A 53,632-nucleotide genomic window follows, 5' to 3' on the forward strand; every position below is an offset into this window, starting at 1 on the left:
GGGCGCTCGAACAGCACCGCGTTGGTCGGCACGCCGGAGCAGGTCGCCGATGCGCTGCTCGACTACTACGACCTCGGCGTGACGACCTTCCTGATCCGCGGCTTCGATCCGCTGGAAGACGCGGCGGACTATGGGCGCGAGTTGATTCCGCGCACGCGTGAACTGGTTGCGCAGCGCGCCGCCTCCATTCGCAAGGCGGCCTGACCTCTGCCTTTCTCCCTCCCCTTCCGGGGGAGGGCGGGGGTGGGGGCAAGCGGCCTCGAACACCGTCATGGCTTTGACGCCGTCGTGCCCCCATCCCAACCTTCCCCCAGAGGGGGAAGGAGCAAAACCGAATACGAGGAATCTTCCATGAGCGCCGTTCTCTCCATCGACCGCCACGCAACCCAGCCGCTGAAGCTCCACGCGAACCCGCAGCAGAAGCACTGGTTCGACCCCATCCCGCCGCGCCCCACCGTGCAGGCCGAGCGCCGCCACCGGCAAGAGCGCCTCGCAGGCGCCTTCCGCCTGTTCGCGCGCTTCGGCTTCGCGCAGGGCCTGGCCGGCCACATCACGGCGCGCGACCCCGAGCTGACGGACCATTTCTGGGTCAACCCGCTGGGCATTCACTTCTCGCGCATCAAGGTGTCCGACCTGCTGCTCGTCAATGCGAAGGGCGAGACGGTCGTCGGCGACCGGCCGCTCAACAAGGCCGCCTTCGCCATTCACGCCGCGATCCACGAACACAACCCGAGCATCGTGGCCGCTGCCCACACGCACTCGACCTACGGCAAGGCCTGGTCCACGCTGGGCCGCAAGCTCGACACGCTCACACAAGACGCCTGCGTGTTCCACGACGACGTGGCGCTGTTCGACGACTTCACCGGCATGGTGGTCGACACCAGCGAGGGCGATCGCATCGCCCGCGCGCTGGGCGACAAGAAGGGCGCGATCCTCAAGAACCACGGCATCCTGACCGCGGGCCCCACCGTGGAAGCCGCCGCGTGGTGGTACATCGCGCTGGACAACGCCTGCCACACGCAATTGCTGGCCGAGGCCGCCGGCACGCCGCAGCCGATCGACGAGGCCACCGCGCGCCACACGCACGGCCAGATCGGCGGGCCCGAAGGCGCCATCCATTCCTTCGACAGCCTGTACGAAGGCCTGGTCGAGGCCGAACCCGAACTCCTGCTTTGACGACGATGAACCCCCGGAGCCTTTCCCCGATGAACGCATCCCTTCTTTCCCGCCGCAGCGTGCTGCGCACCGGCGCTGCCGCCGCCGTGGTCGCCTCGGGCGGCTTCATTGCCTCGCAGGCCTTCTCGCAGCAGACGCGCAAGCTCACCTTTGCCTGGAACGCCGCCGCGTTCTGCCTCTCGCCCGTGGTGGTGGCGCAGGAGCGCGGCTACTTCGAGCGCAACGGCCTGCAGGTGGACCTCGTCAACTACACGGGCTCGACCGACCAGTTGCTGGAGTCGCTGGCCACCGCCAAGGCCGATGCGGCCGTGGGCATGATCCACCGCTGGCTCAAGCCGCTCGAATCGGGCTTCGACGTGAAGATCGTCGGCAGCTCGCACGGCGGCTGCGTGCGCCTCGTGGGCGCCAAGGCCGCGGGCGCCACCAGCCTGGCGAGCCTCAAGGGCAAGATCATCGGCGTGTCGGACATCGCGAGCCCGGGCAAGAATTTCTTCTCGATCCTGCTGGCCAAGAACGGCATCGACGCCGACCGCGACGTCACCTGGCGCCAGTACCCGGCCGACCTGCTCGACATCGCCGTGAAGAAAGGCGAGATCCACGCCATTGCCGACGGCGACCCGAACGTGTACCTCATCGAGAAGCGCAACCAGGGCACCTTCGTCGAGCTCGCGAGCAACCTCTCGGGCGAGTACAAGGACAAGGTCTGCTGCATCGTCGGCGCGCGCGGCGAACTGGTGCGCAAGGACAAGGCGACCGTCGCCTCGCTGGTGCGCGCCATCGCACAGGCTTCCGATTTCGTGGCCGAGAACCCGAACGAGTCGGCCAAGCTCTTCGCCAAGTATTCGCCCAAGGTGCCGGTCGAAGACCTGCGCGCGCTGCTGGGCACGCTCACGCACAACCACCACCCGCTGGGCAAGAACCTGCGCGACGAGGTGGAGTTCTATGCGCGCGACTTCCGCAGCGTCGGCGTGCTCAAGAAGACCACCGACCCGGCGCGCTTCGCCGAGCACGTGTCCTTCGATCCGCTGGCATGAGCGCCGTCATTGATCGGGTGCTGGAAGCACCGCCGCAAGCGCCAGGGAACTGGCGCCGCCCTGGCATCGAAAAGGCCGCGCCAGCCTCTGTGTTCGCGCGCCCCGCCGAAGGCTTCTGGCGAACCGGCGCGCTCGCGAGCGCGGGCTGGGTCGCCCTGGGCCTGCTCACTGTCTACTGGCCCAACAAGGCGGTGGGCTTCAGCGACTGGGCCTACACCGACGAGTTCGGCATTGCGGCCATCGCCATCGGCGCGGCGCTGCTGCTCGTGGCGCTGCTCGGCACGCGTGCGGGCCGCGTCGCGCGCACGCTGCGGCCGGCCGGACCGTGGCTGGTCGCGCTGCCGGTGTTGTTCGCCCTCTGGGAGATCGCGACCGCCAAGCTCGCGCTGCTGCCCACGCCGTTCTTCGCGCCGCCGCAGAGCCTCATCGAAACCTACATCGACGACTGGCGCCGCCTCGGCGAAAGCCTGGCGCATTCGGCGCGGTTGCTCGCCCATGGCTTCGTGCTGGGCGCGCTCGCGGGCTTTCTCACGGGCGTGACCATCGGCTGGTCGCGCATCGCGGGTTACTGGGTGCATCCGGTGCTGCGCTTCGTGGGGCCGGTGCCGGCCTCGGCGCTGCTGCCGCTGGCGTTCTTCTTCTTTCCATCGAGCTATGCGGCGGCCGTGTTCCTCATCGCGCTGGCCACGGGCTTTCCGGTGGCGGTGCTGACCTGGTCGGGCGTGGCGGGCGTCAACCGCAACTACTACGACGTGGCGCGCACCATGGGCGCGAGCGAGCGCTTCCTGGTGCTGCGCGTGGCGATTCCCGCCGCGCTGCCGCAGGTGTTCGTGGGCCTGTTCATGGGGCTCGGCGCCGCGTTCTCGGTGCTGGTGACGGCCGAGATGATGGGCGTGAAGGCCGGGCTGGGTTTCTATCTTTCGTGGGCGCAGGGCTGGGCCTCGTACTCGAACATGTACGCCGCGCTGATCGTGATGGCGCTGCTGTGCTCGGGCCTGATCACGCTGCTGTTCAAGGTGCGCGACCGCGTGCTGTCGTGGCAGAAGGGGACTGTGAAATGGTAGCGACCGTTGAAGCTGAAGCGGGTGTGCGCCAGGCCGGCGCGCAGATCGACATCCACGGCGTGAGCCACTGGTTCGATGTGCCGGCGGGTCCGCTGCAGGTGCTCGACGACATCGACCTCAACGTGAAGCCCGGCGAGTTCGTCGCGCTGCTCGGGCCCAGCGGTTGCGGCAAGTCGACGCTGCTGCGCCTCGTGGCCGGACTGGAGCCCGCCACGGCCGGACGCATCACACAGGACGGCGCACCCATCACGCGGCCCGACCCGTCGCGCATCGTCGTCTTCCAGGACCCGACGCTTTACCCCTGGCGCAGCGTGTGGGACAACGTGGCGCTCGGCCTGCAGGCGCGTGGCGTGCTCAAGACGCAGCGCGGGCGCGTCGACGAGGCGCTGAAGCTCGTCGGCCTCACCGACTTTGCCAAAGCCTTTCCGCACCAGCTCTCGGGCGGCATGGCGCAGCGCGTTGCGCTGGCGCGTGCGCTGGTTAACGACCCGCAGCTGCTGGTGCTCGACGAGCCGCTGGGCAAGCTCGACTCGCTGACGCGCATCGCGATGCAGAGCGAGCTGGTCAACTTGTGGCAGCGCGCGGGCTTCTCGGCGCTGCTGGTGACGCATGACGTGGAAGAAGCGCTGTTCCTCGCCAACCGCGTGATCGTGCTGAGCGACCGGCCAGCGCGCATCGCGGCGGAGCTCGTGGTCGACCTGCCGTACCCGCGGCATCGTGGCCATGCGCGTCTTGCCGAGCTGCGTCACGAAGCGCTGCGCCACTTGGGGCTCGACGCCACCTGGTGACATGAACAGCAAGCCCGAGGCCGATTGGCTCAACCTGCTGATCGGCCTGCTTCAGGGCGCCCAACTGCAGCTGTTGCGCGTGCTCGATGCGCTCGGCCTCGTGCAAAAGGTTCACGGCCAGCCGGCGTGGCCGTGGACGCACCGGCTGTCGGGTGAGAACCTGCTGATCGACCTGGGACAGGCGCGCAGCCTCGCGTGGACGCTGGTGTGCGTCGGCGTGGCTGTGCTGCTGCTGTTGGTCGCGCTGGTCTGGCGGCGCCCGCGCTGGTACCTGCTCGCGCTGGTGCCGATGCTGCTGATCGTCGCGCCGTGGCCCCATGCGAACGTCGTGCTGGTGCCTGCGACGCCGACAAGCTTCCAAACGTCGCCGACCGGCTTCACGGCCGCATCCATCGCGCAGGGCCGCGTGCTCTACGCGCAGCACTGCGTGAGCTGCCACGGCACCGACGGCAAGGGCGAAGGGCCGCTCGCGGCTTCGCTCGCCGTGTGGCCGCCGAACCTCACGGGCCCGCTGCTGTGGCGTCGCGCCGATGGCGATCTGCTCTGGCGCGTGCTGCACGGCACGGCCACCATGCCCGGCTTCGGCGGCGCGCTCGACGCGGCCGATGCGTGGGCGCTCATCGATTACATGAAGGCGCAAGGCGCGGGCCAGAGCCTGCGTGCGTTGGGCCACTGGCCGCAGCCCGTCGGCCTGCCCGACATGGCGGTGCGTTGCGGCGCACAGGCGCCCCGGTCGCTCGCGCATTGGCGCGGGCAGCGTGTGCGCGTCGTGGCGGGCGCCGTCGCGCCAAGCGAAGACCCGCGGCTGGTGACGGTGCAACTGCTGCCGCCTGCGTCGGAGGCAACGAACGCCACCGCCGATTGCGTCGCCGATTCACCGGCCGCGTGGGAGGCGCTGGCGCTCATCGCAGGCACCGACCAGCTCGCGGGCATGCAGCTCATCGCCGACCGCGACGGCTGGCTGCGCGTGCGCGGCCTGCCGGGGCAGGCCGGCTGGTCCGACGACGACCTGCTGTGCCGCAGCGACAGCCCACCGGCTGCCACGGCGAAGGGGGCAGTGCTGCCGCTCGATGGCCTGGGCGCGCTCATCGCCCGCATGGACGCCGAGCCGGTGCGCTTCGTCAAGGGCGGCTTCATCCACTGATTTCTTTTTCATCGCTTCACTCGGAGAACAACCCATGACCTCGCACCTCGACCGATCGCGCCGCCAGCTGCTTGCCGGCGGCCTTGCTGCCGCCACGACCGCCACCTTGCCTGCCTTCGTGCGTGCACAAGGCCGCCCGGTGCTCAAGGCCGGTGACCAGAAGGGCGGGCTGCGCGCGCTGCTCGAAGCGGCGGGCGGGCTCGAAGGGCTTGGCTACGACATCCAGTGGTCGGAGTTCCCGGCCGCCGCGCCGCTGGCCGAAGCGCTCAACGCGGGCGCGGTCGATTCGGGCCCGATCGGCGATGCGCCGCTGATCTTCGCGCTCGCCGCCGGCACGCGCGTGAAGGCCATCGGCGCAAACCGCTCCGACGCCTACGGCACGGCGGTGCTGGTGAGGCCCGATTCACCGCTGAAGACGGCTGCCGAACTCAAGGGCAAGAGCATCGCCACCAACCGCGGCTCCATCGGCCACTACGTCACGCTCAAGGCGATCACCGCGGCGGGCCTGAAGCCCGAGGACGTGAACATCCGCTTCCTCGCGCCGGCCGACGCCAAGCTCGCGCTCACGCAGGGCTCGGTCGATGCCTGGGCCACGTGGGAGCCCTACACCGCGCTGGCCGAAATCAGCCGTCACGCGCGCGTGCTGGTCAGCGGACGCGGCCTGCTGCCGGGGCTGAGCTACCTCGCCGCGACCGATGCCGCCATTGCCGCCAAGCGGCCGGTGCTGCAGGACTTTCTGCAGCGCGTGGTGAAGGCGCAGCGCTGGTCGTACCGCAACGTCGATGCGTTTTCAGCCACGCTCGCACGCATCATCGGCATTCCGCCCGAGGCGGCGAAGCTGCAGTTCGAGCGCCGCCAGCAGCAGTGGGTGGCCATCGACGCGCAGGTCATCGCCGACCAGCAGGGCACGGCCGATTTTTACCGGCAGGTGGGGCTCATCAAGCAGCCGCTCGATGTGAAGGGCACGTTCGACACCGGCTTCGGCGCAACGGCTTAGGGCCGCCGTTCAAGCGCCTGCACGCGGAAGTCCTGCGGCGCGATGCCATAGGTACGGCGAAAGGCGCGGCTGAAGTCCGAGGCGCTGCCAAAGCCCGCGCCGTAGGCGATGTCGGTCACCATCACATGCGGATAGCGCGCGAGGTCGTTCGCCGCCTGGCGCAACCGCAGGCTGCGGATGTAGCTGCCCAGTCCGCCCTCGTGCTGGAACATGCGGTACAGCGTGGGGCGCGACAGCTGCAGCGCGGCCAGAACGCTCTCGGGCGTGAGGTCGGCGCGGTGCAGGTGGGTCTGCACGTGGCGGCGCACCTGGTCGAACATGGCGGCGCGTGCCGCCGCGCGCGCGTTGCCGTCAAAGCCGGCCTGCTTGCCGAAGGCCGACACCACCAGCTGCGCACCCGTGCGCACCGCGCTCTGGGCCGCTGCCGGCGTCATGCCGCCGATGTCGCGCGCCAGCGAGATCGCATGCCCCGCCGCCAGCCGCGCCAGCGGCGTGGTGCAGGCGAGCGTGCGACCGTGCAGGGCCTCGGGGTCGGGGAAGGTTTCCTGCACCAGCGCGCCGGGCACGAAGAAGGTGTGGACCCGGCAGTCGTGGCGCCGCATGCGCACCGGCTGGTTCATGTCCAGCGCGAGGATCGTGGGCGTGCCGGCGGGGGCGGGCGGCGGTTCTCCCTTGCGGCGCGCGCCCGGTGTGGCGCGCACCCGCAGGTCGTCCACGCCGCCTTCCTCGAACACATGGAAGACGAAGTCGCGCACGCTGTCGGTCGACACGCGGGCCAGCGAGCGCTCCAGCACCAGCGTGTCGGAGCGGCACTCGGTGAAGACCAGGCCGCCCATGTCGTAGCGGTCGATCGCGGCGTTGAAGGGGCGCTCGAGCGCGTCGCGCGTGGGCAGCGCGTCCATCACATGGCCGACACGCGCGCGCCAGGCCAGGAACTGCCGGTCGGGCGGTTCCGCGCGCAGATCGAAGTGGCTGTGCGCCACGCCCGGGGGAGCAAGGGGGCGTTCAGGAGCTGTGGCGGCGCTGTGCGTCATGAGGCGAGGTCGGTGCGGCGCCAAGGGGCAGCGGGCGTTTCTGCCAAATAGTACTAACTAAGCGTTAAAAAATCACAGATTTCGCGGAATTCTCCCAAGAACTGAGACGGATGGTCAAGGCTGTTTACAAAGCGCCCTCACGCTCGCAGCAGGCGTCCTGCTTGGCATTTCATGGCCGAAGGACCCCCGGTTTACTTTTTTCCCCCGCGTTGATTGACCGAGCGAGCATTGACATGTCCAAAGGAAGCGCCGAGCTGCGTGCCATTTCGGAACTGGACGACAGGCCGCCCCTGAGCCCCGCTGTGGCCGCCAACGCCGCCGCGCGGCTCTTTGCCCAGGCCAACCAGCTGGAGCTGGCCAACCTGATGGCGGCGGTCGAGCGCGGCGACGTGTGGGCCGCTGCGCGCACGGCGCGGCAGATTCTTTGCGACATCGAGGAAGCCGCGCTGGAAACCCACGGGCTCGACAGGACACGCGAAGAGGCCAGCGACGAGGGCCTGCTCTCGCCGCGCGAACTCAAGGTGCTCGAACTCGTGGCCCAGGGCTGGAGCAACCGGCGCGTGGCCGAGGCGCTGCACCGCTCCGACAGCACGGTCGCCAGCCAGATCAAGAGCATCTACCGCAAGCTGTCGGTCCATTCGCGCACGCAGGCCGTGCACGAGGCCATGCGGCGCGGGCTGCTGCAGCCGTCGGGCGCGACGCAGCGGCGGGTGATCCGTTTTCCGGTTTCCACGCCTGCCCGCAACTGAGCGGGTCCGCTCGCGGCACGCGTCCAGAGGGCGCGCGGCTCGTATCGGCGCGATCACCGCGTGATCGCCATCACGCCTGTCCACTGTCACCGTTCTGCCACCGGGCCTGAGAAGAATCGCTGCGTCACACAAGCTGACCACCGACTGACTTCACCGATGAAAAGAACATGACCGACAGCACGCAGCCCCGCTCGCCATTCCCCACCATTCCCCTCGACCTTCCCCAGCGCCGCGCCTTCCTGCAACGCTCCTTTGCGACCGCAGGCGCCGTGACGCTGCCGGCCTTTCTGGCGGCCTGCGGCGGCGGCGGTGGTGGCGGTGCGGTCGGCTTCCCGCCCCTGGCGGGCCTGCCGCCGAGTCCGCCGCCTGCGCCGGACGCACCGGCTCCGGCGCCCGCACCGGTCGAGCCGCCCGTCAAGAAGAGTCCGTTCGCCGAGTTCTCCGAGCTGCAGCCCGCCGATGCCAACGGCGTCATGCTGCCCAAGGGCTTCAGCTCGCGCATCGTCGCCCGGTCGGGCAGCGTGGCCGCGGGCAGCTACACGTGGCACGGCGCGCCGGATGGCGGCGCCGTGTACCCGGGCGCCGACGGCGGCTGGATCTACGTCAGCAACTCGGAAATCAAGGCGAACGGCGGCGGTGTCGGCGCATTGCGTTTCGACGCCAACGGCACGTTGGTCGATGCGTACCCGATCCTGAAAGGCACGACGACGAACTGCGCCGGCGGCCCCACGCCTTGGAACACCTGGCTGTCATGCGAGGAATATTCCGGCGGCATGGTCTGGGAATGCAACCCCGCCAAGCCCTGGGTGGACGCCAGCAGCGCGCCGAGCCTGCCCGCGCTGGGGCTCTTTGCGCACGAGGCCGTGTGCGTCGATCCGGTCCACAAGACGCTCTACCTCACCGAAGACGCCTCGGGCGGCCGCGTCTACCGCTTTGTCTGCGACGCCGTCGACTGGCCCGAGGGCGCCGACCGCGCCGCCATGAAGACCGGCCGTCTGCAGGTGCTGAAGGTCAAGGACATCGCGAACGACCTCGACCTGGCCGCGCCGGCCCAGGCGGCGCTCAAGGACTTCAGCAAGCCGCAGCCCGTGGAGTGGCTGGACGTGATCAACGCCGACAAGGCGCAGTCGACGGTGCGCAGCGGCATGCGCACCGCGGGCCTCACGCCGCCGGGCGCCATCTTCACCAAGGCCGAGGGCATCTGGTTCTTTGCCGGCATCGTGTATTTCGTGACCTCGTTCAATGCGCGCATCTGGGCCTACGACACGAAGAACGAGACGCTCGAGGTGATCTACGACGGCAAGGGCAAGGACCCCGCCACGCATTCGATCGACGAGCCCGACAACCTGACGATCTCCGCGCTTGGCGACATCCTGGTGGCAGAGGACGCGGGCAACCTCGAGATCGGCGTGCTGCGCATCGAGGCCGGCACCTCGCAGCCGCTCATGCGCCTGGAGGGCCACGACGACAGCGAGGTCACCGGACCGGCGCTTTCGCCCGACGGCACGCGCCTGTACTTCAGCTCGCAGCGCGGCGTCGGCAAGACCGGCCTCGGGATCACCTTCGAGATCACGCTGCCGTTCGCGGCGAAGTGAGGGGGCGCGAGGCCCGTACGTCGGACGTGCCTCGCGTCCTCTTCGATGGCGCACCCGGCGCCGGCAACTGCTCCCGCAGGTAGTCCAGAAACGTGCGCACCACCTCCGGCAGCGTGCGGTCGGCCAGCGTCTGCAGCTCGACCGAGCGCCCGCGCATGCCGGGCTCGCGGATCTCGGCCGCCACCAGCTCGCCGCGCTGCACGCGGTCGCGCACCGTGATCTCGCCCGTGATGCCCAGGCCGCCGCCCTGCAGCACGAAATGGGCGATCGCCTCGAAGCGGTTGCTCACCAGCACGGGCTCGAACACGAGGCCGCGGTTGCTGCAGGCCACGTCGAACAGCTGGCGCACCGTGTTCTCGGGGCTGCTGAGTGCGACGGGAAAGGGCTGCATCTGCGCCAGCGTCACGCTGCGCGAGGCGGCCAGCACATGGTCGGGCCGCATGACCACGAACACCGACGCCGGCTGGCGATGCTCGACCCGGATGCCGCGCACCGCCGCGCGGCTGTAGGTGAGGCCGATGTCCGCTTCGCCGAGCAGCACGGCGTCGCTCACCTGCGTCGGGCCGGTGGCATCGAGCCGGAAGCGCACGCCCGGGTATTGTTCGCGAAACGCCGCGATGGTGCGAGGCAGGAACTCGTTGGCAAAGCCCGAGGAGCACGCGATGCGCACCCGACCGCTCAGCGGCCCCTGCAGCGCCTGGATGTCCGACAGCACGCGCTCGGCCTCCAGCGCGCCGCGCAGGGCGTGCGCCGCCAGCAATTCGCCCGCGGCGCTGGGCACCATGCCGCGCGGGCGGCGCTCGAACAGCGGCACGCCCATCAAGGTTTCGAGCGCGGCCACCTGGCGGCTGACGGCCGAGATGCTGACGTTCAGCCGCGCGGCGGCCTCGGTGAGCGAGCCGGTGCGGGCCACTTCGAGGAAGTAGCGCAGCGAGGTTTCCTGCAGGCGGCGGCTGGGCATGAGGGTGGATTGCGATGCAAGAGGTTTGAGCCAAACGCAAAGGTAGCTCAAGAAAATAGCAATTGTTGAAAAGCTGCCCGCTTTTTATGCTGGGCAGACACCCCGTTCCTCGTTCTGCTCCTTTCTGCGCCGCCATCCATGCCCACTCGCTCCCCCCGCTTTCCCCGCCGCCTGATCGCGTTCATGCCCGCAGTCTTTCTGCTGCTGGGCCACGGCCTCGCGCAGTCGGCCGAACTCTCGCCGGCCCTGGCCGAGCGCCATGCGCAGGGCACCTACCGCGAGTACTTCGAGCTGCTGGCCCTGCCTAACGACGCCACCGTGCCGGAAGACATCCGCAAGAACGTCGACTGGCTCGAGCAGGCCTTCCGCAAGCGCGGCTTCACGACGAAGCAGCTGCCCAACAGCGGCAAGCCGATGCTCTACGCCGAGTTCCCGGGGAGCGACCCCGCGCGCAAGACGGTGCTGTTCTACATGCACCTCGACGGCCAGCCGGTGATTCCCGCGCAGTGGGCGCAAAAGAGCCCGTGGACGCCCGTGCTCAAGCGCAAGACGGACAAGGGCGAATGGGAAGAGATCGATTCGGCCCCACTCTTCAGTGGCCCGCTCGACCCCGAGTGGCGTGTGTTCGGCCGGGCCTCGGCCGACGACAAGGGCCCGATCATGATGCTGCTGGCGGCCATCGATGCGCTGAAGGCCGGTGGCGGCCAGCCGGCGGTCAACGTGAAGGTGATCCTCGACAGCGAGGAAGAAAAGGGCTCGCCGTCGATCAGCCAGGTCATGCAGGCGCACCGCGAACTCTTGCGCACCGACGCCATCGTGATCCACGACGGCCCCATGCACGCGACCAACCGGCCCACGCTGGTGTTCGGCAACCGCGGCGCGGCCGATGCGCGGCTCACGGTGTACGGCGCCAAGGTGCCGCTGCACAGCGGGCACTACGGCAACTACGCCCCCAACCCCGCCCAGCGGCTGGCCAGCCTGCTGGCCACGATGAAGGACGACACGGGGCGGGTCACTGTGCCGGGCTACTACGACCGCGTGAAAATCGGCGAGGCCGACCGCAAGATCATGGCCGCCGTGCCCGACGACGAGGCCGCGCTCAAGCGCCGGCTGGGCATCGCGCGCACCGACAAGGTCGGCGCCAACTACCAGGAGGCGATGCAGTACCCCTCGCTGAACGTGCGCGGCATGGCCTCGGCGGCCGTGGGCGACAAGGTGGCGAACATCGTCCCCGACAGGGCCGAGGCCGAGATGGACCTGCGCACCACGCCCGACTCCGACGCGCCGTACCTCGGCAAGCTCATCGAGGCGCACATCGTGAAGCAGGGCTACCACCTCGTGAAGGCCGCGCCGACCGACGAGGAGCGCGCCCGCTACGACAAGATCGCGAGCTTCAGCTACCGCAGCGAAGGCGCCGACGCGGCGGGCTCGCCGATCAATTCACCGATCGGCCAGTGGGCCTACAAGGCGCTGACCGACACCTTCGGCACTTCGCCCGAGCCGGTGCGCATCCGCATGATGGGCGGCACCGTGCCGACGGCGGAAATCGTGCGCGTGCTGCAGGTGCCGTTCGCGATCATTCCGCTGGTGAACGCCGACAACAACCAGCACGCGGCGAACGAGAACCTGCGCATGGGCAACTACGTGACCGGCGTGCAGACGGTCTACGCGCTGATGACCCACGGGTTCTGAGCCGAAAGGAACGCGCGGCCGTCAGGCTTCTTTGCCGGGTTTCTGCGCCTGCTCGCAATTCACCTGGATCAGTTCGCGCTGGTCCAGCGTCGCGCCGAAGCGCACCGCACTGAGGCATCCGCCCCACACGCAGCCCGTGTCGGTCGACAGCAGGTCGGGCCGCGAGAGCCAACCCAGCGTCGACCAGTGGCCGAAGGCGACGGTGGCCGCGGCCGTCTTGCGGCCCGGCACGTCGAACCACGGCAGGTAGCCCTCGGGGCCGGGAATCGAACCGTCCTTGCTCTCGAACTCCATCACGCCCTCGGGCGTGCAGTAGCGCAGCCGCGTCAGCGCATTGACGATCACGCGCAGCCGCGCATGGCCCGTGAGTGCGTCGTCCCAGTGGTCGGGCGTGTTGCCGTACATCTCGTGCAGGAAGTCGCCCAGTGCGGGGCCGCGCAGCACCGACTCGACCTCTGACGCCAGCGCGAGCGTCTCGCCGACGGTCCACTGCGGCAGCACGCCCGCGTGCACCATCAGCAGGTCGCCGCCGCCGACCTGCAGGTGCAGCGCCATGTGCTGCGCGCGCAGCCAGTCGAGCATCGCCTCGCTGTCGGGGGCGGCCAGCAGGTCGGCCACCGTGTCCTTGCGGCCGCCCTTGCGCACGCCGTGCGCCACGCCCAGCAGGTGCAGGTCGTGGTTGCCCAGCAGGCTCAGCGCCGAGGCGCCGTAGCCCTGCAGGCGGCGCAGCACCGCGGCCGAATCGGGACCCCGGTTCACCAGGTCGCCGAGCACCACGAGGGTGTCGCGGCTGGGGGAGAAATCGATCTTGTCGAGCAGCCGGCCCAGGGGGGCATCGCAGCCCTGGACGTCGCCGATACAGTAAAGTGACATTCCCTCATTCTCTCCCCCTGTTCATGGATGTCTTCCTGCTGGCCTTGCTGACCACCCTCAATGCGGTGTTCGCAATGTCCGAAATGGCCCTTTCCACCAGCCGCCGCGCACGCCTCGCGGCCTTGGCCGAAACGGGGGACACCGGGGCCGAGGCCGCGCTGAAGCTGATGGAATCGCCCACGCAATTCCTCTCGACGGTGCAGATCGGCATCACCTCCATCGGCATGCTCAGCGGCATCGTGGGCGAAGCCGCCTTTGCGGCGCCGCTTGCCGTGTGGATGGAAAGCGTGGGCATGGGCGCCGGCACCGCCAGCATCGTGTCGACCGCGGTGGTCGTGACCTGCATCACCTTCTTCACCATCATCTTCGGCGAGCTGGTGCCCAAGCGCATCGGCCAGCTGTACCCCGAGCCGGTGGCGCGTTTCGTGTCGCGCCCCATGCGCAGCCTCGCCAAGGGCGCCAAGCCCTTCGTGTGGCTGCTGGCCGGCGCCACCGCCACCATGCTGAAGGTGTTGCGCATCGATGCCAACGCCGCGCGCTCGGTCACGGAAGAAGAAATCTCGGCCAGCCTCGAAGAAGGCGTCGACGCCGGCGTGATCGAGCAGCACGAGCACCAGATGGTGCGCAACGTGTTTCATCTTGATGACAGGCGCCTGTCGTCGCTCATGATCCCGCGCGCCGACATCGAATGGCTCGACGCCTCCCACACCGTGGCGCAGGCGCTGCAGAAGGTGGCCGACGCCGCAGCGCTCAACCTCGTGCATTCGTGGTACCCCGTGTGCCGCAATTCGCTGGACGACGTGGTCGGCGTGATCAGCGTGGCGCACCTGCTGCGCCTGGGCTCGGCCCACACCGGCGCGGTGGGCCAGGAGGCCACGCCCGCCGTGTTCGTGCCCGAGACGCTCACCGGCATGGAGCTGCTCGAGCAGTTCCGCACGCGGGCCGGCCGGCTCGTGTTCGTGGTCGACGAGTACGGCGTGGTGCAGGGCCTCATGACCCCGCGCGACCTGCTCGAAGCCATCACCGGCGAGCTGCAGCCCGGCATGCAGGCCGACGCCTGGGCCCACCAGCGCGCCGACGGCGTGTGGGAGCTCGACGGCCTCATGCCCGTGTCGGAATTGCGCGCGCGCCTGGGCATCCGCGAGCTGCCCGATGAAGAACGCGGGCGCTACAACACCGTGGCCGGCCTGCTGATGTCTGTGTCGGGCCACCTGCCCGCCGTGGGCGAGCACATCGACTGCGCGGGCTGGTGCTTCGAGATCGTGGCGCTCGAAGGGCGCCGCATCGACCGCATCCTGGCCTCGCCGGACCCGGCCTCGCCGCAAGAGAACTGAAGAGGAGGGCGCGGCCATGCTGTCGCTGCTTGCACTGAGTTGCCCCCAATGCTCGGCCCCGCTGCCGCGTGCGGCGCGTTGGCGCACCGTCAACTGCGGCTACTGCGGCGCCACCATCACGCGCGGCACCGAAACCGTCGAGCGCGAGAGCTTTCGCGCCGCGTGGCGACGCGCCAATGCGCCGCAGCTCACGGACACCGGCCGCCTGCTGCAATGGCGCGGCGCGCACTACCGCGTGCTTGCGCCGCTGGGCCACGGCGAACACAGCGAAGTGCTGCTGGCCGAACGGCTGGGCGCCGTGCCCGAGCGCGTGACGATCAAGCTCTCGCGCGACGCGGCCGGCGACGCCGTGCTGGCGCGCGAGGCCGCCGTGCTGCAGGCGTTGCAAGCCCTGTCGGTGGCCGGCGCGGCCTACTTCACGCGGCGCTTGCCGCAGCCGTTGGGCCAGGGTGTCACGCAGGGCCTCGGCGACGGCGAGCGGCAGGCGCTCGTGCTGCGCCACCCGACCGGGTTCTGGGGCAGCCTGCAAGAGGTGCAGCAAGCCAACAGCCCGCAAGGCATCGATGCGCGCCATGCCGTCTGGCTCTGGCGGCGCATGCTCGAGGTGCTGGCCTTCGTGCACGGCGCCGGCTGGACGCACCGCGCGCTCACGCCCGCGCATGCGCTCGTGCATCCGCGCGACCATGGCGTGCTGCTCATCGGCTGGTCGCAGGCGCGGCAGGACGTGTCCGGCGGCGCCATCGGGCGGGACCTGATGGCGTCGGCCCGCAGCGTGCGCGCGTTGCTGCCCGATGGCGCCGTGCCCGCACCGCTGGCCGCCTTGCTGCGCGAATGCAGCGACGACGCCATCGCCTGCGAACGCCTGGGCGCGCCCGGCATCGAGCAGGCACTGTCGGCCGCCTCGCGCGAGGCCTTCGGGCCGCCGCGCTTTGTTCATTTCGACCCGGCGCCGGTTCGCTAGCCAGCGGCCAGCCTTTCAATTTTTCCCGCACGAAGGAGCACCTCCATGGGTTACGGAAATTATTCGCACGCCGCCCACGCGGCCATCGTGGCCGACCGCGCCGCCAAGTCCGGCAGCGAGGTCTTCACGCAGACCGCCACGCACATGCTCATGAACCCGCAGGGGCTCAAGGTGCGCGAGTCGCGCGACAACGCCGACCACCCGAACTCGCTGGGCATCGTGTTCGCACTCGACGTCACCGGCTCGATGGGTGACATTCCGCAGACGCTCGCGCGCCGCGAGCTGCCCACCTTCATGAAGCTCTTGACCGACTGCGGCGTGGCCGACCCGCAGCTGCTGTTCATGGCCATCGGCGACGCCACCTCCGACCAGGCGCCGCTGCAGGTGGGCCAGTTCGAGTCGACCGCCAACCTCATGGACCAGTGGCTCACCTGGAGCTACCTCGAAGGCGGCGGCGGGGGCAGCGGCGAAGAAAGCTACGAGCTGGCCTTCTACGTCATGGCGCAGCACACCGACATGGACTGCTGGGTGAAGCGCAAGAAGCGCGGCTACCTGTTCGTCACCGGCGACGAGCTGCCGTACCCGGCTGTGTCGCGCCACCAGGTCGAAGGGCTCATCGGCGAGAAGCTCGACGAGGACATCCCGATCGAAGAGGTCATCGCTGCCGCGGCCGAGACCACGCACCTGTTCTTTTTGATTCCCGACGCGCAACGCCGCCGCCGCTGCGAGCCGCGCTGGCGCGAGCTGCTCGGCGACCACGTGATCTGCATGGACTCGCCCGACGACGCCTGCGCCGTGGCCGCCGGCATCGTCGCGCTCACCGAGAAGGCCGTGCCCAACCTCGACGCACTGGCCCGCGTGATGGGCGCCACCGGCATGGCCAAGGAACGCGTGGGCGGCGTGCTTCACGCGCTCGACGGCTACGCCGCGCTGCTCGACCCGACCGCACCGCGCCGCGCCGCGCCGGCCGCAGGCAACGGGGCGCGCAGCTCGTGGTGGAAGCGCCTGTTCGGTTGACTGCTTGGCGTTGACCTCCACGCGCTACGTCTCGCTGCTCGGCCTCGGCTTCGGCGACTGCGGCAAGGGCCGCTTCACCGATTTCCTGTGCGATGCGTGGGGCGCCCACACCGTGGTGCGCTTCAACGGTGGCGCGCAGGCCGGCCACAACGTGGTGCTGGCCGACGGCCGTCACCACACCTTCTCGCAGTTCGGCGCGGGCAGCTTCCATGCCGGCGTGGCGACCGTGCTTGCGAGCCCGGTGGTGGTGCACCCGACCGCGTTGCGCGTCGAGGCCGAGGTGCTGCAGCGCGCCGGTGTGCCCGACGCCTTCGCGCGCCTGTTCGTCGATGCGCGCTGCCGCGTGACCACGCCGTTCCATCAGGCTGCCGGCCGCCTGCGCGAGTGGTCGCGCGGTGCAGCGGCGCATGGCAGCTGCGGCGTCGGCGTGGGCGAGACCGTGCGGCAAGCACTGGCTGCGCCTGAAACGACGCTGCACTACGGCGACCTTGCGCACCCCGCGCGCACGCTCGACAAGCTCGAAGCCTTGCGCCTCGCGCTGCACCGCGAGTTCGCGAACGTAGGGCCTTCGTCGGCCGATGCCGCGCAAGAGCTGTCCGTGCTCGCCGACGCCTCGCTCGCACCACGCTGGCTCGACGCCGTGCAACCTTGTCTGCGCCAGTCACCGCCCGCAAGCGCCGACGTCATCGGCGAACGGCTCGCGCTTCAAGGCACTGTGCTGTTCGAAGGCGCGCAGGGTGTGCTGCTCGATGAGTGGCGCGGCTTTCATCCGCACACGACCTGGAGCACCGTCTCCACCGCCGCCGTCGAAGCGGTGCTGCGTGACGCGGGCATCGCCGCGCCTGTGCAGCACCTGGGCGTGCTGCGCAGCCACCTCACGCGGCACGGCACCGGCCCGCTGCCCACGCACGACCGCACACTCGATGCGCGGCTGGCCGAGCCGCACAACGCCGACGAGGGCTGGCAGGGCGCATTCCGCCGCGGCCATCCTGATGCGGTGTTGCTGCGCTACGCACTCGCCGCGGCCGGGCCGCTCGACGGTCTGCTCGCCAGCCACCTCGACGCGGTCGCGCACGCCGATCTGCGCTGGTGCACCGGCTACCGCGACGCCGACGGCCACACGCTGTCGTCACTGTCGCTCAGCGACGCACCCGACCTCGACCACCAGCACGCGCTGACCCGCCTGCTGGAAGGCGTCCAGCCCCTGTATGACCCGCACCCCGTCGCCAGCGCCCCCGAGTGGGTGCAGCGCGTGGAAGCCCTCAGCGGCCTGCCCGTGCACTTCGGTGCGTTCGGCCCGGTGCGCGAGGCCGTCCGCGCGCGCGACCTGCTGATCTGACCTCATGAGAAAGCCTGTGTGACCCCCAACCTCTTCCTGATCGCCGGCGCCGTGCTGAGCGCCATCGCCGCGCTCTCGCATGTCTGCATCGTCTTCGGCGGCCCGGCCTGGTACCGCTTCTTCGGCGCGGGCGAGCGCATGGCCGCGAGCGCGGAGGCCGGCCACCTGTACCCCGCGGCCGTCACGCTGGTCATCGCGGGCATATTGGGCGTGTGGGCCACCTACGCGCTCGCGGGCGCCGGGGTGCTGCAGCCGTTGCCGCTGCAGGCGCTGGTGCTGCCCGCCATCACCGCCGTGTACCTGCTGCGCGGGCTTGTCGTCGTGGCGGTGTGGCTGTTCGACCGGAGCCGCCTCACCGCCTTCTGGGTGTGGAGCTCGCTGGTGTGCTTCGTGTACGGCGTGGTGCACCTCGTCGGGCTCGTGCAGGTCTGGGACACGCTCTGACGACCAACGGACCGCCACGGCACTCAAGCAGAATCAGAATCGAAACGCCTCTTCCCTTGTTTTCTCCCCCACGATCAACACCATGACCACTCCCGAAGACATCTACACCGAACCCCCGGCCGACCCCGACACGCTCGCCAACCTCGGCCCGCTGCGGCCGATGGCGGGCATCTGGGAGGGCATGAAGGGCGTCGACGTCAAGCCGAAGAAAGAGGGCCCGAAGACCCAGGTGTATGTCGAGCACTACGAGCTGCAGCCCATCGATGCGCAGACCAACGGCCCGCAGCTGCTGTACGGCCTGCGCTATCACACCTACATCCACAAGCCCGGTCTCACCAAGATGTACCACGACCAGGTCGGCTACTGGCTGTGGGAGCCGGCCACCAGCACCGTGTTCCTCACGCTGGCCATTCCGCGCGGACAGGTGGCCATGGCGAGCGGGCACGTGAAGCCCGGCGACACGCAGTTCACGCTCAGCGCCGAACACGGCAGCCTGGTGAACGGCATCGTGTCGAACCCCTTCCTGGAGCGCGCCTTCACCACGCTGGCGTGGAACATCACGGTGACGATCAACGCCGACGGCACCTGGTCGTACGACCAGGACACCGTGATGCAGATCCTGGGCCAGGCCGAGCCCTTCCATCACACCGACCGCAACACGCTCACGCGCGTCGGCGAGCCGGGGCTCAATCCGCTGGCGAAGACGGCGGCGGCCTGAGGCCGTTCAGTCGGCGGGCGGCTTCGGCGTGCGCAGGCGCCGCAGCCGCACGGTGAGCTCCTTCACCAACTGAAGCTCCCCGCGCCGCTGCGCCACCTCGAGCGCCTGCGCGAACGAGGCCTCGGCCTTCGCGGCGTCGCCAAGCGCCAGCGCGAGCAGACCCTGCAGCCGCCACGCGGCCGTGAACTCGGGGTCGAAAGCGAGAGCCCGCTCGACATGCATCAGCGCCGTGGGCACGTCGTCGCGCCGGTGGTGCGCCAGCGCGAGGCTCATGCGCAGCAGGGCCCCGTCGCGGCCGGCGGCCAGCAGGCGCTCAAGCGCTTCCGGTGAGGGGCCGGGTGGGGTTTTGGCGGTGGTGTTCATGGCGTTCGTTCGACCTTCCTTGAGGGACTTTGGCCGCAGACCGGCGGGTGCGTAAATATCAAAGAATAATCTTTGATATTTAACGCCGCAGGCGCCCCGATGAATCTCCCTACCTCCGTCTGGCTGTTCCAGTCCCTTCACGCGCTGGGCATGGCGCTGTGGCTTTCGATTGCGGTGCGCAACAACTGGCGCGGCTTTGCGGGCTCGGCGTTCGCGGTCGGCGGCACGATGTCGATGGCGCCGTTGCGCGTTGATCCCGCGATCGACACGCCCTTGCTCACGCGCGCCGTCCGCTCGGTGGTGCTGCATCGCACGGCGCTGGGTGTGGTGCTGGCGCTGCAACTCGGCGCGGCGCTGGCGTTCTGGGCGGGCAGTGCTGCATTGGTCGTGGGTGGCGACCTGGCTACTGCGCGACCTTGGCTCAATCTGGGGCTGGCCGGCTTTGCCGCCTTCCTGTTCGCCATGCACCTGGGCGGTCTGTGGTTCGGCTACTGGATTCGGCAAGAAGGCTTGCAGCTCACGCACCTCGTGCTGCTGCTGTGGGTGCTGGCGGCGTTCTTCCTGTTCAACCTGGCGTGGCATTGATGCCGTCTTCGTCCTACGCGCGCGGGGAGGCCACGCCCACAGCCCGCGCGACGGCCAGCACTCACCATCGGTCCCCATGAACAGAGTGATTCTTGCGTTCCTGGGTGTGGCTGCCTGCACAGCGGCCGTGGTGGCCATTGCGGAGCCCATCAAAGTGCCGATCGACAGCGACGACAAGGGCACGGCCTACATCGCACCCAACGTGAACTCCACCGAAACCTCGGCCCGCACGAACGGTGCGACCGTCGGCGTGCAGCGCCCGGACGGCAGCGCCCTCGAAGCCGGCACCGACACCTCGGGCAAGCGGCCCACCTATTCGGTCGGTGCCAAGACCGGCGGCGACGTCTCTTTCTCGGGCGGCGCGCATTCGGACGGCAAGGCCAACACCGGCGTGAAGGCCGGCGTCACCATCAAGTACTGATCGTCGACCAGCGTGGGCGTCAGACCATCGTCGCGTAGACGATGAAGCCCTCGTGCTTTGCCATCTTGTCGTAGAGCATCCGCCCCGCCGCATTGGTCGTGTGCGTCTGCCAGTACACGCGGTGTGCGCCCGCGCGCCGCACCTGTTCGTACACGCCCTCGATCAACTGCCGGCCCACGCCCTGGCCGCGTTCGGAGGACTGCGTGAACAGGTCCTGCAGGTAACAGTTGGGCTCGATGCGGTTCGTGCTGCGGTGGAACAGGTAATGCACCAGCCCCACCAGCTGCCCGTCGCGCTCGGCCACCAGCGCATGCACCGGCTCGTACGGATCGAAGAAGCGCTGCCACGTGACCTGTGTGATCGCCTCGGGCAGGGCCGTGGGGCCCTCGCGGCCGTAGAAGGCGTTGTAGCCGTCCCAGAGCGGCTTCCAGGCGGCGAAGTCGTCGGGTGTGGGCGGGCGGATCAGGAGCGCGGGCGTGGTCATGAGCTCAGGGGGCCTTTCCGTTGGGGACGGGTGTGTTGCGCGCCGCGATGGCGGCGTTGACGGGACAGGCCGGCAGCGCCACCGGCACTGCCGCGGGCATGGGTTCGGGCACCGGCCCCATCGATTTTTCGAGAAAGTCGAGCATCGCGCGCATCGCCGCGCTGTTGTGGCGGCGCTGTGAGTAGGCGGCGTACAGCCAGTGCTCGTGCGGCATGTGATCGCGCAGCACCGGCACCAGCGCGCCGCGTTCCAGATGCGACTGCGCCAGCGGCTCCGGCACGTAGGCCACGCCCACGCCGCGCAGCGCCAGCTCGATCAGCGCGACCGCGTCGTTGGCCTCCATGCGGCTGTGCACTGCCACCTCGTGCGGCTTGCCGTCGGTTTCAAAAGGCAGGTGCGTGGTGGGCATCGGCGAATAGCTCAGCACGTCGTGCCGGGCCATGTCCTCGGGCACCTGCGGAATGCCGCGCTGCGCCCAGTAGGCGGGCGACGCGCACACCACCATGTCGAAGCGCACCAGCCGGCGCACGATCAGGTTCATGTCGTCGATGCGCCCGCCCGTCAGGTGGATGTCGATGCCCGCCTCGATCAGGTCGATGTCGTGGTTGGTGAAATTCAGGCTCACGTACACGTCGGGGTAGAGCTTGATGAACTCCGCGATCACGTCCGAGAGCCAGCCCGCAATGAGCCCGTGCGGCGCGCTCATGCGCAGGCGCCCGCGCGGGTGCGAGCCGTGCGCCTGCAGGTCGTTGAGCGTGTTCTCGGCCATCGTCACCAGCTCGGTGCTGCGCTCCAGCAGCACCTCGCCTGCGTCGGTGAGGCTCAGGGAGCGGGTCGAGCGGTTGAGCAGGCGCACGCCGCTGCGCGATTCCAGCTCGGCCACATAGCGGCTGACCGTCGCCTTGGACATGCCCAGCGACAGGGCCGCGCGAGAGAAGCTGCGCCGGAACGCGACTTCGCGGAACGTTTTGATGAGATCGAGACCATCCATAGATCGGCGCATTGTTCCAGCATCGGGGGAGGGGGCACGGGTCGTAGGGGCATCCCGGTTTTGCGCTGCGAAGGGGGCGGGGTGCGTGGCTATACTGCGGCCGTTGCGCCTGAGGAGGCGCGGCCGGGCTTGGTCTCCCGAAACACCTCTGCGCTCACCTCCTGGAGGCCTGATGGCGCTTGCTCCCCGAATCCTCGGCACCTCTCTGCGCCGAATCGCTCGCCCTTCAGGCCTGCGATGACCTCGACAGCTTTCACACGGTGCGCCGCGCGTATGCGTGCATCGAGAAACTCATCGTGCCGCAACACGTGAACGACACCGATGACGTGTACCCGACGCGCACCGAACTCGGCGCGCTCGTGCGGCTGGTCAATGAAGAACTGCAGCGGCGCATCGAAACGGCCGAGGTCACGCTTCAGTCGCTGCGTGCTGCAGTGGGCGATACCTAGCCGGGCTGGCCGGTGGGGCGCTCGCCGTTCTCCGTCGGTAGCTGCTGTTGCTGCTGCAACGTCGTCGAGATGCCGTAGAGCGCCAGCATGCCGAGCACGTGCCCGATCGCGACGCCCGGCTCACCCGATTCGATCCGCGCGATCGTCTGAACGTGAACGCCCAGGCGCGTGGCAGCAGCGGCCTGGCCCTCGCCAGCCGTTGTGCGCGCCAGTTTGGCGGCAGCACCGAACGCCTTGATCGCTTGGATCGCGTCGTCTCCAATGTCGGAAGAAATTCGTTTTCCTTGGGCCATGGGGTGATTGTCACTGCTTGCTGGGGATGCGTCCGGGGCGGGTAGGTACGATCAGGCACGAGCGGTTCTTGGCGACCACAGCCGGACGTTCGCGTCGGCGGGCAGGGCCTGTCGTTCAAGAAGAGCTTCAGTCCCTTACTGCTTGGATTTCATGTCAGAACTTCCGGTCTACTTCCATATACAACCTGGCGCCATGCTGCCCAACATCGGGTACTTGGCCCCCTTTCGGGCTGTTGTGATCATCGAGGAGGAAGTCTCCATTGAGTGGCGCGACGATGTCAGCAACTGGTTGGTGAATTCCGGCTGCCTCTACATGATGGCGTGGGGGCTGGACTGCAGTTTGTGGGACGACTCGGTCGACTGGGCGAACATGGGTCAATTCCCCTTCAAGGACATTCCAGAGGATCGATTCGTCGTGACAACATGGCACAGCGGTGAACCACTGGATGAGGTTTTCGATTTCTGCAAACGCACTGCCAATCACCCGGTAGTGGAGCTACCTCAAGCGATCTTGCTGCACATCGCCCGCAATGAGAGCGCAGGCCCGATGCTTCATGCGTATAGCCGTGCCTGACAGGGTGGGAAAGACCTCTGATGCATCCCCAGCCATGAACCTAATCAGCCTGTCAGCCCTGGCCCCCGAGGATGTTCACGCCATCTGGCGTCTGGCTGCATCGCCCCCTGTGGGTGCTCAAGGCACTGCAGCCTGGTCGTTCGAAGGAAATGGCATTCGCACGCGCACGACGTTCCTGAAGGCATTCCAGGAACTGAACCTGTCCGTCATCGAGCTGCCGAATCTCCTGAAGACAAGCGAACGCGTTTGCGATCTCGCGGGCTATCTCGACCCTTTCTATGACATCTACGTCATCCGGGAATCGAACCACGAACGCCTCGCGGAGTTCGCTGCTTCGTCCCGCAGGCCCGTTGTCAATGCGATGTCGAATGCCGGCCATCCATGCGAAGTTCTTACCGATGCCTGCTTCATCGAAACAACCATGGGCCCGATTCAGAAGGTGCGCATCTGCCTTTGGGGGCCTCCGACCAACGTGTTTCGTTCATGGCACGAGCTGGCCGGCGTGATGGGTTTTACGCTGGTTCATGTCTGCCATGAGAGCTTCCACGAGACCATCCCCAACGTAGCCTTTTCATCGTCTTTCCCAGAAGCAGCAGACGTGGTCATCACCGATGGCTGGCCTCAGGGCACGGAGCAGTTGAGCCGTCCGCTGTCCGTCGAAGATCTGGCTCGGATGGGCAACCCCGTGCTGTTGCCGACGCCACCGTTCACTGTCGGAGGCGAACTTTCGGTGGACCCTCGTCGCTATCCGCACTTCGTCGGCTATGAGCAGAAGAAGCTCCTTTTGCCGGTGCAAAGAGCGGTGCTTCAACATCTGCTTGCAACCTGAATCGACCGGGGCCGGTCGGTCGAGTGCTGGACGGAATAGAGTGGAAAAAAAACCTGAACAGCCTATGAGCGAGGACTTCATCTCCATCAGTCGATCGCTCGTCGACGACGCATGGAACAACCCCGACAAGTGGGAGGCGAGCCTTGCCTCCGCAGAGGCGTTGCTCTCGAAGGCGCTTGTCGAATCTCCTGACGATGTCCTTGCCCTGACGTGCTTGGGCGCAGTGCTTTCAGATCAAGGCAAGCACAAAGAGGCCGCATCCGCCCTGAAGCGTGCAATCGAACTCGGCTCCACCGACCGGAACACTTTCTTCAACCTCGGCGTCGCAACGATGAACTTCGGCTCACGCGCGAAAGCCATGTCTGCATTCCGTGGGGCCGAAGGGCTCCAGGCTTCGCCGCTGTCGTGGCCGGCATACTTTGATGCGCAGGCCCATTGAGCACCCTCCAACCCAAGCACGGAGACCCGCATGAGAACGCTGAAAATCATGGAGCACATCTCGCTGGACGGCGTGATCCAGACCTCTGGCGAAGACGAATTTCCCTACGCGGACTGGACCGCGCCGTACCGCAGCCCTGCCGGCCGGGATGAAGTGCTCGCCGCGCATGGGGGGCGCTTCGACCTGTTGCTCGGTCGCCGCACCTACGACCTGTGGTCGGACTACTGGCCCAAGGCACCGAGCGGTGCGATGGCAGACGGGCTGAATGCAGCGACCAAGTATGTCGTGACCCACCGTCCGGAAAGTCTGGCGTGGGGCCCGTTCGAAAGCCTGGGGCCGGACATCGTCGAGGGCGTTCGCCGCATCAAGTCACAGGCAGGCCCGAACCTGATTCTCTGGGGCAGCGCCACGCTGACATCGACACTGCTCGAACACGGCCTTGCCGATGAAGTCCTGCTGGTCGTCTATCCGGTTCTGCTGGGCACGGGAAAGCGCTTCTTCGCGCAGGGAACCCCGCCACGCGCCCTCGAGCTCGTCAGCACGAAAGCCATGCCGTCCGGCATCCTCGTCAGTGCCTACAAGGTCGCCGGCGCTTTGAAAGCCGGGTAGTCGGGCAGTCCCACATCGCGAGCGAAATTTGTCATGAGTACCTCCAACCTTTCCGAAGCCCGCGCCTATGCACTCCGCATGCACGGCGCGCAAATGTACGGAGCGCACCCGTACGCGCACCATCTGGATGCCGTTGCGCTGACCCTTCTGCCGTATGGTCAAGAGGCCCAGGCCATCGGGTATCTGCACGATGTGGTTGAAGACACGGACGCGACAGTCGATGAGGTGCGCCTGCGCTTCGGCGATCTGGTGGCTGCGTGCGTCGCACTCCTCACGGACGAACCCGGCGCGAACAGGAAGGAGCGCAAGTCGAAGACCTACGCGAAGCTGGCCAAGGTCACAGGCGCGGAAGAACTGGCGCTGGTCGTGAAAGCGGCCGACCGCCTCTCGAACGTGCGAGCCTGCGTGGCCGATGCCCATCGCGACCTGTGGAACGTCTATCGCGGTGAGCATGAGGTGTTCAAGGCGGCGGCATTTCGGGCGGGCCTTTGCGATGCGCTCTGGTCGGAGATCGACGGGCTGATGAGCGATGACAAGCGGCCCCCGAGCGCGACCTGAACAACCCATGTTGAAGCACTCGCGCACGACAGCGGAGGTACGTTTTCTTGGGTAGCACTCGACCCTCTCTTCACGCTCAAGAAGTTCGACATACCTGCCGCCGATTTCCCGGCGACGGGCACGCAGCCGCTGCGCGAGGGGTATCGGTCCTCCACCGTCTGCACCGCCGGCCCCGCGACGCGGGAGGCCCGTGCATGGATCGGAGGATGGGTGCTGGGGGGTGGAATCGATATCTCTTGCGAGGCGCAGCCCATGCCTCTCGGGGTCCGGCTCGTGCGCGAGTGATGTGCAATGCGCATCGGTCTCGAGGCGGTGCAGGGAACAGGCGAGACGCTGCCTGAACAGGGGGGCATGCGGTCGGTCGGATCGTCGGCTCGCGCCATGCGAGCCGACGACCTTCGCTCACACTCAGGGCGCCAGCGTGAGCTTGAAGATCTGGTTGCCGTTGGAGGCGCCCACGTAGACGCTCCCGTCGCCGGCCACCGCCACACCGATCGGGAAATTGAACGCAATCGCCGCGCCGGTGCTGTCGCGCAGCGTGCTGATCTCGCCCGCAGGCGTGACCACGCGCGCCACGCCGTCCCAGGCATGGGTGAGGAACACGTTGTCGTGCGCATCCACCGTCACGCCGTAGGAGAAGCCGAGCTTGGCCGGCGTGGCGGCCGTTCCGTCGACCACGCCGCCGTTGGCGCAATCGCCCAGCAGCGTGCTCACCGTGGCGCTGGCCACATCGATCTTGCGCAGGCACAAGCTGTCGGTGTCCGTGTCGTACAGCGTGCGGCCATCGCGGCTGATCGCCAGGCCCTGCGGGCGCGCAAACTGGGCGGCCGTGCCGACCCCGTCCAGGTAGGCCTGCGTGCCGTCGCCCGCGAGCGTGCTCGTGGTGCCGTCGGCTGCAACCTTGCGCACGCGCTTGTTTTCCAGGTCCGCCACGAACAGGTTGCCTGCGCCGTCCAGCGCAATGCTGGCGGGGTTGTTGAACATCGCGGCAGCCGGGCCGTCGGCATAGCCGCTGGTGCTACCGCCGACCCAGGTGCTGTAGGTCGTGGCGTTGGGGGCGATCTTGTTGATGCGATGCTTGTCGCTCACGTACAGGGTGCCGTCGGCCGCCAGTGCCAGGCCATACGGCGTGTTCATGGTCGTGCCTGGCGTCACCTCGGCGCCGCTGCCGCTGGCCGTGTCGATTCGGTAGACCGAACCATTGCCGCCCATGGCCACGTAGAGGTTCGCGCCGCTGGCGTCCAGAACGAGTTGGTAGGGATGGTCGTAGGTCACGCCCGTGGTCGCCAGCACGGTGGCGACCCAAGGCTTGACCGTGAGCGTGGCGGCATGGCTGGTCACGCTGCCGCCGGCGCCCGTCACCTGCACGCGCAGCTGCTGGCCGCTGTCGGCCAGTTGGTTGGCCGCCGTGGTGAAGCTGTCGGCCGTGGCGCCGGAGACATCGGTCCAGCTGGCACCGCCATCTGCGCTGCGTTGCCACTGGTAGGCCGTGGCGCGCGTGGCCTGAATCTTCAGCGTGGCGGTCACGCCCTGGCCCACGGTGGTGTCCGACGGCTGCGTTGTGAGGGCGGGCGTGGTGTCCTCCGGTGTGGGTGGCGGTGTGTCCTGGGAGGCAGGCGCAGGGGCCGGCGTTGGCGCGACAGCGAAGCCGGGGAAACCACCGCCTCCGCCCCCACCACCGCCGCAGGCCGCCAGCACGAGGTTCATCATCAGCAGCGCGGCAGGGGTGCGCCATGCACGGAAAACGGGGCGACGGGTGTTCATGAGAGGCCTTCCTTTTTGCAAGTGGAGTGAGTGAGAAGGCCTCCACGGTAGGTTCGGCGATACCCGCAATCCAGTGTCGAAGGTCATCGACTTGCAGAGAAAAAAAGTGCTCAGGAGTGCATGCGGGCGTGCGTCGTGTCGTGCGGGGTCAGCGATGCCAGGGCCTGCAGCAGCCTGTCGGCGGCCACGGGTTTGAGCAGCACCTGCAGCCCCGATTCGAGCATCTGCTGTTGTCTCCGCGGCGCGGTTTCCCCGGTGATCAACAGCACCTGCAGGCCGGGACCGAAACGTGCGCGCAGCCGCTGCGCAGCGGCCAGTCCGTCGGCGCCGTCGGCCAGCCGCACGTCGCACAGCAGCACGTCGATCGGGGCGCTTTCGTGTGCGGCCTGCACCAGCACGGCCTCGGCTTCGACCTCGCCGGCCACCGCGTCGATGGCCACGCCGTGGGCCTGCAGCAGCCCGGTGACGGCCTGGCGGATCGCGGCTTCGTCGTCGATGAGCAGCACGCGCCGCGGCAATGGCAAGGCGGCGCCCGGGTGTGGCGCGAGCGGCGCGACGCCCAGGGCCGACACCGCCGGAAGCACCAGGCGAAAGCGGCTCCCGCGATGCAGGCGCGAGTGCACCTGCAGCGGGTGCGCCATCAGGCGCGAGAGCCGGTGCACGATGGACAGGCCGATGCCCAGTCCCTGCGCGCGATCGCGCCCCGGATTCCCGACCTGGTAGAACTCGTCGAAGATGCGGCCGAGGTGCTCGTGCGGGATGCCGATGCCGGTGTCGCACACGTCGATCCACACCAGCGGCCCGCGTGCACGGGCGGCCACCACCACGCCGCCGCGCGGCGTGTACTTGAGCGCGTTGTCCACGAGATTCGACAGCAGCCGTTGCAACAGCTGCGGGTCGCTCAGCACCCAGCAAGGCGTGGCACGCAGCCGCAGTTGCAGGTCGCGGTCGGTCGCCTGCGCCGCGAACACGTGGTTGAGCGCAAGGAACAGCGGGTTGAGTTCCACGGGGCGAATCTGTGGCGACACCTCGCCGGCATCCAGCCGCGAGATGTCCAGCAGGGTGTCCAGCGAATCGCCGAGCGTTCCGACCGCATCCATCAGCCGCGCCGCGTGATTCCATTCGTCGCTGCCCTGGAGCTTCTTCTCGATGACGGCGCCGAACAACGCGATGGCGTGCAGGGGCTGGCGCAGGTCGTGGCTCGCCGCGGCAAGAAAGCGCGTTTTTTCCTCGCTGGCACGCTGGGTGGCCGCAATCTGATGGCTCAGCTGCTCGGCCAGCGCCTCTTTCTCGAAACGCATGGTGAGCGCCGCGGTCAGCAGCCGGTGGTGCTGTAGCGCGAACGTGATCATGACGCTCATGTACAGCAGGCAGCCGGTGGCCAGGAACAGGTGCGTGGTGTCTCCACGCCAGGCCAGCGCCAGTGTCAGGCTCGCCATGCTGGGCACGATGAAGCGGGGGATGTTGCGCTTGAGAACGGCCAGCGACAGCGCACCGCCCGCGCAGCCGCCCATCATCATCACGATGACCATGACCCACAGCCCGAGGTGGCGCCCCGGCGGAACGCACAGCCAGGGTGCCAGGCCCCAGATGCAGGAGCGCAGCAGCACGTTGCGCGCATTGAAGCGGGCCCAGTACTCGGGGTGGGCTGCCGCATCGGGGCTGCGCTGATAGCGCCGGTACGCGCGTCGCAGCGTCAATGCGAGGTGCAGCGCCATCCACAGCAGGACTTGCCAGCGCTGCGTGGCCACGAAAAGGCCGATGCCCAAGGTCTGCGCCGTGAGCAAGTCCGCGAGGTAGGCGGCCGGCGCGTTGGCATGCACCGCGGCCACTTGCTCGCGCAGCACGCGCTGGGCCAGCGCGGGCGGATGCAGGTCGTCATTCATCGCAGGCATGCGGGCATTGGCACGTCGAAGGCCGCATGGCGCGCCAGGATCACCTCAGGCTGCTGATGAGCTGGGCTCGCGAACGCATGCCGAACAGCAGCAGCAGGGTGGACACATGGTTCTTGACCGTGCCCTCGGTCAGGCGCGAGAGCTGCGCGATCTCCTTGTTCGACTTGCCGGCCAGCAGCCAGTCGAGGATCTCGACCTGGCGCGCATTGAGCTGCGGCTGCGGCTGCAATTCGGCCGTCGCCGGCTGCGTGTGCGCAGTGACGGGAGCCGCAGGCGGCCGGGCCGGCAGGCCGACCAGGTCGTTGTCTCTCACGTAGCGCAACACCTCGCCCAGGTGACCGGTCTTGGGCAGGAAGGCCTGCGCCCCGAGCGCCATCGCGCCCTGCAGCAGCGCGTGGCTGTCCTTGCCCGAGAGCACGACCACACGCGATGCAGGAAAGGCGCGCTTGAAGCGCACGAGGGTGTCCAGCCCCTGGGAGTCGGGCAGGTCGAGGTCGAGCAGCACCAGGAAGTGCGATGCCAGATGGAGTTCGTACAGGTGCAAGGCATCGGCGAGGCAGCGTGCCTCGTGCACCGGCACGCTGCCGGTTTCTGCCAGCAGCAGCGCCCGCAGGCCCAGGCGCACCAGTTCGTGGTCGTCGACCACCAGGATGCCCCGCGCGGGGATGACAACGCCGGCCTCGCTGCGCAACGGCGTGGCATGCGGGGGCAGGGGTGTGGCAGTGGCCATGGTCCGGTCATGGTAGTGCGGACCGCCGCGAACCTGAAATGACCAAAGTCATGCGCGGCGCGACTTTGGCACCTAGAAAGACATACGCAAGAAGGCATATGACGTGGTGAATCCGGGTTGCAGGGCGTGGCGTTTTCTACGGCGCGGTGCTCGTTTCTGTGTTTTCGGGCAAGGTGCGTGCTCGCGTTCGGCATCCGCGGCATGCGGCCGAGACCCGGCGTTCGCAGCGCCTATGCTTGGCAGTCAAGAACAAACCCCATTCCTTGCGGCCGCTGCCGCGAGACAACAACCCGACCATGCAATCGACCGGAACCCTGCGCGGCATCGCCGCGATGCTGTTGGCTTGCGCCTTCTTCGCCTGCATGGACGCGCTGCTCAAGAGCCTGGCTGCGCACTACCCGCCGGTGCAGGTGATGGCACTGCGCGGTCTCACGGCGCTGCCCTTGGTGTGCGTGTACATCGCCTGGCGGCGCGAGGCCGCCGGTGTTTTCAACCGCCGGCTGCGCTGGCGCCTGCACCTGCTGCGCACCGCGCTGAACATGACGATGCTCGTGCTCTTCGTTCATGGCCTGAAGACCCTGGGCCTGGCCGAGGCCTACACGCTCACTTTCATCGCGCCGCTGCTGATGGTGCTCATCGCCGTGCCGCTGCTGGGCGAGTCGGTGAAGCCGCGGCACTGGATCGCCATCGGGCTGGGCTTCATCGGTGTCGTGATCGCGCTGCGGCCCGAGCAGGGCGCCTTCCTCTCGGCGGGTGCTCTGGCGATCCTGGTGGCTGCGGCCTGCTATGCGCTGTCGAACATGCTGGGCCGGCTCATCAGCCGCACCGAGTCGAGCGCCGCACTGGTCTTCTGGACCACGGCGGGCATGGCGGTCGGCGGCAGCCTGCTGGCGGCACCGCAATGGGTGCCTCTCCAGGCCGAGCACATGGGGTTGCTCGCGGGGTTGGCCATCAGCGGCTTTCTGGGCCAGCTGGCCATCGCCGAGGCCTTCCGCCACGGCCAGGCCGCGGCCATCGCCCCCTTTGAATACAGCGCGCTGGCCTGGGGCCTCGTGCTGGACTGGGTGTTCTGGCAGGCCGCGCCCGATGCGTGGACGCTGGGCGGCGGGGCGTTGATCGTTGCGAGCGGGCTGTGGTTGGCGCGCAGCGAGGCGCCGAGGTCGGTACAGAAGGAGCAGAAGACCGCCTGAGCCGCATGCTGTTGCAGCAAGTTCAAGCGAGAGGCTCGAATGGTTGCATGAGGGCTGGGTGCCCAAGCTTCAGGGGGCGAGGGGCTACAGTCGGCCAGGACCAGTCATTCGACAGCTTGCTTCAATTCACACGAAGGCGCTCCATGGGGCCGTCCGCCCGTGGCGCTAATGCGTAGCGCCCCCTTCAGACCTCAGGTTGAACACCCGGCGGTGCCCGGTACACCAACACCTTCAACGACCGCTCGTCGGACACGTCGGGAAAGGTGCTTGGATTCGCCAGTCTTTCCACGAAATCCAGCTCCGGCGCCAGTGCGCTCATTTGCTCTTGCAGGAATTTTGGTCCCAGTTCTGGGGCATTGAGGCATAGCAGGACAAGGCCGTCGGGCTCCAGCAGGTCAGGCAAGCGCTTAATCAGCCGGGCGTAGTCCTTGGTCGCAACGAAACTCCCCTTTTGATAGCTTGGTGGGTCAACGATGACCAGCCCGTAAGGGCCTCCGCGCGCGATTTTTCCCCACGAACTGAAAAGGTCGTGAGGGAGGAAGCTCGCGCCGGCGAGCACGCCGTTGGCGCGGTGGTTCTGTTGCCCCACGGCCAGAGCGCCCTTGCTCATGTCCAGGTTGGTGACGTGCCGGGCCCCTGCCTGCAATGCGACCACCGAAAACGCGCAGGTGTAAGCAAACAGGTTGAGCACCTTGACGCGCGACCGGGCGTCTGGGCGCGCCTTCACAAACGCACGAACCCAGCGCCGTCCTTCGGCCATGTCGAGAAACAGCCCGTGGTTCTGGCCCCGGCCCACGTTAACGCGATAGCGAGCGCCCTCCTCGGTGACCCAATGCGGGTCGGGCACCGAACCGCCCATAAGTCGTGTGCTGCTCTGGCCTTCATGCCGGCACTGAAACACCCATTGCAGCGTTTCACCCGGTGCCAACTGTGACCAGCGACGCTCCAGTGCGGCGCCAATTGCAGCCAGTTCGCCGTCGGTCGCAGGCTTGAAGCTGGTCAACACCCAAACCGGCGGGAAAAAGTCGAGCGACAAGTGAGCGCACTCGGGATGAAGCCCACCGCGGCCGTGGAAGATGCGCTGCGCATCCACCGGTGCGGACATTGAAGCGATTGCGTCGAACAGGGGCTGCATAGGCATAGGCTCCCATTCTGACCGGATATCGCGGTGGTCCTGGCCAAGACTGCACTGGGCGAACTGGACCGCCAACGCGGCCGTCGGCTGCAGCAGACCTAGCCGGCTGCGGCACCCTTCAAACAGGCTTCGCTCACATCCTGACCATCACCAATGCGGGTGTGCGGCTACAGTCGGCCAAAAGCGGCCGGTCGACTGCACCGCGAAGTTCGCGGGATAGCTGAAACTCGTAGTACGTGCACAACGATTTGAGTTCGGGGCTGCGAGCGCTTGCCCTGAAGCGCGTGCACACATATCTGCCTTCATGAAGAATCCGGGGCGCGGCGTCGAGCGCAGTACTGGAGAATCAATGCGAAATACCTCGTTGGTGCGCATGCATTTGGGCATTGCGGTGTGCTACCTATGTGTCTTCCTCTTCATCGTCTATGCGGTGGTCACGAGGTCAACGAGCAGCTGGGCCGGTCTCTGGATACTCGGCGTCATAGCAGCGATTCCAATTGGCCTCCATCTCTGTGCCGCGCAAGGGGCCCGGAAGGGGGCGGACTGGGGAAAAATTGTGTCGCGAGTTCTCGGCGTGGTTCTGCTCATAGGTTTTCCCATTGGGACAGTGCTTGGAAGCTTGATCTTGATCAAGACTAGCGCGAAGGATTGGCAGTCATAGGACGGCTTGGCAACTTGTTGGCCCGGCACGTAACACGAGGGGCGTTTTGCTGCCAGAACTACACATTCTTCACAGTCCTTCGGATTTCATGATTACCACCGGTTCACATCGCATTCGAACGAATACATCGAGTCAACTGGCTGTCTGGAGCACCAGGCGACGAGAAAGAGGAAACTTGATGAGGCGCGTCATCTTCGGGCTCGTGTTGATCGGATTGGTCGCGGGCTGCGCAGGTCCAAGGGATTCCGCAAAGCAACCTGTTGCGCCCAGAGACATTGTTTGGCAGGAGCCAACAGCAGCCGACGCGATCGTCTACCTTCTGCGAGCGCCCCACGACAAGTCCGTGCTGGTTCCGTCTGTTGATGGCTCGCCCACTCAGACCTTGCCGGTAGACGCATACATTGCCCTACGCCTGCCGCCTGGCACGCACCGCCTCGCCGGTGCTAAGTCCAACACACCCGAATCGAAGATTGACAGCTTGTCGATCGAACTCAAAGCGGGAGAGCGGCGGTTCTTCTACGTCTCCACCGCGTTGAATAATCCAGACCACCTGAGCGGTTCGGTCGGAGCCGTGGTGGGAGCCCATCTTGGCCTCGTAGGCGGGGTTGTGGCGACGGCCATCACTGCTTCCCTGCACAAAGAACCTTCCGGCTTCGGAACCCATCGATGGGTCGAATGCGAAGACATCGACGCTCGCGGACTCGCCTCGATTTCCGTGGAGGTTTTAGCCGTTGATGACGCGCGAAATCGCCCCTAGTCGGCCAGAACCAGACATCGCCAATGAGCATTCAGCTGCCCACCGCCTACCGCGTTTTCATCGATACAAACGGTTTGTTCGAGGGCTTCGCTGTCTTGGCGGGCGAAGAACACTACGTGGTCCTCTGGGGCGGAGATGAGATAGCTGCCTCCAACCCAGAAATGGAAGTGGATGTGTATGCGCCCGGCTTCGTCGCTTTCGCTGGGAACGGCGGCGGCGAAATTTATGCCTTCGATAAAGCGGGCGCCGTCTTCATGCTGCCGATGATCGGAATGGGGCCAAAGGCTGCAATCAAGGTGACTGATGACTTCCTCGAATTTGCACGGGGTTTTCAGTGGGCAGTCGCACCGGGCAGCCCCCCGTAGACGCTTGTATACGGCCCGTGCCTGACAGCCGACCAAGCTTTTCAACTTTCCTGCCCGACATTTTTTCCTCCGACCCATGTCCAAGGTTGCCTCCTTCCTCATTGACGCTGGGCCAAAGAAGACGCAGGTCTTGAAGGCAATTCGGGACGTTTTTCAGCTGGGATATGCCGACATCCAAGAGAATGCATCAGCATCGACGCCGTTGGTCATTCGTCCGCTCTTTGATCGAGCGAACCGCGACTTTCCCGAATCCCTTCTCGGACTTCTGCTGAAGTTGAACCAATTGGGTGCTGCCGTGGCGACCTACCAGTTGCTTGATCATCAGTGCTACGACGCTGAGAATAAGTACTACGAGATCACCGCAGATCGTCTCCGAAACGCCATCGTCGCCAACAGGCAATCGCTCGCCGAGCAGAGGTTTCTAGGTTCCCTGGAAGGCACTGACTGAGCGACACAGCTGAAGGACCGCTACTCAGGAATCTGGACGACAGCTAAGGGCCCATAGCGTCTGTACAGACTTCCTCCAAAGCAGTCTTCGCATCGAGCTCCGCGACGCTCCCACGCTGCGCGACACAGCGATCCCAGCCCATGACCACAGAACCTCTTCCAATCACCCGGCCCGCCATCCTTGGCATCGCATTCGCCGCCGCGGCGGGGTTCTTCTGGTGGGCGTTCTACGAGCGTTACTACCGGCACCGGGATTGCATCGAAGCAGCCGCATCAAGCTGCGTCACAGCGGACGGCGCCAATCTCGTCGGCGCAGGCGCTGTGTGGTCCGTGGTCGCGGGTCTCTGTACGTGCGTTTCGATCTGCTACCTGGGGGTCGTGCTCCGCCGTCGTCGAGCGAATCGCGCGGATGGCCGGCGGTCGTCCAAGCCATGTCGCCGTTGAAGCGCATTCCAACTTTGCGGGCAGTACCGCAGTCAAGAACCTAGAACAGCTTCGGCGCAGCGTCGACCAAGGAGCGGGGCAAGGATCACGCCGGGGTGCGCGACCACTGCATACAAACCTTCGATGTTCCCCACAGCGCCGCAAAGTGGCCTGCCATCGGCTGTCATGGGCCGTTGCACGGCGTTGATGGACAGAAGCGATGGCGTCGTCGCAGTCCCAAGAAGATGCGCAATGGCGTTGCCAGTCTGCGTGGCAAGGGCGGAGAGGCCGGGCTCGCCATCTTCTGGACAGTCGGCAGCAGACACAAGGCCGCCTCCCAAGGCGGGGCGCAGCTCCATGTCCTGCGCACAGATCAGGTGGCGAATGCCGTGCGCCTGCGCACCGAAGCGAATCAACACGGCCGGCGACGCATGGATCGGAAGGTCGACGCCGACCGTCGAGGCCAGCGTGCGCGCGCCACAACCATTGGCGAGCACAACGATGTCGGCAGGCAGTGTCCGCCCTTCGATCACAACACCTGTGATGCGGTGGCCTGTGGCTTCGATCGCTTCCACCGTTCCCTGGCGGACACATGCCCTCGCAGCCTGCGCCCCTGTCAGCAGTTGGCGTGCAAATGCGGTGGGTTCCAGTGCGAAGTCGCCGGGCGCCCAGGCAGCGAGCGGCGGCGGTTCTGCAAGCATCGGTTCCATTTCGGCGACCTGGGCGCGAGCAAGTCGCTCGATCCGTGTGCCGGCGGTTCGATGCTCGGCAATCATGGCGGTCGTTTCGTCTTCCGTAGACCGCCAGAGAAGCGCGCCGCGCGCTGCGATCGGCAACGGGCCGAGTTCGCGCGCGAGACGGACAAACTCCTCCAGTGCCTTCAGCCTCTCGGCGAATGCTGCCGGGTTGTCGGAGGGTGTACTTGCGCTGGCGCCGACCCATCCGAAAGATGCGGCGGTCGCAGAGGAGAGATCGTTGGGGGCGCGTTCAATCAACGTGACTGCTGCGCCTGCCTTGGACAGATGCCAAGCCGCCGACGCACCCATGATGCCTCCGCCCACCACGATGACCTTGTTTCTGTGTTTCACGGATGGGGTGTGCGTGATGGCCGAGCCAGCACAGGCGCTTCATACCGCGAGGCCACCTCGGGCTGTCCATCGCGCGTGGCCCGTGCCCTGGCAAAGCAATCCACATCGGCCGGCAAGGCCACGCCGCTTTGCGCGGAGCGCGTCCAGATGTGGCTCGTGAGTTCGACCGCGTTCGGATCGTCATAGCACCCGCGCGAGATGGCGCGGACCTCGGGCCAGCGCTCGAAGGTCAGGCCCATCGTCGTGCCGCATGCGGGGCAGAAATGAACGAAGACCTTCTTGTGGCTGCCGTCCGAGTGATGTGCGTACTGCCGCAGTTCGCCGTCGTTGAACTGCACGGCGTCCATCGGAAAGAGCGACTCGGCATAGAACGACGTGCCGCTCATGCGCTGGCAGAAGGTGCAATGGCAGGCGAACGTGCGCAGCGGCGGCTGGCTCGTGCGGAACCGGACCTTGCCGCAGAGGCAACCCCCTTCAAGTACAGCTGGCATACGGCACCCGGAAAAAGATCGGATTCTGCCCCGATGGATGGGGCCGATGCCACGCTCAGGCCAGACCGAGTTCCTTGGCTTCGGCTTCGTAGCTGGGATACGACGCCTTCATCGTCGCGCCATTGAGGATCATCTCGGCCACGAGCGTGCGCGACGGCATCTCGTACACCTGGGTGCGTATCCACACGGACTCGGTGCGCGCGCTCTCGCTCAGCGCGATGATCTCGCGTTCCAATTCGTAGTCCTGGTCGACGAAGAGCGGGCCCTTGATGAGGCGAATCTCCTGCCCGGCGAACAGGCCCACCGCCGGCTTGCGGCCGCTCAGTTGTGCCTCGGCGCTGGTAGAGCCGAGCAGCACGCTGATCATCTCGGTCGGGATGATGGCCCGGCCCCACGGCGAGCGCTGGCCGCCTTCGGGCGTGTACCAGTCGCAGGGCTCGGTGATGGCCTTGAGCTTGTCGGCGAGCGTGAAGGGGTAGTGGTCGCCCATGTGCTGGTCGAAGCCCATGCGGATCTTTTCGACGACGGCGCCGCGCTGGCCCACGCGCAGGTCGCGGTTGATGACCAGGCCTTGGGCCGGGCGCAGCTTCGCGATGCGCTGGGGCAGCTCGTGCGGGTGCTGCGACGCATCGCCGATCGATGCAGTGCCGGTCAGCACGGGCGTGCCGTCGGCCTTCTCGGCACGCAGGCGCACGAAGGTCGCGCCGGGCGCGGGCAGGTCGACAAAGGCGCGCACCGACTCACCCTCGACCACCATGTTCTGGTAGTGGGCGCTGATGCAGCCGGTCTCGAACCAGGCCTGGCCGAACACGTGGAACAGCAGGGGATCGAACTGGCTGAAGTGCGTCGGCCCTTCGATCGGTCCGGCGCGCAAGCCCAGGTTTTCCGCCGTCGCGTCGTCGTGGATGGACTTGTGATCGTCGTAGGTCTGGTCGGCCAGCATCTGGCGCGGCTGGCGCAGCGAGCCGCACAGGCCCAGGGCGGTGGTGGTGAAAGGCGAGGTCATGGGGGAGGGCTCCGTGTAGCCGGCGGCAGGTGCCAGTCGAATTCGCGATGATGGCAAAGTCTGCGCGCTGCGCCTGTCGCCTAGGGAACGCCCGATGCGGCCACGCAGGCCCACGCGGTCAACGCACCACCATCGCCAGGAAAACCGCGATCAGCAAGGCCAGGTAGACCTTGGCGTGGATTCGGTCCGGAATGCGCCCGATCCACAGCGCGGCGACGCGAATGCCGATCCAGGAGCCCACCACGAGCGTCGCCGCCGCACGCACGTCGACGTACCCCAGATGCCACGGCCCGAACGACGGCGTTGATGTGGTCGACAAGACCACGTACGTGGCCGTGCCCGCCAGCGCCACCGGCAGGGACAGCGGGTTGGCCATGGCCGTCGCGCGGCTCATCTCGATGCCGCGACGGCGCATGAGGGGCACCGTCATCACGCTGCCGCCGACCCCGAGGAATGCGGCGATGCCGCCGATCACCAGCCCTGACAGCGTCGTGGCCGCGGCAGAGGGCGCTGCCTTGGGTGCCGCAGTCGGCGAAAGAAAACCGGGCCGGAGCCAGCAGTCCCCGATGGTCAGCGCCAGATACACGGCAAATGCCCAGCGCAGCCATTCCCCCTGCACTGCGGTGGCGGCCAGCGCACCCAGCACCGCACCGGCACCCATGGCGCCCAGCAGCGGCCGGACTTGCGACCAATCGAGCGTCCCTGCACGCTGATGACGCCAGGTGGCCAGCAGCGCGCCGAAGATCATCACGCACGTGGACGTGGCGACGGCGATCTGCATGGCCGACCGCCCGATGGCGCTGTCAGGCGCGTTCAACTGGGACAAGAGCTGGTACAGCAAGGGGACCACGACGAACCCACCGCCGAAGCCGAACAGCACGGTGGTGACGCCCGTCAGGCATCCACACACCACCAACAACAGATACAACAACACGAGCAGCTCCATCGACACAGAAAGAAGCCTCGAGGCTAGGGTGGGAGGGCTTGGCGCGCTTGCGATGTTCGGTCAACAATATTTGCGTTCCGGCCAACCCACCGATTCGCTGTGCGCAACCAGTCCCTCGACGCCCTCGACCCCACGCCGCGTGCCGTTCTGGCCATCGGCACCGACTACGCGCCGGGCACCGTGCTCGAAATGCACAGCCATCGCCGTGCCCAGTTTCTCTACGGCGCCACCGGGCTGATGGAGGTGGGCACGGACGATGGCGCCTGGGTCGTGCCGCCCCACAGCGGTGTGTGGATTCCCGCCGGCAAGCCGCACCGGGTGAAGATGGTGGGCGTCAGCACCCGCAGCCTCTACATCGAGCCCGCAGCGGCACCGCGCGGCGGTTCGCTGTGCGAAGTGCTGGCGGTGTCGCTCTTGCTGCGGCAGCTGCTGATCGAGGCCATCGACGTGCCGGCGCTGTATGACGAGCGCGGCCGCGATGGCTTGCTGATGTCACTGGCGCTGCAGGAGGTGCGCCGTGCGGCCGCATTGCCCTTCTTTGCGCCACTGCCCAGCGATCCACGTCTGGCGGCACTGTGCATCGCGTTCCTGCACCAGCCCGATGTGCGCACGCCTCCGCTCGCCTGGGCACGGCAGCTGCACCAGAGCGAACGCACGTTCAGCCGGTTCTTTCGCCTGCACACGGGCATGACGTTCGCCGAATGGCGCAGCCAGGCCTGCCTGCTCTCGGCCATGGCCCAGTTGGCCATGGGCCATTCGGTGACCACCGTGGCGCTTCAGCTGGGCTACGACAGCCCGGGTGCCTTCTCCACGATGTTCCGAAAGCGGCTCGGGCAGAAGCCGTCGGCGTTCATGGCCGCGTGAAGTACCTGGGGCACCGAGTGGTCGCCTGCCTCATTGCGCCTCGACGCCCAGGTCGCGCATCCGCTTGGTGATCACGTGGAACTCCTCCTTGTACGACGCCGCGAACTGCTCGGGCGTGCTGTTCATCACCTCGAAGCCGCGGCCCACGAACAGCTGGCTGACGTCGGGCGAACCGACGATGGCGCGCACTTCGCGGGCCAGCTTGTCGACGATGGGCTGCGGCGTCTTCGCCGGTGCCAGCAGCCCGATCCAGACGTTGGTGTCGTAGAGCGGATCTTTGAAGCCCAGCTCGTGCATGGTCGGGACCTGCGGGAGCGTGGTGGAGCGCTGGCGCCCCAGCACGGCCAGTGGCACGACCTTGCCCGTCGGCACATGCTGCATCGCACTGGGCACCGACGACAGGCCGAGGTCGATGGTGCCCGACAGCAGGTCGGTCACCACGGGCCCTTCGCCGCGCTGCGGCACATGCACCATGCCGGCGTTCAGTCCGCGGTTGAGGCTCTCGCCGGCCAGATGGCCCAGCCCGCCCACGCCCCAGGACCCGTAGCTCAGCTTCGCGCCGCCCTTGGCCACCTTGGCCTTCAGGTCTTCGATGCTCTTGATGCCGGTGCCGGGGTGCGTGGAGATCAGCGCCGGGCTGCGCACCACCTGCGTGACGCCGACGAAGTCCTTCTGCGGGTCGTACGCGAGGGTCTTGAACAACGCGGTGTTGTTGATCTGCGAGTCGGTGATGGTCATCAGCAGCGTGTAGCCGTCGGGCTTGGCGCGGCCGACTTCGCCGGCGCCGATGGCGCCCGCCGCGCCCGCCTTGTTGTCCACCACCACCGGTTGCCCCATCGATTTCGAGAGGCGATCGCCGAGGGTGCGCGCGACGAAGTCGGTCGCGCCGCCGGCCGCGTAGGGCACGACGAGGCGGATCGGCCGCGAGGGGTAGCTTTCCTGCGCGGCGATGGGAAGCGCCAGCGTGATCGCTGCGCAAGCGGCCGTCATTCTTTTGAACATGGTTGTCTCCAGTGGTGGGGTTGAGTGGTCTGCTTGTTGTTCGGGGAACGTCAGAGATCGAGGACGAGCACGGCGCTGCGTGCGCGGGAGACGCAAGGCAGGATGCAGCTGTGGCTGTCGCGCTCCTCGTCGCTGAGCACGAAGTCGCGGTGCTCGGCCTCGCCTTCGAGCAGCGGCACCTCGCAGCTGCGGCACATGCCTTCGCGGCACGAGAAGGGAACGCTGACGTTCGCGCTTTCCAAGGCATCGAGCAAGCTCTGCTGCGGCGCGACGTTGATCCGCTGGCCGCTGCGATGCAGCACCACGGTGAAGCTGCCGGCCGGTGCCACGGGCGTGGCCTGGTCTGGCGGCGCGAAGCGCTCGAAATGGGTGGCCGCCTTGTCGATGCCGACCACGCCTGCGGCCGCGCCGACCGCGTTCATCAGCCCTTCGGGGCCGCAGCAGTAGACGTGGGCGCCCGGGGCTGCACGGCTCAGCCAGCCCGCCAGATCGGGCGGCGTGCCTGCCGCTTCCTGGTCCACGTGCAGTTGCACGCGGTCAGGGTGGCGCGCCAGCGTCCACGCGTAGGCGGCACGCGCCCGCGTGCGCACGCAGTACAGCAGCTTCCAGGGCCTGGCATGGGCCTCGCACCAGAGGATCATGCTCAGCAGGGGCGTGATGCCGATGCCGCCGGCCACGAACACGTGTTCGGTGGCGGCAGGGGCGATGCCGAACAGCGCGCGCGGCGCGCCCACTTCGAGCACATCGCCCACGACAAGGCGCTGGTGAACGAAGGCCGAGCCGCCGCGCGAGGCCGGTGCCAGGCCCACGCCAAGTACGTAGCGATGGTGCTCCAGCGGTGAGTTGGCCAGCGAGTACGGGCGGCGGATGTCGCCGGGCAGCAGCAGGTCCACATGGGCGCCCGCGGTGAAAGGCGGCAGCGCGGCACCGTCCTGCGCACGCAACTCCAGGCCGAGCACATCCTGCGCCTCGTGCGTGAGGCGGGTGACGACAAGCTTCATGGCTCAGGCCCCGGCGGGTTCGGGCGCTGCCGCGGGAGCCGGGCGCGCTGCCGCTTCTTCGAGCGCCTCTTCTTCCAAGCGGCGCGAGACGATCCAGCGGAACTGGTTCAGCGCGGCGTCGATGCCGAAGGCCATCATCTTGAAGCCGGGCGCCAGCGCCAGGCTCTTTTGCTGCGCGGTGATGATGTCGCGGTCTTCGTCGAAGGCGTCCACCACGGCCTGGTGGATCGAGTGCGTGACCTCGGGTTGGTCGATGGCGAAGTTGTGAGGGTGCGCGAAGAAGTAGTGGGTGGAGTTTTCCGTCTCGGGCGTGATGGCCTGGCAGCCGCGAAACTCGATCGCGCCCTCGCGGTTGCCTTCAGCGGCGCCCTGGCCGGTGGGCGCCATGCCGGAGTCCATCAGCAGGATGGCGGGGAGGGTGAAGTTGTAGATGTTCCATCGGTCGACCCTGCTGCCCCAGTCCTTCACCGCCCGGGCGAACGGCGGAGGCTCGGTGTCGAGGGCCCAGCGGGTGATGCGCACGCCGTGGTCGATGCGTTCGACCTTGGGCTGGGCGGCGGCGTAGTCCGCACTGCCGCCCAGCGTGGTCGGGTGCACGAAAGGCAGGTGGGAAAAGTCCAGCAGGTTGTCGCAGATCAGCAGGTAGTTGACGTCGTAGTGGATGTAGCCGTCCAGGCTGCGCCAGTGCGGATCGTCGAGCCAGGGCGTGTCGGGGATCAGCGCCGGGTCGGCCTTGTCGGGCGCGCCCATCCAGATCCAGACCCAGCGATGGCGTTGCACCACGGGAAAGGTGCGCACCCTGGCCTGGATGGGAATGCGCTTCTGGGCCGGCGCCTCGATGCACTGGCCCGAGGCGTCGAACTTCAGGCCGTGGTACATGCAGCGCACGCAGTTGCCTTCCCGCCGCCCCACCGAGAGGGGCGCGCCGCGGTGGCAGCAGCGGTCTTCCATAGCGACGATCTCGCCGTCGTCCTTGCGGTACATGAGAACGGGCACGCCGATGAGGGTGCGGGCGAACAGGCCCTGCGTCGTGAGCTCGTGGTCCCAAGCAGCCACGTACCAGGTATTTTTGATGAACATGGGGCGTCTCCTTTGTTGTTCGCCGCGTTCGGGTCACGGCATGGGCACAGCGTAGGGCGAGGGTTCTCATGTATCAACGTCATGCCAGTCATTCCTAGAATGCGCTGCATGCATGCGGAAAACCTCGACCTGAACCTGCTGGCGGTCTTCGACGCGATGTTTCGCGAGGCCAACGTCACGAAGGCCGCGCAAGGCCTCGGGCTGACGCAGAGCGCGATGAGCCATGCACTCAACCGGCTGCGCGCTTTTTTCGACGACCCGTTGTTCGTCAAGGTCGGCAGCCGCATGGAACCCACGCGCAAGGCCGAGGGCATGCGCGCGGCGGTGGTCGAGGTGATGTCCACCGTGCGCCAGCAGATCCTGGCCGGCGCCCGCTTCGAGCCTGCGCTGGCGCGGCGCACCTTCACCCTGTGCATGACCGACATGGGCGAACTGGTGTTCCTGCCTCCGCTGCTCGAGCGCTTCAAGAAGGAGGCGCCCGGATGCTCGCTGCGCACGCTGCAGGTGCCGCTCGAGCAGGTCGAAGGGCTGCTCGCCTCGGGCGAGGCCGACCTGGCGGTGGGGTCCATCCGCGCGGCGCCCGAGGGGCTGTTTCATCAGCGCCTGTTCCTGCACTCCTTCGTGACCATCGCCAGCGCGCGGAACAAGGACATCGGCGCCACCCTGACGCGCGAGCGCTTCGAATCGATGCGACATGTCGTGGTCTCGCTCACCGGCCATTCGGCGGAGAGCTACGACAAGGTGCTGGAAGACCAGGGCATCCGCCGCACCGTGGCCGTGATGACGCCTCACTTCCTGATGGTGCCGCTCCTGATGGACCAGCATCCGGATCTGCTGGCGACCGTGCCGCGCGAGCTGGCGGAGGTTTTTTCCCGCCTGGGCACGGTGCGCATGTTCGAGCCGCCGGTGCCCGTGCCCCAGTTTCAGCTCAACCAGCACTGGCATCCGCGCTTTCATCACGATCCGGCCGTGGTCTGGCTGCGCGATGTGATGAAACATACCTTCGAGCACTATCCGCACATCACCACGCAGGCTGCTTCCCCGGCCAGGAAGAGGGTCCGAACCAAGCCGCGTTGACGCTCGCGGCGGCATCGACTTTTTCTCCGCGGCGAGCCTCATCCAAAACCAGTTTCCCCGCGTACAGGTGCCTGTGGCACGCTTCCCGACGTGCCTTTGCCGAGGAGCACACCGTCATGCCGCAGGACATTGCATTCGCCATCCGCTGGGTCGAACGGGGCCTGGTGCCCGACGCCGTGGTGCGCCGGGGCATCCGCCGCCTGCTGCGCGAGCGGCTGACCGAACTGCACGCCGGCAACGCATTGGCGGCGGCCGAGCTGACGCAGGACTTTGTCGCCGGCATGGGCGCGGCGCACCTGGCGCCGCTGCCCGAGAAGGCCAACGAGCAGCACTACGAGGTGCCGGCCGCCTTCTTCGGCGAGGTGCTGGGCCAGCACCGCAAGTACAGCAGCTGCTATTGGCCCGAAGGCACGCGCACGCTCGAAGAGGCCGAGGCCGCCGCACTGGCCGCGACCTGCGAGCGCGCCGGACTGGCCAACGGGCAGGACGTGCTGGAACTGGGCTGCGGCTGGGGTTCGCTCACGCTGTGGATGGCCGAGCGCTACCCGGGCAGCCGGATCACGGCGCTGTCGAATTCGCAGTCGCAGCGCGCCTACATCGAGGCGCAGGCGGCGCAGCGCGGGCTGGGCAACGTGCGGGTGCTCACGCAGGACATCAACCGCTTCGACACCGACCAGCGCTTCGACCGCGTGGTGTCGGTCGAGATGTTCGAGCACCTGCGCAACTGGCCGCAGGCCTTCGCCAATGTGGCGCGCTGGCTGCGGCCGCAGGGGCGCTTCTTCATGCACGTGTTCGCGCACCGCGAGGCGCCGTATCCCTTCGAGGTGCGCGATGCGAGCGACTGGATGAGTCGCTACTTTTTCTCGGGCGGCATGATGCCCAGTGACGACCTCGCGCTGTACTGCCAGGACGACCTGCGCCTGCTGCGCCGCTGGCGCTGGGCCGGCAACCACTACCAGCGCACGGCCGAGGCCTGGCTGCGCAACATGGACGAGCGGCGCGACGCGCTGCGTCCGCTGTTCCAGGCCACCTACGGCGCGGACGCCGGCCTGTGGTGGACGCGCTGGCGGCTGTTCTTCATGTCGGTGGCGGAGCTCTTCGGCTTCGAGCAGGGGCAGCGCTGGTGGGTGAGCCACTACCTGTTCGAGCCGCGTCGCGCATGAGCACTGTGCAGATCGCGCTCGCGGGGCTCGGCTGGACCGCTGTGGTGGCGGTGTTGACCTGGCTTGTCAGCCTGCTGCGGCACGATGCGAGCCTGGTCGACCGCGTGTGGTCCGCCTGCATTGCGGGCGCGGGCTTCGTGTACCTGGCGCTGCTGCCGGTGGTCGGCGCGCGTGGGTCGTGGCTGGCGGTGCTCGCGGGGGCGTGGGCGTTGCGGCTGGGCGTGTTCATCACGTGGCGCAACTGGGGTCACGGCGAAGACCGCCGCTACCAGGCGATCCGTGAACGCAACGCGCCGCACTTCAGATGGAAGAGCCTGTACCTCGTGTTCGGGCTGCAGGCGGTGCTGGCGTGGGTCGTGTCGGCGCCGCTGTTCGTGGGCATGGCGGCGGTGCCCACGTCACTGGGCTGGCTCGACATGGTGGGCATCGCGCTGGCGTTGTGCGGCATGGGTTTCGAGGCCGTGGCCGATGCGCAGATGGCGCGCTTTCGCACCGACCCGGCGAACCGCGGGCAGGTGATGGACCGCGGGCTCTGGCGCTACAGCCGGCACCCGAACTACTTCGGCGAGGCCTGCGTCTGGTGGGGGCTGTGGTTGATCGCCGTGGCCGGCGCGGGCTGGGCCGGGGCGTGGAGCGCGGTGTCGCCGGTGCTCATGACCTGGCTGCTGCTGCGTGTGTCGGGCGTGCGCATGCTCGAGGCCGACATCGGCGAGCGGCGACCCGCGTACCGCGAGTACATCGCGCGCACGCCGGCCTTCGTGCCGGGGCCGCGGCGGCGGTCCGTCGACGAGTGGGCGTGAGCGGCTCCCGCTCTTTCTTTCACTTGTTCGCGCAGCCGCGCACTGTTACAAAGAGCGTCTCCATGCGCTCACCCATCTTCCTTTTCGTTTCACTGCTCTGGCTTGTCGCGGCCGCGCCGGTCGCGCAGGCGGAGGTGGTGCGCTGCACCGACGCCGACGGCCGCATCGTCTACACCGACGGCACCTGCCCGTCGGGCACCAAGCAGTCGCGGCAGTTGCGGATCGACGAGCCGCCGCCCGTACCGCCGCGTGCCCCCAGCGATGAAGCCGAGCCTCGCCGGCCGAACTACGCGGCACCGTCCGCACCGCCGTCGCAGCCCGCGCCCGCGGGGCCGGCGATCATTCCGCGCTACCCGGTGGGCGAGGCGCCCGCGGTCGATCCGGCGCCGACCTACATCTGGGGCGGCGATCCGTACTACGGCCCGCCGCGCCCCGGGTACCACCCCCGGCCGCCGCGTCCGCCGCACGACCCCGGGCCGCCGCCCGGTCAGCGGCCTTGCAATCTTGCGGGCATCAAGCGCAGCAACTGCTGAGCGCGTTCGCGTCCTTTGGTTTTTTCTTCATGACCGTTGCCGCGCCGGAGCGCCTTCCCCCGTGGGTCGTCCATTGCGACGGCAGTGCCATGCCGAACCCTGGACGCATGGGCGTCGGCGTCGTCATCACCCAGCCCGACGGCATCCGCCACACCTTCTCGCAGGCCACGCACACCACGGGCTGCAACAACGAAGCCGAGTTGCGGGCGCTCACGCTCGCACTGCGCGAGTTGCAGGCGCGCGGCGCCACGGCCGTGCAGGCCTACAGCGACAACAGCACGCTGGTCGAGCAGTTGAGCGGCGCTGCCGACGTGCGGCCGATCGCGCGCATGGCGCCGCTGTTCGACGAAGCGCGCACGCTGCTGCAGGGCTTCGACGAAGCGCACGTGCAATGGATTCCGCGCCACCGCAACGCCGAGGCCGACGCGCTCGCGCGGGCCGCGCTGGGCTTCGGGCCGAAGCCGCCCGCCAAGGCCTGGAAGAAGCGGCGCTAGCAGTGCCGGCAGAGGGGCATGCCGCAGGTTCTATCATTCGGGTCGATTCAGAAACCCGTTTCCCCATGACCGAAGAAGCCACCTCCAAGCCCGCATTGCCCGATCACCTCTCGACCGATCCGCGCAGCCCGCACCACATTCCCGCCATTTTCGAGCACCCCATCGGCATCCGCTTCAACGGCAAGGACCGCCTGGACGTCGAGGAATACTGCATCAGCGAAGGCTGGATCAAGGTGCCCGCCGGCCGCACGCTGGACCGCAAGGGCTATCCGCTGCTGATCAAGCTCAAAGGTGCTGTCGAGGTGTACTACCGCGATTGACGGCGGGCGGCGCATCGGCGCCGTTCCTGCTTCTCTTCTCTTTCAACGCCACTGCAGAAGCAGCGACCAAGGCTGCCGGCTCATGTGGCGATCGACGCATGCAGCACCGTCCGTCGGGCAGCCTTCGGGCAGGTAGCTCGGGTCCAGCAGCCGCGTGCCGGGCGCAAAGGCCAGGCGCCGCCACGTGACCGACTGCAGCACGTTGCCGCCCACGGTGTCGAAGCCCGCGTCGTCCACGTTCACCACCACATCGCAGTGCATCGGCAACGGCGCGCCGCCTGTGGGGCGTCCGGCAAGCACCTCTCCGATCTTTTCGAAACTGTCGAGCGCAGCACCGCTTGCGCCGCGCGCCTGGCAGACCAGGTCGCCCGGGCGCGGCGGTGTGCGCGTCAGGTCGCAGGCGCGCAGGGCTTGCGGTGTCGCGCGGCCCGCGGCCTCGTCGATGCCGGCCTGCCATGCGGCGCCCGCGTAGTCGACGTGGGCCTCGGAAAAGACGAACTCGTCGGCGCCGAGACCGGCCTCGCGTGCGACCCAGCTGATGAACGCGGCGGACCAGGGCGTGTCGATCACCGCGACGCGCTGCAGGGCCACCTCCAGGGCGCGCCGGTCCGACGAATCCAATCCCTGGTCGGGGCCGACGCCCAGGCCTTCCAGGTGCGCTGCGCTCGCCTGGTTCAGTGCTTCGGTCAACAGCGTGCGGTCGGCCGCGCGCAGGGCGCCGAAGCGCACGAGGTACGGCAGCCGGGCGTTCGGCGGATCGACCGCGCGCCAGTAGCGCAACACGCGTTGCCATGCGGGCAGTGCGCCGGGCGCATGGCGCGTGTCTTCCGCTTCCGAATCGCCGGATTCGGTGAGCCGGCCTTCGGCATCCATCGTCTGACCGCCGAAGGCCGAGTGTTCCTGCCGGGCCAGCGCCGCCATCGCGAGGGCGCGGGGCGGTGGCGGGATGTGCGAGGCCGTGGCAAGGCAACCGGCGGCGGCCATTGCGAAGGTGGGCATTGCGGTCAACGCCAGGGCAGCGCACAGCATGCGTGCGGCGTGGCGGGGCGCTTGTCTGTGAGCGGAGGAGGTCGGTGGCGGCATGTGAGGCGAGCATAGCGGGGGCGTTCCCGCAGCAAGCCAAGCAGAATGCGGGCTGCGCACCCTGAAGCGCCGGGCCGTCCGGCGCAGGCGCTCCCACGGTGAAGCTCAAGAAGATCCTGCTCCGCACCCTTGCTGTCATCGCCAGCCTCGCCATCGTGGGCTATGCCGCATTCCAGTGGAGCCCGTGGCCCTCGGTACTGATGATCCGCTACGCCTTCGGCAAGGGATCGGACGCCGCATCGCAATCGCTGCAGAAGCATGTGCCGCCCGGCATCTCGGCGGTGCTCGATCAGCATTACGACGAGGTCGACCCCGACGCTTACCTCGACGTGTTCCGTCCGGCCTCGGCGGGCGTCGAGCCATTGCCCACCATCGTGTGGGTGCACGGCGGGGCCTGGGTCTCGGGCCACCGGCGCGACGTGGCCAATTACGCGCGCGTGCTGGCGGGGCAGGGCTTCACCGTGGTGGCCGTCGGCTATTCGATCGCGCCCGGAGAAGGCTACCCAGTACCGGTGCGGCAGGTGAACACGGCGCTGGGGTATCTCGTGCGCGAGGCGGTGCGGTTGGGCGTGGACCCCAAGCGGCTCGTGCTGGCCGGCGACTCGGCGGGCGCGCACATCGTCGCGCAGGTCGCGAACGCCGTGGCCGTGCCGGGCTACGCGAAAGCCGTCGGCCTTGCGCCCGTCATCGCGCGCGAGCAGCTGCGCGGCATGTTGTTGCATTGCGGCGCCTACGATGCAGCGCAGGCCAGGCTCGACGGCGCGTTCGGCGGCTTCCTGCGGACCGTGTTCTGGTCGTACAGCGGCAGCAAGGATTTCCAGAACGCACCAGCCTTCGAGACCGCCTCGGTGCGCCGCTACGTGACCGCAGCGTTTCCGCCGTCGTTCATCACCGCGGGCAACGGCGATCCGCTCGAAGGACAGTCGCGCTCGATGGCCGAGACGTTGATCGCGAAGGGCGTGCAGGTCGACAGCCTGTTCTTCCCCGCCGACCAGACGCCGGCGCTGCCGCACGAGTACCAGTTCAATCTCGACGACGCGCCGGGGCGGCTCGCGTTGGAGCGCTCGCTGCAGTTTCTTCGGCGCGTCACGGCGCCGTGAGCGCGCTCAGCCGGTGCGGCGCGCCCAGCGCTCCAGCGGCTTGACGTACAGCGGCAGCAGGATCAAAAACAGCGCCGAGCTGATCACGTTGAAGATCAGGTGCGCCATCGCCACCGCCATTTCGGGTGTCGGCGCGTGCCGTGCCACGGTCTGCGCGAACAGCACCAGCGCGGGCGCGAACAGCGCCGCGCCGGCCAGCTTGAAGCCGGTGTTGATGAGCGCAGTCTTGCGCGCCAGCATGCCCATCGACGCCGAGGCGATCAGGCCCGTCACCGTGGTGCCGACGTTGGCGCCCACCACGAGATAAATGGCGGCCTCGGTCGCAAGCACCTGCTGCTGCACCAGCACCACCGCCAGGCCCGTCGTGACCGACGAGCTTTGCAGCAGGGCCGTGATGACGATGCCCGCCAGCACGCCGATCCAGGGCGAGCCGGCCTGCGCCAGCGCGGAGACCACGGCGGGGTTGTTGCGCAGCGGCAGGAGCTCGTTGCCGATCAGGTCGAGCGCAAACAGCACGAAGCCGAAATAGAACAGCACCTTGCCGATCGGCTTCCAGCGCGCGGGCGCCAGTGCGGACAGCAGCGCGCCCAGCGACAGCGCGATCGGGCCGAGCGCCGTGAGCTTGAGCGAAACCAGCCAGGCCGTGGCCGTGGTGCCGACGTTCGCGCCGATCAGGATGGCCAGCGACGCGCTGAAGCTCAGCACGCCGCCGTCGACCAGTGCGATCGCGAGCGAAGTCACGGCCGACGACGACTGGATCAGCGCCGTGAAGCCGGCGCCCAGCAGTGCTGCGACGAAGCGGTTGGCGGTGGCGCGGGCCAGCCATTGCTGCAGCCGTGTGCCGCCTGCGTCGAGCAGCTCACGGGAGAAGCCCGACAGGCCGTAGAGAAACAGCGCGATCGCGCTCACGGCCGAGAAGATCCATTGCCAGTCGGTCATGGGCGGTGCTGGTGGGGTCGACCTCAGCCCTGGGGCTTGCTCGGCAGGTCGCCTTCGCGCAGCTTGCGGCCGACCCACATCAGGCCGGTGGCGTAGTCGGCGCTGCCGACCTGCACGCCGCCGACGGTGCGCAGCGCGCCGGTGCCGTCATCGGTGGCCGGGCCTTCGCCCGTGAGGTCGCCGGGGACGAGCAGGCGGCCGTCTTTCAGGAAGTCGGCAATGCGCAACTGACGCATGCCGCGGCCCCAATGCCAGTGCTGCTTGAGGTCGAAGGGCTTTGGCGAGGACGCGGGTTTGGATTTCTTCACGGGATGTCGGGGGAGGGCTTGCTTGCGAAGGGTAACGTTGGCGCAAGCAAACGTACAAGTGAACGCACCATGAAAAAAGCCTGCTACTTTGTGGGTAGCAGGCTTTTCAGCGTTTCCGCGATGTTGGTTGGTGGGCCCTGAGTGACTCGAACACTCGACCTACGGATTAAGAGTCCGCTGCTCTACCAACTGAGCTAAGAGCCCTTGCTTTGAAAACCGTTAGTGTTTTCTGGCAAGACCACGAGTATATACCAATCTTTTTGGGACTTCAAAAATTTTCTGCACATTTGTACGAGAGCGTTAGGATGCGCGACCGTTGGGGCCTGGCCCCGCCCCCTGTCCGAGGAGTTTTCAATGAGCGATGCAAGCAACACCCCCCACGTCGTGATCACCGGCGCCGCGGGCGCACTGGGCCGGGCCGTGGCCCAGCACTTTCTTGACCAGGGCGCACGGCTCGCGCTGGTCGACCACCACGCCGGTCGCCTGGCCGAAGTCTTTCCGGGCCTGGACAACTCGCAGCACCTGCTGCTCGCCGGCGACGTGACCTCGGCGCCCGACATGGCCGCGCTCACCGGCCAGGTGCTGCAGGCTTTCGGCCGCGTCGATGCGCTGGTGCACATCGCCGGCGGCTTCGAGATGGGCGAAGCGACGCACGCACTCACGCGCGCGAGCTGGGACCGGATGATGAACCTCAACGCCTGGTCGTTCGTTGCCGTCACGCAGGCCGTGCTGCCTTCGATGATCGAGCGCCGCGCGGGCCGCATCATCGCGGTGACCGCCAAGGTGGCGGCGCGCGGCCTGCCGGCGATGGCGGCGTACATCGCGTCGAAGAGCGCGCTGCAGCGGCTCGTGGAATCGATGGCGGCCGAGGCTGCGCCGCACGGCGTGAACATCAACAGCGTCGCGCCCAGCGTGCTCGACACGCCGGCCAACCGCCAGGCAATGCCCGACGCGAATCCGGCCGAGTGGGTTTCCACGACGGTCGCGGCGCAGACCATCGGCTTCCTGGCATCGCCGGGCGCCGCGGCACTGCACGGCCAGCACCTGACGCTCGACGCCTGATATCTGTTTCCCGTCGGCAACGCACAGCTGCAAACGAAAAAGGCCTTGGCGATTGCCAAGGCCTTTTTGCTGGGTCGGTTGGTGGAGAGGATGAGCGACGAGTATGGCCGTCCATGGTCAATGGACGTCCGATTCACCGGTACCGTACAGCAAGAGTATCGGTATCGTGTCGCAGAATGTCGCCCCGAATCCCTCCACAGTGCAACTTGATCCGTAAGTCAATCTGTATTGGTATTGACTAACACTATGGCCCGAGAACTGAATCGACTGACCGCTCTTGAGATCAAGAATGCCCAACCCAGCGCTACCCCCAACACCCCGAGGCTGATCGCCGATGGAGGAGGTCTCTACCTTCAGGTGACGCCGCAGGGCTCCAAATCCTTCCTGTTTCGATACACGTTCAACAACAAACCGCAGACCTTGGGTTTGGGCAGCATCAATAGCCTGAGCTTGGCTGACGCTCGGGAGCTGGCGCAGCGGCAGCGCAGCCTCGTTCAAAAGGGCGTCGACCCCAAGGTCGAGCGCGAACGCGAGAAGGCCCGGCAGAACACGGCCATCGAACAGACATTTCAGTGGTGTGCCGATGAGTACATCGAAGCCCACAAAGACGATTGGAAGAACGCGAAGCACATCTATCAGTGGCGTCAGTCCCTGGAGCACTTCGCGTACCCCACAATGGGCTCGCTCCCCGTAAAGGATGTTGATGTGCATGCGGTCATGGCGGTGCTGAAACCGATCTGGCGCAGCAAGACGGAAACTGCCACGCGGCTTCGCGGGCGGATTGAGCGCATCCTGGGCTGGGCGGCCGTCAATGGCTATCGGAATTCAGAAAATCCGGCCCGCTGGACTGCCTACCTCAGCGAACTGTTGCCCAAGCCGAGCAAGGTCGCCAAGGTTGTTCACTATCCAGCCGTTCCCCATCGCAAGATCGCACAGTTTCTGCGCGACATGCACTTGCAAAAAGATGGCATGGGCATTCGGGCGCTGGAATTTTTGACCCTGACTGCCAGCCGCACCGGCGAGGTGATCGGGGCGCAATGGGGTGAATTCGATCTCGAAGGCAAGGTCTGGACGGTCCCGGCTGAGCGCATGAAGGGACAGCGCATTCACGAAGTACCTCTAAGCCAGCGCGCGGTGGAGATCATTAAGGGCATTGCACATCTGCCCGACGAGAAGTACGTCTTCCGAGGCATCAAGCATGGCACGCACATCTCGAACATGACCATGCTGAATGTCATGCGGCGGATGGAACTCGAAGCTGTGCCCCACGGCATGCGTTCCACCTTCCGAGACTGGGCAGCCGATGAAACCGACTTCCCTCGCGAACTGGCCGAAGCGGCCTTGGCGCACATCGTTGGCGATAAGACCGAGGCCGCGTATCTTCGTACGACGCGACTGGACCGGCGTCGCGTGATGATGGATGCGTGGGCGGAGTATTGCTTGCTTCCAGAGGCTATGCCTGCGGCGGCGCAAGACGCGAAAAAATGAGCGTTGGCTCGTTTCGACGTGGCTGTTCGGTCGAAATCTACAAAGTTATTTGCTCGCCCCCCAGTGACCGCAGGCGGCTATGATTTGGTTGTCAAAGCGCTGTTTTCGTGTGCCGAAGCCAGGTTTTGATCGAGCGCACAGCAGTGCAGCAAGACGCGAACTGAGGCCTTGAGCCTCAATCTCGCAGACCTTCTCCCTTTCCTCTTCGCATCCCTTCCGCAGCTATCGGCTTGCAGGGCGCGTTGCGGCGTGGATCTTCGCTGCTTGAGGCTGCGCACTCGTTCCTTCACTTCTCCAAGGAGCATCTATCCCATGGCCACCAAGACCAAAGCCCCTCCTGCTGCGAAAACCGCAGCGCCCGCCGCCGTCGCCGACAGCGCGCCCAACGAGACGGGCTTTCCCGCCGGGTTCGTGTCGCCCTTCACACGCGTCGAAATGCAGCCGAACGTCAGAATCGACGATGGCCTGGCAGCTGTGGCCACCCTGACTGGCCAGCCGCTGGAGACAATCACGAAGGATGCGTTGAAGCACGGCCTCGCGCCGCATGGGCCTGCATGGGTATACGCCCCGATCCTGATCTCCATCTTGCGCCAGTACGGGCTCAATGCAGAAGAGAAGGAATGTCCGACCCTTGATGCGTTGCCGGATGTGGCGCTCATCACGGCGCAGTACAACCCGGCGACGCAGTACGGCCGCTGGGTCCTGTGGCATCACGTCAGGGCCACCGGCAAGATCAAGTCCTTCCATTACGTGATTGACCCCGCGTACTGGATTGACCCGTCGCAGCACATCGTGACAACAGATATTCAGCAACGGCTCATCACGCCGAAGTCGAATATCTACTACTTGGAAATCACTCCGAAGACGGCGGCGAAGGGCAAGGCGAAGTAGTCGATCACTTTGAG

At 67.3% G+C, this 53,632-nt stretch carries 61 protein-coding genes and 1 tRNA gene (2 of these 62 running past the window's edge); 39 read left to right on the forward strand and 23 right to left on the reverse strand.

The window, feature by feature from the left end:
• The 7 genes from CLU95_RS23045 to CLU95_RS23080 all read left to right on the forward strand — a co-directional run.
• A protein-coding gene (locus CLU95_RS23045; RefSeq protein ID WP_099795740.1) for an LLM class flavin-dependent oxidoreductase crosses the window boundary here: on the forward strand, positions 1–204 show its 3' end. It extends 906 nt beyond the left edge of the window; the window shows 204 of its 1,110 coding nt (coding positions 907–1,110); its start codon lies off the left edge, out of view; it ends in the stop codon at positions 202–204.
• Positions 205–351: 147 nt separating this feature from the next.
• Complete coding sequence (locus CLU95_RS23055) at positions 352–1,176, forward strand: class II aldolase/adducin family protein (protein ID WP_099795742.1); 825 nt, start codon at positions 352–354, stop codon at positions 1,174–1,176.
• Between the two features lie 29 nt (positions 1,177–1,205).
• On the forward strand, positions 1,206–2,210 hold the full coding sequence (locus CLU95_RS23060) for an ABC transporter substrate-binding protein (protein ID WP_099795743.1): 1,005 nt from the start codon (positions 1,206–1,208) through the stop codon (positions 2,208–2,210).
• Entirely contained in the window at positions 2,207–3,274 is a 1,068-nt protein-coding gene (locus tag CLU95_RS23065; protein WP_099795744.1) for an ABC transporter permease, read from the forward strand. Before CLU95_RS23060 ends, CLU95_RS23065 begins: the two co-directional genes overlap by 4 nt.
• Complete coding sequence (locus CLU95_RS23070; RefSeq protein WP_099795745.1) at positions 3,268–4,062, forward strand: ABC transporter ATP-binding protein; 795 nt, start codon at positions 3,268–3,270, stop codon at positions 4,060–4,062. Before CLU95_RS23065 ends, CLU95_RS23070 begins: the two co-directional genes overlap by 7 nt.
• Position 4,063: 1 nt before the next feature.
• Positions 4,064–5,206 (forward strand): c-type cytochrome, encoded by a 1,143-nt coding sequence (locus CLU95_RS23075; RefSeq protein ID WP_099795746.1) that lies wholly within the window; start codon positions 4,064–4,066, stop codon positions 5,204–5,206.
• A gap of 34 nt (positions 5,207–5,240) precedes the next feature.
• Positions 5,241–6,203 (forward strand): ABC transporter substrate-binding protein, encoded by a 963-nt coding sequence (locus CLU95_RS23080; RefSeq protein WP_099795747.1) that lies wholly within the window; start codon positions 5,241–5,243, stop codon positions 6,201–6,203.
• Here CLU95_RS23080 and CLU95_RS23085 read toward each other — a convergent pair.
• Positions 6,200–7,237 (reverse strand): AraC family transcriptional regulator, encoded by a 1,038-nt coding sequence (locus tag CLU95_RS23085; protein WP_099795748.1) that lies wholly within the window; start codon positions 7,235–7,237, stop codon positions 6,200–6,202. The genes CLU95_RS23080 and CLU95_RS23085 overlap by 4 nt on opposite strands.
• A gap of 233 nt (positions 7,238–7,470) precedes the next feature.
• Between CLU95_RS23085 and CLU95_RS23090 the strand changes: the two genes are divergently transcribed.
• Positions 7,471–7,986 carry a response regulator transcription factor gene (locus CLU95_RS23090; protein ID WP_257214702.1) on the forward strand — a complete coding sequence of 172 codons (516 nt, stop codon included), beginning with the start codon at positions 7,471–7,473 and terminating at the stop codon, positions 7,984–7,986.
• 167 nt (positions 7,987–8,153) lie between these two features.
• Positions 8,154–9,581, forward strand: a complete 1,428-nt coding sequence (locus CLU95_RS23095; RefSeq protein WP_099795750.1) for an alkaline phosphatase PhoX — start codon at positions 8,154–8,156, stop codon at positions 9,579–9,581.
• Here CLU95_RS23095 and CLU95_RS23100 read toward each other — a convergent pair.
• The gene (locus CLU95_RS23100) at positions 9,556–10,542 is read right to left on the reverse strand and encodes a LysR family transcriptional regulator (protein WP_099795751.1); all 987 of its coding nucleotides are present in this window, start codon (positions 10,540–10,542) and stop codon (positions 9,556–9,558) included. The genes CLU95_RS23095 and CLU95_RS23100 overlap by 26 nt on opposite strands.
• Before the next feature lie 183 nt (positions 10,543–10,725).
• Between CLU95_RS23100 and CLU95_RS23105 the strand changes: the two genes are divergently transcribed.
• Positions 10,726–12,234: a M20/M25/M40 family metallo-hydrolase gene (locus tag CLU95_RS23105; protein WP_257214703.1), complete on the forward strand. Its 1,509-nt coding sequence runs from the start codon at positions 10,726–10,728 to the stop codon at positions 12,232–12,234.
• Between the two features lie 21 nt (positions 12,235–12,255).
• Here CLU95_RS23105 and CLU95_RS23110 read toward each other — a convergent pair whose 3' ends face one another.
• Entirely contained in the window at positions 12,256–13,107 is an 852-nt protein-coding gene (locus CLU95_RS23110; RefSeq protein ID WP_099795753.1) for a symmetrical bis(5'-nucleosyl)-tetraphosphatase, read from the reverse strand.
• Between the two features lie 23 nt (positions 13,108–13,130).
• On the opposite strand from CLU95_RS23110, the gene CLU95_RS23115 reads away from it, so the two are divergent.
• From CLU95_RS23115 to CLU95_RS23140, 6 genes are all read left to right on the forward strand, one after another.
• Positions 13,131–14,441, forward strand: a complete 1,311-nt coding sequence (locus CLU95_RS23115; protein WP_099795754.1) for a hemolysin family protein — start codon at positions 13,131–13,133, stop codon at positions 14,439–14,441.
• Positions 14,442–14,457: 16 nt separating this feature from the next.
• Positions 14,458–15,402: a serine/threonine protein kinase gene (locus CLU95_RS23120; RefSeq protein ID WP_099795755.1), complete on the forward strand. Its 945-nt coding sequence runs from the start codon at positions 14,458–14,460 to the stop codon at positions 15,400–15,402.
• 45 nt (positions 15,403–15,447) lie between these two features.
• Complete coding sequence (locus CLU95_RS23125; RefSeq protein ID WP_099795756.1) at positions 15,448–16,419, forward strand: hypothetical protein; 972 nt, start codon at positions 15,448–15,450, stop codon at positions 16,417–16,419.
• A gap of 4 nt (positions 16,420–16,423) precedes the next feature.
• Positions 16,424–17,758, forward strand: coding sequence for an adenylosuccinate synthetase (locus CLU95_RS23130; protein ID WP_099795757.1), 1,335 nt, complete (start codon positions 16,424–16,426; stop codon positions 17,756–17,758).
• A gap of 18 nt (positions 17,759–17,776) precedes the next feature.
• Positions 17,777–18,202 carry a hypothetical protein gene (locus tag CLU95_RS23135; protein ID WP_099795758.1) on the forward strand — a complete coding sequence of 142 codons (426 nt, stop codon included), beginning with the start codon at positions 17,777–17,779 and terminating at the stop codon, positions 18,200–18,202.
• Positions 18,203–18,284: 82 nt separating this feature from the next.
• On the forward strand, positions 18,285–18,920 hold the full coding sequence (locus tag CLU95_RS23140) for an FABP family protein (RefSeq protein WP_099795759.1): 636 nt from the start codon (positions 18,285–18,287) through the stop codon (positions 18,918–18,920).
• A gap of 6 nt (positions 18,921–18,926) precedes the next feature.
• Here the strand turns inward: CLU95_RS23140 and CLU95_RS23145 are convergent, their stop codons facing one another.
• A complete protein-coding gene (locus CLU95_RS23145) occupies positions 18,927–19,283 on the reverse strand; it encodes a hypothetical protein (RefSeq protein WP_099795760.1) in 357 nt (118 codons plus the stop codon).
• A 99-nt stretch (positions 19,284–19,382) separates the two neighbouring features.
• On the opposite strand from CLU95_RS23145, the gene CLU95_RS23150 reads away from it, so the two are divergent.
• Both CLU95_RS23150 and CLU95_RS23155 read left to right on the forward strand, forming a co-directional pair.
• Positions 19,383–19,868, forward strand: coding sequence for a DUF2165 family protein (locus CLU95_RS23150; RefSeq protein WP_099795761.1), 486 nt, complete (start codon positions 19,383–19,385; stop codon positions 19,866–19,868).
• A 76-nt stretch (positions 19,869–19,944) separates the two neighbouring features.
• Complete coding sequence (locus CLU95_RS23155; protein ID WP_099795762.1) at positions 19,945–20,289, forward strand: hypothetical protein; 345 nt, start codon at positions 19,945–19,947, stop codon at positions 20,287–20,289.
• Between the two features lie 19 nt (positions 20,290–20,308).
• On the opposite strand, the gene CLU95_RS23160 is transcribed toward CLU95_RS23155, so the two are convergent.
• Together CLU95_RS23160 and CLU95_RS23165 are read right to left on the reverse strand one after the other, a co-directional pair.
• The gene (locus tag CLU95_RS23160; protein WP_099795763.1) at positions 20,309–20,773 is read right to left on the reverse strand and encodes a GNAT family N-acetyltransferase; all 465 of its coding nucleotides are present in this window, start codon (positions 20,771–20,773) and stop codon (positions 20,309–20,311) included.
• 4 nt (positions 20,774–20,777) lie between these two features.
• The gene (locus CLU95_RS23165) at positions 20,778–21,764 is read right to left on the reverse strand and encodes a LysR family transcriptional regulator (protein ID WP_099795764.1); all 987 of its coding nucleotides are present in this window, start codon (positions 21,762–21,764) and stop codon (positions 20,778–20,780) included.
• 179 nt (positions 21,765–21,943) lie between these two features.
• On the opposite strand from CLU95_RS23165, the gene CLU95_RS23170 reads away from it, so the two are divergent.
• Positions 21,944–22,213: a hypothetical protein gene (locus tag CLU95_RS23170; protein WP_099795765.1), complete on the forward strand. Its 270-nt coding sequence runs from the start codon at positions 21,944–21,946 to the stop codon at positions 22,211–22,213.
• On the opposite strand, the gene CLU95_RS23175 is transcribed toward CLU95_RS23170, so the two are convergent.
• On the reverse strand, positions 22,210–22,506 hold the full coding sequence (locus CLU95_RS23175; protein WP_143606041.1) for a helix-turn-helix domain-containing protein: 297 nt from the start codon (positions 22,504–22,506) through the stop codon (positions 22,210–22,212). The genes CLU95_RS23170 and CLU95_RS23175 overlap by 4 nt on opposite strands.
• Before the next feature lie 151 nt (positions 22,507–22,657).
• Here CLU95_RS23175 and CLU95_RS23180 point away from each other — a divergent pair, with 151 nt between their 5' ends.
• The 5 genes from CLU95_RS23180 to CLU95_RS23200 all read left to right on the forward strand — a co-directional run bounded on the left by CLU95_RS23180 (position 22,658) and on the right by CLU95_RS23200 (position 25,515).
• Entirely contained in the window at positions 22,658–23,080 is a 423-nt protein-coding gene (locus CLU95_RS23180) for a DUF7684 family protein (RefSeq protein ID WP_441351513.1), read from the forward strand.
• A 34-nt stretch (positions 23,081–23,114) separates the two neighbouring features.
• Positions 23,115–23,909, forward strand: coding sequence for an ornithine carbamoyltransferase (locus tag CLU95_RS23185; protein WP_099795767.1), 795 nt, complete (start codon positions 23,115–23,117; stop codon positions 23,907–23,909).
• Between the two features lie 64 nt (positions 23,910–23,973).
• The gene (locus tag CLU95_RS23190; protein WP_099795768.1) at positions 23,974–24,348 is read left to right on the forward strand and encodes a UDP-N-acetylglucosamine-peptide N-acetylglucosaminyltransferase; all 375 of its coding nucleotides are present in this window, start codon (positions 23,974–23,976) and stop codon (positions 24,346–24,348) included.
• A gap of 30 nt (positions 24,349–24,378) precedes the next feature.
• Entirely contained in the window at positions 24,379–24,957 is a 579-nt protein-coding gene (locus CLU95_RS23195; RefSeq protein WP_099795769.1) for a dihydrofolate reductase family protein, read from the forward strand.
• A 33-nt stretch (positions 24,958–24,990) separates the two neighbouring features.
• On the forward strand, positions 24,991–25,515 hold the full coding sequence (locus tag CLU95_RS23200; protein ID WP_099795770.1) for an HD domain-containing protein: 525 nt from the start codon (positions 24,991–24,993) through the stop codon (positions 25,513–25,515).
• A 408-nt stretch (positions 25,516–25,923) separates the two neighbouring features.
• Here CLU95_RS23200 and CLU95_RS23205 read toward each other — a convergent pair whose 3' ends face one another.
• From CLU95_RS23205 to CLU95_RS23215, 3 genes are all read right to left on the reverse strand, one after another.
• Positions 25,924–27,279, reverse strand: a complete 1,356-nt coding sequence (locus CLU95_RS23205) for an SMP-30/gluconolactonase/LRE family protein (RefSeq protein ID WP_143606042.1) — start codon at positions 27,277–27,279, stop codon at positions 25,924–25,926.
• 110 nt (positions 27,280–27,389) lie between these two features.
• A complete protein-coding gene (locus CLU95_RS23210) occupies positions 27,390–29,174 on the reverse strand; it encodes a hybrid sensor histidine kinase/response regulator (RefSeq protein ID WP_257214704.1) in 1,785 nt (594 codons plus the stop codon).
• Between the two features lie 40 nt (positions 29,175–29,214).
• Positions 29,215–29,904: a response regulator transcription factor gene (locus CLU95_RS23215; protein ID WP_257214705.1), complete on the reverse strand. Its 690-nt coding sequence runs from the start codon at positions 29,902–29,904 to the stop codon at positions 29,215–29,217.
• Positions 29,905–30,200: 296 nt separating this feature from the next.
• Between CLU95_RS23215 and CLU95_RS23220 the strand changes: the two genes are divergently transcribed.
• Entirely contained in the window at positions 30,201–31,094 is an 894-nt protein-coding gene (locus tag CLU95_RS23220; RefSeq protein WP_099795772.1) for a DMT family transporter, read from the forward strand.
• A 184-nt stretch (positions 31,095–31,278) separates the two neighbouring features.
• On the opposite strand, the gene CLU95_RS23225 is transcribed toward CLU95_RS23220, so the two are convergent.
• Positions 31,279–32,229, reverse strand: coding sequence for a class I SAM-dependent methyltransferase (locus tag CLU95_RS23225; RefSeq protein WP_099797442.1), 951 nt, complete (start codon positions 32,227–32,229; stop codon positions 31,279–31,281).
• Positions 32,230–33,068: 839 nt separating this feature from the next.
• Between CLU95_RS23225 and CLU95_RS30735 the strand changes: the two genes are divergently transcribed.
• The 3 genes from CLU95_RS30735 to CLU95_RS23240 all read left to right on the forward strand — a co-directional run bounded on the left by CLU95_RS30735 (position 33,069) and on the right by CLU95_RS23240 (position 34,460).
• Positions 33,069–33,647, forward strand: a complete 579-nt coding sequence (locus CLU95_RS30735) for a hypothetical protein (RefSeq protein ID WP_143606043.1) — start codon at positions 33,069–33,071, stop codon at positions 33,645–33,647.
• Positions 33,648–33,670: 23 nt separating this feature from the next.
• On the forward strand, positions 33,671–34,012 hold the full coding sequence (locus CLU95_RS23235) for an SMI1/KNR4 family protein (protein ID WP_099795774.1): 342 nt from the start codon (positions 33,671–33,673) through the stop codon (positions 34,010–34,012).
• A 76-nt stretch (positions 34,013–34,088) separates the two neighbouring features.
• On the forward strand, positions 34,089–34,460 hold the full coding sequence (locus CLU95_RS23240) for a hypothetical protein (RefSeq protein WP_099795775.1): 372 nt from the start codon (positions 34,089–34,091) through the stop codon (positions 34,458–34,460).
• A 475-nt stretch (positions 34,461–34,935) separates the two neighbouring features.
• Here CLU95_RS23240 and CLU95_RS23245 read toward each other — a convergent pair whose 3' ends face one another.
• From CLU95_RS23245 to CLU95_RS23260, 4 genes are all read right to left on the reverse strand, one after another.
• A complete protein-coding gene (locus CLU95_RS23245) occupies positions 34,936–35,970 on the reverse strand; it encodes an NAD(P)/FAD-dependent oxidoreductase (RefSeq protein WP_257214706.1) in 1,035 nt (344 codons plus the stop codon).
• Entirely contained in the window at positions 35,967–36,461 is a 495-nt protein-coding gene (locus CLU95_RS23250; RefSeq protein ID WP_099795777.1) for a GFA family protein, read from the reverse strand. Before CLU95_RS23250 ends, CLU95_RS23245 begins: the two co-directional genes overlap by 4 nt.
• Positions 36,462–36,516: 55 nt before the next feature.
• Complete coding sequence (locus CLU95_RS23255; RefSeq protein ID WP_099795778.1) at positions 36,517–37,467, reverse strand: hypothetical protein; 951 nt, start codon at positions 37,465–37,467, stop codon at positions 36,517–36,519.
• A gap of 118 nt (positions 37,468–37,585) precedes the next feature.
• A complete protein-coding gene (locus CLU95_RS23260) occupies positions 37,586–38,413 on the reverse strand; it encodes a sulfite exporter TauE/SafE family protein (protein WP_099795779.1) in 828 nt (275 codons plus the stop codon).
• 99 nt (positions 38,414–38,512) lie between these two features.
• On the opposite strand from CLU95_RS23260, the gene CLU95_RS23265 reads away from it, so the two are divergent.
• Complete coding sequence (locus CLU95_RS23265) at positions 38,513–39,277, forward strand: AraC family transcriptional regulator (protein ID WP_099795780.1); 765 nt, start codon at positions 38,513–38,515, stop codon at positions 39,275–39,277.
• 30 nt (positions 39,278–39,307) lie between these two features.
• Here CLU95_RS23265 and CLU95_RS23270 read toward each other — a convergent pair whose 3' ends face one another.
• The 3 genes from CLU95_RS23270 to CLU95_RS23280 are packed head-to-tail and all read right to left on the reverse strand — an operon-like array spanning position 39,308 to position 42,360.
• Complete coding sequence (locus CLU95_RS23270; RefSeq protein ID WP_099795781.1) at positions 39,308–40,279, reverse strand: Bug family tripartite tricarboxylate transporter substrate binding protein; 972 nt, start codon at positions 40,277–40,279, stop codon at positions 39,308–39,310.
• A gap of 50 nt (positions 40,280–40,329) precedes the next feature.
• On the reverse strand, positions 40,330–41,280 hold the full coding sequence (locus tag CLU95_RS23275; protein ID WP_099795782.1) for a PDR/VanB family oxidoreductase: 951 nt from the start codon (positions 41,278–41,280) through the stop codon (positions 40,330–40,332).
• Between the two features lie 3 nt (positions 41,281–41,283).
• Complete coding sequence (locus CLU95_RS23280) at positions 41,284–42,360, reverse strand: aromatic ring-hydroxylating dioxygenase subunit alpha (protein WP_099795783.1); 1,077 nt, start codon at positions 42,358–42,360, stop codon at positions 41,284–41,286.
• 108 nt (positions 42,361–42,468) lie between these two features.
• Here CLU95_RS23280 and CLU95_RS23285 point away from each other — a divergent pair, with 108 nt between their 5' ends.
• The 6 genes from CLU95_RS23285 (at position 42,469) to CLU95_RS23310 (ending at position 46,747) form a co-directional block, all read left to right on the forward strand.
• Complete coding sequence (locus CLU95_RS23285; protein WP_099795784.1) at positions 42,469–43,437, forward strand: LysR family transcriptional regulator; 969 nt, start codon at positions 42,469–42,471, stop codon at positions 43,435–43,437.
• A gap of 116 nt (positions 43,438–43,553) precedes the next feature.
• The gene (locus CLU95_RS23290) at positions 43,554–44,600 is read left to right on the forward strand and encodes an SAM-dependent methyltransferase (RefSeq protein WP_099795785.1); all 1,047 of its coding nucleotides are present in this window, start codon (positions 43,554–43,556) and stop codon (positions 44,598–44,600) included.
• The gene (locus CLU95_RS23295; RefSeq protein WP_099795786.1) at positions 44,597–45,400 is read left to right on the forward strand and encodes a DUF1295 domain-containing protein; all 804 of its coding nucleotides are present in this window, start codon (positions 44,597–44,599) and stop codon (positions 45,398–45,400) included. Before CLU95_RS23290 ends, CLU95_RS23295 begins: the two co-directional genes overlap by 4 nt.
• Positions 45,401–45,462: 62 nt before the next feature.
• The gene (locus CLU95_RS23300; protein ID WP_099795787.1) at positions 45,463–45,933 is read left to right on the forward strand and encodes a DUF4124 domain-containing protein; all 471 of its coding nucleotides are present in this window, start codon (positions 45,463–45,465) and stop codon (positions 45,931–45,933) included.
• Between the two features lie 29 nt (positions 45,934–45,962).
• Positions 45,963–46,427, forward strand: a complete 465-nt coding sequence (locus CLU95_RS23305; protein WP_099795788.1) for a ribonuclease HI family protein — start codon at positions 45,963–45,965, stop codon at positions 46,425–46,427.
• Positions 46,428–46,492: 65 nt separating this feature from the next.
• Positions 46,493–46,747 (forward strand): DUF3297 family protein, encoded by a 255-nt coding sequence (locus CLU95_RS23310; protein WP_099795789.1) that lies wholly within the window; start codon positions 46,493–46,495, stop codon positions 46,745–46,747.
• Positions 46,748–46,789: 42 nt separating this feature from the next.
• Here the strand turns inward: CLU95_RS23310 and CLU95_RS23315 are convergent, their stop codons facing one another.
• Positions 46,790–47,746 carry a DUF2272 domain-containing protein gene (locus CLU95_RS23315; protein ID WP_257214707.1) on the reverse strand — a complete coding sequence of 319 codons (957 nt, stop codon included), beginning with the start codon at positions 47,744–47,746 and terminating at the stop codon, positions 46,790–46,792.
• A gap of 182 nt (positions 47,747–47,928) precedes the next feature.
• Between CLU95_RS23315 and CLU95_RS23320 the strand changes: the two genes are divergently transcribed.
• Complete coding sequence (locus CLU95_RS23320) at positions 47,929–48,930, forward strand: alpha/beta hydrolase (RefSeq protein ID WP_099795790.1); 1,002 nt, start codon at positions 47,929–47,931, stop codon at positions 48,928–48,930.
• A 6-nt stretch (positions 48,931–48,936) separates the two neighbouring features.
• Here CLU95_RS23320 and CLU95_RS23325 read toward each other — a convergent pair whose 3' ends face one another.
• From CLU95_RS23325 to CLU95_RS23335, 3 genes are all read right to left on the reverse strand, one after another.
• On the reverse strand, positions 48,937–49,869 hold the full coding sequence (locus CLU95_RS23325; RefSeq protein ID WP_099795791.1) for a Na/Pi cotransporter family protein: 933 nt from the start codon (positions 49,867–49,869) through the stop codon (positions 48,937–48,939).
• Positions 49,870–49,892: 23 nt separating this feature from the next.
• Positions 49,893–50,177: a hypothetical protein gene (locus CLU95_RS23330; protein WP_099795792.1), complete on the reverse strand. Its 285-nt coding sequence runs from the start codon at positions 50,175–50,177 to the stop codon at positions 49,893–49,895.
• Positions 50,178–50,305: 128 nt separating this feature from the next.
• Positions 50,306–50,381, reverse strand: a tRNA-Lys gene (locus tag CLU95_RS23335).
• A 150-nt stretch (positions 50,382–50,531) separates the two neighbouring features.
• Here CLU95_RS23335 and CLU95_RS23340 point away from each other — a divergent pair.
• The 3 genes from CLU95_RS23340 (at position 50,532) to CLU95_RS23350 (ending at position 53,618) form a co-directional block, all read left to right on the forward strand.
• On the forward strand, positions 50,532–51,239 hold the full coding sequence (locus CLU95_RS23340) for an SDR family NAD(P)-dependent oxidoreductase (protein WP_099795793.1): 708 nt from the start codon (positions 50,532–50,534) through the stop codon (positions 51,237–51,239).
• 246 nt (positions 51,240–51,485) lie between these two features.
• Complete coding sequence (locus CLU95_RS23345; RefSeq protein ID WP_099795794.1) at positions 51,486–52,727, forward strand: tyrosine-type recombinase/integrase; 1,242 nt, start codon at positions 51,486–51,488, stop codon at positions 52,725–52,727.
• A gap of 312 nt (positions 52,728–53,039) precedes the next feature.
• A complete protein-coding gene (locus CLU95_RS23350; protein WP_099795795.1) occupies positions 53,040–53,618 on the forward strand; it encodes a hypothetical protein in 579 nt (192 codons plus the stop codon).
• A gap of 4 nt (positions 53,619–53,622) precedes the next feature.
• Here the strand turns inward: CLU95_RS23350 and CLU95_RS23355 are convergent, their stop codons facing one another.
• Positions 53,623–53,632 carry the end of a helix-turn-helix domain-containing protein gene (locus CLU95_RS23355; protein WP_099795796.1) on the reverse strand. The gene runs 338 nt beyond the window's last position, so the window shows 10 of its 348 coding nt (coding positions 339–348); its start codon lies beyond the right edge, outside the window; it ends in the stop codon at positions 53,623–53,625.

This window comes from Variovorax sp. 54 (assembly GCF_002754375.1).
Classification (GTDB): Bacteria; Pseudomonadota; Gammaproteobacteria; order Burkholderiales; family Burkholderiaceae_C; genus Variovorax.

Coding starts and splice junctions, on each gene's coding strand:
- CLU95_RS23060 (WP_099795743.1), top strand. CDS start 1,206: ATGAACGCATCCCTTCTTTCCCGCCGCAGCGTGCTGCGCACCGGCGCT.
- CLU95_RS23140 (WP_099795759.1), top strand. CDS start 18,285: ATGACCACTCCCGAAGACATCTACACCGAACCCCCGGCCGACCCCGAC.
- CLU95_RS23305 (WP_099795788.1), top strand. CDS start 45,963: ATGACCGTTGCCGCGCCGGAGCGCCTTCCCCCGTGGGTCGTCCATTGC.
- CLU95_RS23310 (WP_099795789.1), top strand. CDS start 46,493: ATGACCGAAGAAGCCACCTCCAAGCCCGCATTGCCCGATCACCTCTCG.
- CLU95_RS23220 (WP_099795772.1), top strand. CDS start 30,201: ATGCAATCGACCGGAACCCTGCGCGGCATCGCCGCGATGCTGTTGGCT.
- CLU95_RS23065 (WP_099795744.1), top strand. CDS start 2,207: ATGAGCGCCGTCATTGATCGGGTGCTGGAAGCACCGCCGCAAGCGCCA.
- CLU95_RS23270 (WP_099795781.1), bottom strand. CDS start 40,279: ATGTTCAAAAGAATGACGGCCGCTTGCGCAGCGATCACGCTGGCGCTT.
- CLU95_RS23180 (WP_441351513.1), top strand. CDS start 22,658: ATGTCAGAACTTCCGGTCTACTTCCATATACAACCTGGCGCCATGCTG.
- CLU95_RS23295 (WP_099795786.1), top strand. CDS start 44,597: ATGAGCACTGTGCAGATCGCGCTCGCGGGGCTCGGCTGGACCGCTGTG.
- CLU95_RS23275 (WP_099795782.1), bottom strand. CDS start 41,280: ATGAAGCTTGTCGTCACCCGCCTCACGCACGAGGCGCAGGATGTGCTC.
- CLU95_RS23185 (WP_099795767.1), top strand. CDS start 23,115: ATGAACCTAATCAGCCTGTCAGCCCTGGCCCCCGAGGATGTTCACGCC.
- CLU95_RS23085 (WP_099795748.1), bottom strand. CDS start 7,237: ATGACGCACAGCGCCGCCACAGCTCCTGAACGCCCCCTTGCTCCCCCG.
- CLU95_RS23155 (WP_099795762.1), top strand. CDS start 19,945: ATGAACAGAGTGATTCTTGCGTTCCTGGGTGTGGCTGCCTGCACAGCG.
- CLU95_RS23075 (WP_099795746.1), top strand. CDS start 4,064: ATGAACAGCAAGCCCGAGGCCGATTGGCTCAACCTGCTGATCGGCCTG.
- CLU95_RS23160 (WP_099795763.1), bottom strand. CDS start 20,773: ATGACCACGCCCGCGCTCCTGATCCGCCCGCCCACACCCGACGACTTC.
- CLU95_RS23345 (WP_099795794.1), top strand. CDS start 51,486: ATGGCCCGAGAACTGAATCGACTGACCGCTCTTGAGATCAAGAATGCC.
- CLU95_RS23300 (WP_099795787.1), top strand. CDS start 45,463: ATGCGCTCACCCATCTTCCTTTTCGTTTCACTGCTCTGGCTTGTCGCG.
- CLU95_RS23125 (WP_099795756.1), top strand. CDS start 15,448: ATGGGTTACGGAAATTATTCGCACGCCGCCCACGCGGCCATCGTGGCC.
- CLU95_RS23105 (WP_257214703.1), top strand. CDS start 10,726: ATGCCCGCAGTCTTTCTGCTGCTGGGCCACGGCCTCGCGCAGTCGGCC.
- CLU95_RS23260 (WP_099795779.1), bottom strand. CDS start 38,413: ATGGAGCTGCTCGTGTTGTTGTATCTGTTGTTGGTGGTGTGTGGATGC.
- CLU95_RS23215 (WP_257214705.1), bottom strand. CDS start 29,904: ATGGCCACTGCCACACCCCTGCCCCCGCATGCCACGCCGTTGCGCAGC.
- CLU95_RS23120 (WP_099795755.1), top strand. CDS start 14,458: ATGCTGTCGCTGCTTGCACTGAGTTGCCCCCAATGCTCGGCCCCGCTG.
- CLU95_RS23315 (WP_257214707.1), bottom strand. CDS start 47,746: ATGCCCACCTTCGCAATGGCCGCCGCCGGTTGCCTTGCCACGGCCTCG.
- CLU95_RS23070 (WP_099795745.1), top strand. CDS start 3,268: ATGGTAGCGACCGTTGAAGCTGAAGCGGGTGTGCGCCAGGCCGGCGCG.
- CLU95_RS23090 (WP_257214702.1), top strand. CDS start 7,471: ATGTCCAAAGGAAGCGCCGAGCTGCGTGCCATTTCGGAACTGGACGAC.
- CLU95_RS23225 (WP_099797442.1), bottom strand. CDS start 32,229: ATGCAGCCCCTGTTCGACGCAATCGCTTCAATGTCCGCACCGGTGGAT.
- CLU95_RS23110 (WP_099795753.1), bottom strand. CDS start 13,107: ATGTCACTTTACTGTATCGGCGACGTCCAGGGCTGCGATGCCCCCCTG.
- CLU95_RS23115 (WP_099795754.1), top strand. CDS start 13,131: ATGGATGTCTTCCTGCTGGCCTTGCTGACCACCCTCAATGCGGTGTTC.
- CLU95_RS23200 (WP_099795770.1), top strand. CDS start 24,991: ATGAGTACCTCCAACCTTTCCGAAGCCCGCGCCTATGCACTCCGCATG.
- CLU95_RS23080 (WP_099795747.1), top strand. CDS start 5,241: ATGACCTCGCACCTCGACCGATCGCGCCGCCAGCTGCTTGCCGGCGGC.
- CLU95_RS23325 (WP_099795791.1), bottom strand. CDS start 49,869: ATGACCGACTGGCAATGGATCTTCTCGGCCGTGAGCGCGATCGCGCTG.
- CLU95_RS23290 (WP_099795785.1), top strand. CDS start 43,554: ATGCCGCAGGACATTGCATTCGCCATCCGCTGGGTCGAACGGGGCCTG.
- CLU95_RS23255 (WP_099795778.1), bottom strand. CDS start 37,467: ATGACCTCGCCTTTCACCACCACCGCCCTGGGCCTGTGCGGCTCGCTG.
- CLU95_RS23195 (WP_099795769.1), top strand. CDS start 24,379: ATGAGAACGCTGAAAATCATGGAGCACATCTCGCTGGACGGCGTGATC.
- CLU95_RS23055 (WP_099795742.1), top strand. CDS start 352: ATGAGCGCCGTTCTCTCCATCGACCGCCACGCAACCCAGCCGCTGAAG.
- CLU95_RS23190 (WP_099795768.1), top strand. CDS start 23,974: ATGAGCGAGGACTTCATCTCCATCAGTCGATCGCTCGTCGACGACGCA.
- CLU95_RS30735 (WP_143606043.1), top strand. CDS start 33,069: ATGAGGCGCGTCATCTTCGGGCTCGTGTTGATCGGATTGGTCGCGGGC.
- CLU95_RS23175 (WP_143606041.1), bottom strand. CDS start 22,506: ATGGCCCAAGGAAAACGAATTTCTTCCGACATTGGAGACGACGCGATC.
- CLU95_RS23205 (WP_143606042.1), bottom strand. CDS start 27,279: ATGAACACCCGTCGCCCCGTTTTCCGTGCATGGCGCACCCCTGCCGCG.
- CLU95_RS23240 (WP_099795775.1), top strand. CDS start 34,089: ATGTCCAAGGTTGCCTCCTTCCTCATTGACGCTGGGCCAAAGAAGACG.
- CLU95_RS23095 (WP_099795750.1), top strand. CDS start 8,154: ATGACCGACAGCACGCAGCCCCGCTCGCCATTCCCCACCATTCCCCTC.
- CLU95_RS23280 (WP_099795783.1), bottom strand. CDS start 42,360: ATGTTCATCAAAAATACCTGGTACGTGGCTGCTTGGGACCACGAGCTC.
- CLU95_RS23145 (WP_099795760.1), bottom strand. CDS start 19,283: ATGAACACCACCGCCAAAACCCCACCCGGCCCCTCACCGGAAGCGCTT.
- CLU95_RS23350 (WP_099795795.1), top strand. CDS start 53,040: ATGGCCACCAAGACCAAAGCCCCTCCTGCTGCGAAAACCGCAGCGCCC.
- CLU95_RS23150 (WP_099795761.1), top strand. CDS start 19,383: ATGAATCTCCCTACCTCCGTCTGGCTGTTCCAGTCCCTTCACGCGCTG.
- CLU95_RS23250 (WP_099795777.1), bottom strand. CDS start 36,461: ATGCCAGCTGTACTTGAAGGGGGTTGCCTCTGCGGCAAGGTCCGGTTC.
- CLU95_RS23210 (WP_257214704.1), bottom strand. CDS start 29,174: ATGCCTGCGATGAATGACGACCTGCATCCGCCCGCGCTGGCCCAGCGC.
- CLU95_RS23100 (WP_099795751.1), bottom strand. CDS start 10,542: ATGCCCAGCCGCCGCCTGCAGGAAACCTCGCTGCGCTACTTCCTCGAA.
- CLU95_RS23235 (WP_099795774.1), top strand. CDS start 33,671: ATGAGCATTCAGCTGCCCACCGCCTACCGCGTTTTCATCGATACAAAC.
- CLU95_RS23285 (WP_099795784.1), top strand. CDS start 42,469: ATGCATGCGGAAAACCTCGACCTGAACCTGCTGGCGGTCTTCGACGCG.
- CLU95_RS23340 (WP_099795793.1), top strand. CDS start 50,532: ATGAGCGATGCAAGCAACACCCCCCACGTCGTGATCACCGGCGCCGCG.
- CLU95_RS23165 (WP_099795764.1), bottom strand. CDS start 21,764: ATGGATGGTCTCGATCTCATCAAAACGTTCCGCGAAGTCGCGTTCCGG.